This window comes from Ameyamaea chiangmaiensis, assembly GCF_013376175.1.
Taxonomy (GTDB): Bacteria; Pseudomonadota; Alphaproteobacteria; order Acetobacterales; family Acetobacteraceae; genus Ameyamaea; species Ameyamaea chiangmaiensis.
Genome location: NZ_JABXXR010000011.1, coordinates 1 through 43,417, shown reverse-complemented (window position 1 = coordinate 43,417; position 43,417 = coordinate 1). Strand labels below are relative to the sequence as shown.

Here is a 43,417-nt window from a genome sequence, read left to right as displayed (position 1 = left end):
GCCTGCCGCGACGGCCTTGCCCTCGACCGATCTGGCCAGCCTGGGCCTCGCGCCGCAGCCCGCGACGCCATCGGCGCAGGATCGCCAGCTTGCCTTCCTCAACCAGACGCCGGACAAGCGCACCGTCTCACCGGATCGCGTCGCCGCACCCGCATCGGCGAACGTGCTTCAGGCCGGCGCGGTGATTTCCGCCGCGCTCATCACCGGCATTCGCTCCGACCTGCCCGGCCAGATCACCGCGCAGGTGACGGAAAACGTCTATGACAGCCCTACCGGCAAGATCCTGCTCGTGCCGCAGGGCACGCGGGTCATCGGTCAATATGACAGCGGCGTCGGCTTCGGGCAGCGCCGCGTCCTGCTCGTCTGGAACCGCATGATCTTCCCGAACGGCCGCAGCATCGTGCTGGAACGCCAGCCCGGCGCAGACGCCGAAGGCTATGCCGGACTGGAGGATGGCGTCGATTACCATTGGGGCGAGCTATTCAAGGCCGCCGCGCTCTCCACGCTGCTCAGCGTCGGCGCCGAATCCGGTTCGTCGAGTGGCGAGAGCGACATCGTGCGTGCGCTCCGCAACGGCGCGTCGAACAGCATCAGCCAGACCGGCCAGCAGATCGTCCAGCGCCAGCTCAACATCGCGCCGACGCTGACGATCCGGCCGGGCTTCCCCGTCCGTGTGATCGTCACCCGCGATCTCGTCCTCGAACCCTATGGAGGCTGACATGGCGAAACTGAAACTCGGGCCGCTCGCCGACGACAAGCCGGTCAAGGTGACCCTGGAATTGCCCGCCGGCCTGCACCGCGACCTTGCCGCCTATGCCGACATCCTCGCCCGCGAAGCGGGGCAGCCCGCCGCCGATCCCGTTCGCCTGATCGTCCCCATGCTGGAGCGGTTCATGGCGTCGGATCGAGGATTTGCAAAGGCGCGCAATGCTCAACAGCAGCAATAGATCGTACGATCTCCAGAAATCCAAAAGCGGCAGGGTTTTCTTTGGCTTCTGACCATACGGCACTCCACGGCACATCCTCGGGGTCGTGAGCGATTGGCCGAAAAACTACGCCTTTAACCGACAACCCAAGAGCTGACGCGCTTGCCACAGTTGCTCCGTAGCCCATAGCCACCAGATTTATGAGATTTTCCCTGGCAACATGATGTACCTCGATTCTGGGCCTGAACCCCATCTGCCCGATTTTTCGGACGAGAAGATCAAGGACATCTGGCCCGGACCCATTACTGCTGAGGATGAACGTCTCCGAGCGAATGTCCTCCCAAGAGAGTTCTGATTTAATCGCCAGAGAATGAGAATCAGGTAGGACAGCAAAAATGCGTTCTCGCCATAATATTTCGCTCTTATGACGGGGCAACTGAGGCAGTCCCGCAACGAAGGCGATATCCAAGTCTCCTTTCGTCAACCTGTCCAGATTTTTCTCTGCTGTCCCTTCGTGCAATATGATCTTAATCTTCGGATGCCGACGTCTCACTTCCTTGAGCGCGAGATGCAGGAATCCCGTAGCCAGGGAAGCGAGAATACCGATGCGCAGCATGCTGTTATGCAATTCACCCTTTGATGAAGCCAAACGGACGGCACGACGAAGTTGATCGATTCCGGGCGCTGCCTCTTTGAGGAAATTATCGCCCGCATGCGTTAACCGCACCCCTCGTCTATCTCGAACGAACAGCGTGAAACCCAAGCGGTGTTCGAGAAGTTGGATGCGGCGCGTTACCGTGGATTGTGATGTATCCAGCGCAAGTGCCGTCTGCCGGAAACTACCGTGCGCGGCGGCCGCGATAGCGCAACGAAGGTACCGAAGATCTAGCGTGAGGTCTGGCACGTCCATCCGATCTTCATTCACGCCTTCTCTCGGCTCTTTTCGCTAGCGAAATCGCTGTGGTTCGCTCTTCGATTGCTCGGACGACAGCGATCATATCGTCACCGCCAAAGCCCAAGGCTTCCGTCTCTGAGTAAAGCGTTAGGCAGGCGTCCATCTGAGGCGAGGCTATGGCTGCCTCCCGGGCGGCTTCAATGACGAGGCGGCTGTTCTTCAGAACGTCGGAAATCCCTGCCTGACGCTCGAAATCTCGACGTACCACCTTCGCAGCCTTGATCCGCGACACGTCGCTCGCCATCGGGCCGGCGTCAAGAATTGTGATGAAACGGTTCAGATCGAGACCGTGCCGCTCGGCAAAATGCGCCGCCTCGGCGAGCCCAGTCACCATGGTGATCAGAAACACGTTAACCGCGAGCTTCATGCGCAGAGCGTTGGGTGCCGGGCCACAATCGAAGACTTCCCGACAAAGCGGTTCGAATAGAGGCCGTATTTCGGCCAGGTCCTCTTTCTCCCCCGCCAGCATCCCCACAAGTTCACCGGCCTCCGCAGGCTTGCGCGACCCCGAGACTGGTGCCTCCACATAGCGCCCGCCGGCCTTCTTGATCTCATTTGCCAACGCAAATGAGTAGCCGGGCCGCACCGTGCCCATCGCGACGATCCGGCGTCCGGCCACACGTTGGGTAAAATCGGGTAATCCGCGGCCAAGCACGGCGTCGGTAGCGGCCTCGTCGGCAAGCATCAGGATAATCGTCTCGGATTGTTCAAATACATCGGCAGCGCTGGGTGGCGCGATCGCGCCGAGTCCCACCAGCGGCCCGCAACGCTCGGCAGAACGGTTCCACACGATCAGTTTCGTTCCCGCTCGGACGAGATTCAAAGCCATCGGCAATCCCATTGTGCCTAGCCCAATGAACCCGATCGACGTCGAATTATTCATCCTGTGTCTCCTGTTTTCTCAGGAGATTAATCCATCCTAACAAATTCGAAAATTTGATAAGTTTGAATTCCAACTTCAAGGAATCGGGTAGATGGTGCCACAGTTCGACATTGAAGCGCTGCGTACGATGATCGTGGGCACCGACCTCGGCAGTTTCGCGCGCGCCGCTCTACATCTCGGCAGATCGCAGTCAGCTGTCAGTATGCAGCTGAAGCGCCTCGAAGAGCAGGCAGGTCATGCCCTGTTCCACCGGCGCGGCCGCGGATTGGCGCCAACGGAAGCAGGCGACACTCTCCTCACTTACGCCCGTCGGATTGTAGCCATGCATGATGAGGCAGCCATGGCGTTGGGTGCATCGGTGGCACCCCCAACCATCCGCCTGGGCCTGCCGCAGGATTTCTTCGAGGACGTCATGCCCAGTGCTCTCGCGACCTTCTCGCAGAAACGACCGAACGTGCACGTCGCGGTTCGTGCAGGCAGAAACTACGCACTCGAAGACGAAGTAAAGTCCGGGCGGCTCGATCTTGCTCTCGCCTTCGCAGGCATGGATCGTCCGAGAAATGGGGAACTCCTGGCGACGATGCCGATGTTGTGGTTTTCCAAAGATGAAGACAGTGAACCGCTTCGCGATGTCTCTGGCACTCTTCCGCTTGTGCTCTTTGATCATCCCTGCCTGTTCCGGCAGGCAGCACTTCGCTCGCTTGATGAGGCTGACATCCGATGGCGCCTTTCACTTACCACCCCCAGCCTGCCCGGTGTTTGGGCTGCCTTACGGTTTGGATTGGGCGTCACCGTGCGCACAGCCCATGGCGTGCCACCCGGAATACGCCGGCTGGACAATTGCTTGCCGGCACTGCCGCCACTTGAGTTGCGGATGTTGAAGCAGGATCATCTGCCAGAAGCCGCCCAGGATCTCGCGCACATCCTCAAGGCTACGATCGAAAATCCAGGCGTGGCTGGCCAATTGCCGACACGGTGAACGGTGCCACGCACGTCCCTGCTGCCAAGGCTCACGGTGCTCGATGACTGCCCGGATACTACCTCCGCCCCTCGGCACCGGCTATTGCGGCGATTTCCTCTCGGAGCCATCTATGCGGGGCATCCTTTTCGCGACGGCGATGCCATGTCTGGACGAATGGAAAGCTGCTCAGCTGGAACGGTAGTGCGCTGCACTGGAGGCCTCCCCTTCCCAGATGCTCAATGCTACGCTTCGCTGCGGTCAGCACGAGATCGCTTCCCCTGACAAGGTCGGGTGCGGCAGACCAATGCGGAAGCTGGACTGCGATGCGGCGCTTGTAACCAAGGCGTGCAAGCGCGTCGTCGACCTCACTGTCGTCTTGCAATGCAACACTAACCCGTACATGCGGACGGGCGAGGTAATCATCGAAGGAAAGCGCGCCACACCCGCTCGATTCATTCAACAGGCAAGCAAACGTCTCTTCAAAGAGCAGTGCACTTCTGAGGTCGGCGTGCCTAGCCTGCTTGAGGATGGGATATACCCCAACCGCCAGATCAATCTCCCCGTCTATCAGCGCGGCAAGCGCGCGTTCCCTGCCGTATGATACGATGGAAAGGTCGACCAACGGTGCCGACTTTCGAAGTCGCGATACGAGGGTAGGCAGGAGGATTGCCGCTCCATAGTCCGACAGAGAAAGACGAAAATGGCGGTGGCACTGCTCCGTGTTGAAGGACGGCTGGGCTACCATGGAGCGCATCAGCGCAAGGGCCTCACCCAGTGGCTCAGCGAGTTGAAGCGCCCGCGCTGTTGGCTGCAGGCCGCCTTCGCCTCTCACCAGCAGCGGATCGTTGAAGATGTCCCTTAACCTCGCCAGAGCGTGGCTGACCGCCGGCTGCGAACGGTTGAGCCGCAAGGCTGCGCGCGAGACATGTCGCTCCTCAATCAGCGCCTCGAGGAACGGCAGCAAACCGAAATCGGATGGATGGAAGTTATTCGTATCCTGCATGATTTGTATATCAATCTTCGATTTTCATTCGATCTGTCAATGGTGCAAATTGAGGGGAAAGGAGAATTGAACATGATCCGGTCGCCCGAAACAGATCTAGGATTGTCCCACGTAGCGCTGGTCGTGCGCGATCTCGATAAGAGTATCGCCTTCTATCAGGAATTTGCCGATCTTCAGGTAATTCATCGCCGAACCGTAGGCGGCGATATCGAAGAGGTCGCGTGGATGGCGGATGGCTCGCGCCCGTTCGCGCTTGTCCTCGTTGCATCTACTAATTTGAATGATACGCCACTCGGACCATTCGGTCACATAGGCATTGCGTGTGCCAAGCCGGAAGATGTCTCGCGCCGTGCGGCCGAAGCTGAGCGCCGCGGCATCCTGCGGTCTGCCCCGCGCAATGATGGGCCGCCGGTCGGCCTCTGGACGTATATCTCTGACCCGGATGGCAACACGCTTGAATTGTCATTCGGGCAGGAAATAGCATTCAGTATCGGCAGTGGCGACGATGCTCTCGAAGTGTCGTCCAGAACATGATCCAGAAAACCAAAAGTCGGAAAGTAACGAGCAGCGTAGCCATCGTCGCCTCGCAGATGGCTTTTCTTAATCACGACTGTAGCGCGCCTTATGTTCCGGTCGCCAGCCAGCATTATCGGAAACTTCTAATGGCTCCCCCAAGCCACGCGTCGCCGGTCCCACCGACGATGTAGAAGCGCTTATTCGTTTTTATGGAGACGTCCTCGGGCTGGAAATTTTGCATCGAATTGAGGACCACGATGGTTTCGACGGCGTGATGCTCGGACATGCAGGCGCACCTTATCATTTCGAGTTCACGAAGGCGCATGGACATACCGCAGGTCGCGCACCGACACGAGACAATCTCCTCGTGTTCTACCTTCCTGACCCTACAGAATGGCAGGTTGCCGTCGAAAGAATGAAAGGAGCCGGGTTCAGCGGCGCTCAACCCCTATTGGGATCACTCAGGCCGAACCTTTGAAGACCCCGATGACTGTATGGTGGTGATCCAGCGAGCTGATTTGCATGCCTGACGGAGCAATGCCTCTGCGGAGCTCCCTTGTTTCCGGCAAATGAATGAGGAAGGGACAATGACCACAATTAGACGCTCCCGCCCCGACGAGGGCGATCGCACAGTGGAAATCTGGCGTGGCGCGGTTGATGCAACGCATGACTTTCTCTCGCCGGAGGATCGACTTTCCATAGAAGAGATGGTGCGTGGCTTTCTGCCCCAAGCGCCGCTGTGGCTTGCCGTGGATGCTAATGACTATCCGCTAGCCTTCATGGTGATCGACAAGGGACACATGGAGGCGCTGTTCGTCGATCCCGCATGTCGAGGAGCCGGAATTGGTGCCGCACTGGTACGTCACGGCCTTGCACTTCATCCTAAAATGACAACCGACGTCAATGAGCAGAACAGTCAGGCGATCGGCTTCTATGAAAAAATGGGCTTCAGGCGCGCCGGTCGTTCGCCGCTCGACGGGCAAGGTAAACCTTACCCTCTCATCCACTTGAAGTACGGTGAATGACCGCAAGCTTTCATATCTCATAACCTCAAATTCTTTGGCGTCGCATCCCGCCGGGTGCGTGGCGGCGATCAAGGCGAGGATACTGACTAGTGTCAGGACACGCCCACGATTTTGTAATAATCCAGCCTAAAAAGCTGCATCGATCTCGATGGGCAACCTGATGCATGGGTCAAAAAGATAGAAACTTAAAGGTATGGAGGACGTAAAGGCAAAATGAATCGAATCTACACACGGCGGACTACATTTCTGACCCCACTCATTGCATTACCCTGGTTGTTCGGGCGCGGCGCTCGCGCAGATGACGGCCGAAGCATTGTCGAAGACCGGCTCAGGGAACTCGAAATTCGCAGTGGTGGCCATCTTGGCGTTGCCGTCCTGGACACCGCGACCGGTCAGGTAGTTGGGAACCGTCTCGATGAACGCTTCGCTCTGTGCAGCACGTTCAAGGCTCTGGCTATCGCGTTCACGCTCGCTCGCGTTGATCGCGGAGAAGAGAAGCTGGACCGAAGAGTCTTCTTCAGCGAAAAGGATCTGGTCATGCCTTTCAAGGCGACTAAACCGCACCTTGCTGACGGCATGACAGTCGAGCAGCTCTGCGAAGCGGCAGCAATTGTCAGCGACAGCACTGCGGCAAATCTGCTGATGGCCAGCTTCGGCGGACCTTCTGCATTGACCGCCTATCTGCGCTCAATAGGTGATCACACGACCCGTATCAACAAGACCGAACTGGCTCTCAATATCGTCAAGCCCGGAGAAACGCACGACACGACTTCGCCGCGCGCGATGGTGGGCACACTGCAACGCATCGTGCTCGGCTCCGCTCTGTCGCCGACGTTGCGAGCGCACCTGACCGAGTGGATGATGGCGTCCAGAGATGCGGCCGCACAGCGCCTGCGGGCCGGTTTGCCGGCGGGGTGGCGGATCGCGAACAAGCCCGGGACGTGGGAAGGAATCGCGACCAACGATATCGGGGTGATCTTTCCACCCGATCGCCCTCCCATCGTCGTCGCGGCCTATCTCGGCAAGGCACATGGTTCCGTTGCGGAACAGGAAGCCGTTTTGGCCGATGTAGCACGCATCGTTACGAGAAACGCATAATCGAACGGCCTGCCAGCGGCGGCGGAACGGCCGCTGTCGATCGAGCAAGCCGCCACCTCAGCCGGCTCGGGGCAGAGTGTGCGCTTCCGAAAGCAGCCAATCCGCAAACGCCTGTATCGGACCGTCACTCAACCGGATCGGCTCTGGGAGGATCAGGCTGAAGGTCTTGGAGATCGACTGGCCTTCAGGCCAGGGCGCGACCAGACGACCTTCCACCAATTCCGTCTCGACATAGAGGCGCGGCACCAGCGCGACGCCAAGTCCCGCCAGTGCGGCCTCGATCAGCATGATGTGGAGGTCGTAGCATGGGCCGATCGCGGGATTGGTCAGCGTGATTCCGGTCTCCTGTGCATAACGCTGCCAGGCATCCGGGTTCTGGCGGCGGTGCAGACGTGGCAGGCGGTCGAGAGATGCCGCGTCTGCGCCTTTGTTGAGAAGAGTCGGATGGCAGACGGGCACCAGCGTCTCGTGCAGCAACCGGTGCGTTCTCATACCAGTCCACGCGGGATGCTCGAAATGGATCGCGGCGTCGAAGCCGCTTCCTGCGAGCACAAATGGCTCCATTCGTTCGGCAAGATGCACAATGATGTTGGGGTGGCGCTCCTGAAATCGTCCAAGGCGGGGAATGAGCCATCGCGTGGCGAAAGTCGGGATCGTCGCGATATCGATGCTGGCGCCATCGCTGGGCTGTCCCATCAGATACTGGCTGTCACGCTCCAGCCGGTCGAGAGACTCGCGAACCTGAGCGGCATACCGTTCCCCGCTCGGCAGAAGCCTGACGCGGTTGCCGACGCGCTCGAACAGTGTAACGCCGAGGAAAGCCTCCAGCCGACCGATCTGGCGGCTGATTGCTCCTTCGGTGAGTGCCAGTTCGTCCGCGGCGCGTGCGAAGCTGCCATGACGCGCCGATGCCTCGAACGCCATGAGAGCGGAATTGCTGGGAATTTTACGGCGCATCGGCGGCCTCCACCGGTTTGATCGACCCCAGCTTGACATTAGATCATTGAAGGGTGACCCAATATCGATAACGATCGAATTATTCGCCTCCTATCATGATAAAATATCAATGACAAACGAAGCCGGAAGCGCTGTGCGGCCGGCCGGAGGCGATGAGATGATCTATACAGTTGAATGCAGCTTTGCTGACCCGCACAGCGACGCGGAGTGGAACGCGTTTTACAGCCTGGACAAGCTGCCGGCCCTGATTTCTGTCAGCGGCTTTCACACTTCACAGCGTTTCAAGGCGTTGAGCGGCGGCTGCCCCGTCTACCTCGCTCTCCATTCGATCGACGGCCTCGATATTCTGACCGGCGAGGAATATCGTCAGAAGGGCGGCGGCAACTTCGCCCGCTGGCAGCAGCACATCACGGATTGGCACCGAAACCTGTACGAGGGCGTCGAGCGCGCCCCCGCCGTCGGCGAAACCGAATATCTGGTGCTGAGCACAACAGGGCCTCAGCCGCTGCGCGAATTGGGCCTGAAGCCGTCAGCGATGCGCGCGGTCGCCATGGAGAAGTTCCCGGAACATCGCTGGCTCGCGACAGCAGGTCGCGACGTGATCGGAGATATCGGACATCTGCCGGACGATGTTCACGTCTATGCGCCGATGACGCCGCAATTGACGAACGGCGATGACGTCGCCACCGCCAGCGCGCGGTGAACGCCGATGCCCAATGTCACTCTCTACATCTCGCAAGACAGGATGCCGCCGGAGGAGACGCTCGTGGCGCTCACGGAGCGATGCACAGCGCTCTGCACCGGCCTCCTTCGGGCGGCCCTGGAGAATGTGCATGTCATTTTTGTCGCCGTTCGGCATGGTCGGGGGCATCCGGCCTTTGTCGAGATCCAGTATCGCCTCGAACCGTTCCGGACAGCGGCCGTGATGGACCGGTTCATGATGGAATTGGACGACGTCATTCAGAGCAGCACCGATCTGACCGCGCGCATTCGCTGCTTCGGCTACGAAGCGTCGAGCATCCACGCACGCAACTGAACTCACGCCAGAGAAGAAACATGACGATGACCGATTTTCCCAGCCAGACGGTTGGCGACCTGACCCTCACAGCCATCAGCGACGGCTATCTCCACGCCAGTTTCGGCCTACTCTCGAATATCGATGCTGACGATGCCTCTCAAATGCAGGAGAATGCGGGGATACGGGATCACACCGCTATCCACATCAACTGCTATCTGGTGCGCGGAGGTGGTCGCACGGTCCTGATCGATGCCGGCGCGGGCGGTTTCAAACAATGGGGCGGCCGGCTGAAGGACAACCTCGCCCAGGCGGGCATCCAGCCTGCTGCTATTGACGCCATCCTGTTGACGCACGCCCATCCAGACCATGTCGGTGGACTGCTCAACCCCACAGGCGAAGCCGCATTCCCGAACGCCGAGCTCATCGCCCATCGGCAGGAAGTCGCGTTCTGGCAGGATGACGGCAATCTGAGCCGCGCGCCCGAGCGTGCCCATGGCAACTTCATCTTCGCCCGTCAGGCGTTTGCCGCTTATCGTGGCAGGTTGCGTATGTTCGAGACCGGCGACGTGCTTCCCGGCATGACGGCGGTTCCGCTCCCTGGCCATACGGCAGGACATACCGGCTACCGCCTTGAGTCCGGTGGCCAGAACCTGTTCGTCTGGGGCGACATTGTCCATTTCCCCCAGATCCAGATCCCACGGCCGGACGTGTCGATCGCGTTCGATCAGGATACACATCTCGCCGCAGCGACGCGATCGAGATTGCTGGATATGGTCAGTTCGGAACGGCTTCTGATCGCCGGGATGCATCTTGGTGAGCTCGGTTTCGCGCGCATCGAGCGAACGGGGGGAAATTACCACGTCGCCTATGAGGAACGAGCACGGCATTCTCCACATGCGTGACAGAAGGTGTTCACACTCGTTGGGTATTTAGGAACGTGAGACCAACTTCCTGCCCAAGTCCTCCAGATCGCCCAGAAACCAGCACGACGATCCCTGATTTGATTCATACACGTAGTCCTTCAGCGCTCTGCTTCGCGCACATGCACTTGAAATGTCGCCGAGGACTGCCAGGCGCAGTTGGTAATTGACGAATTTCTGCACGAGCAGCCCCGCAAATCCCGTTCGCAACTCGAAGAAATTCTGCGTCAGTCGCGCTGCTGGCAATGCGACCAGATCGGCTCTTTCGCCAAAAGCGGTTCCGATGAGGCCGTTGATGTCAGCCTCTGTAGAAATTTGCGGACCATTCAAGTCAAAGGAGAGTACACGTATATTGCCCAGGATTGTAATGACGTCGCTCATGGAATGCGTCCGATTTGCTTGTCCCGAAGAAAATTGAAGATGGTTTCCCGCTGATTGGGAAGGTGATGAAAAGCCTGTTCCAGATAATGGAGTTGGGCGTTCGGCATAGTGCTCTCCACCCGGCGCCTGGTTTCGTTGGAATTGATGAGAGCATCCCGTCCCCCAATAATGATGAGGACCGGCATCTTCAGGCTGCTGAGATCTGCATCTGAGACAAGCGGAATCCTAATCGACCGTGGGCGGACTTTCGAATGGATGCTGGAGACGAGATCCATCAAAGGTCGCGCCCTGTCGGCGAGCGCTTGCGGCTGCGGCCCCATGACCATAGCGCGAACCTTAGCCTTTCCCCAGGACCCGAGCAGCAGAAGCGGCAAGGCCTTCAGGAAGAACGACTTCTGGCGGCCGATTCCTGCAGGACAAAGCAGCGCAAGACGATCGACACGATGTGGACGGCGGACGGCGTAATCCAGTGCAAGCCACCCTCCGAACGAAACGCCGGCAAAGGCGGCGCTTGTCAGCTCCAGCCCGGCAAGCACGTCGTCGAGCCACGCCGCATACCCACCATCCCCCACGGAAGGATGTTGGGCCGAACTCAGTCCCGGCTCCCCGATCACATCGACGGCATAGACACGAAACGACTGCGACCAGAGTTCAGCATCGAACATCCAGATCGCCGAATTGGTCAGCGCTCCATGCAGGAGGACGAGCGGGGGCGCATCCTTGGGGCCACAGGCGACGACAAAAGTGGCGCCCTCTCGTGTATCGACCAAGAGGTGATCGGCAGGGACCGGCCATAGACCAAGAACGGTCCGATACTGATCAACGAGCTTGCTCACTGTCAACATTTCGAGCCTCCTCGACTCAATAGGTTGACGGCCTGTTCTCCGAACGCCATTTTAATTCGGCTGGCGTGCCTGGATGAGGCGGTTTCAGGCCGTTGATCATCCACAAATCGAAGGGTGTGTCATCGACGTGCAATTCCCAGCGATAGCCACGCCCGGCGACATAGGGCTCGAGCACCCGCGAACAGCCGACTAGGAATTGCTGCTGCATTTCCGGATCGTCGATCGAGCGCGCGATATGATCGATCGTGACGCGGACAAAATCGTTCGCCACCTCGCCGCCAATGAAAAGGCCGTCTTTCGGGATCGAATGAAAAAAGACGTTCACATAAAAGCGCGGCAAGAAACTCTCGTAGATCGCCGTGATTTTCCCAGCCAGTTCCTGCTTGTCGGATTCGGAAAAGACAGATTCCGGATGATAGATTTGCCACATCGGCATAGTTATTCTCCTCGGATGACGAACGTCAATTCTTGCGGGCGGCTTCAGCGGCGTAGCGTTGCGCCGGTAGCCCGGTTTGCAGCAGCGCCTGCATCAGTTCGGTGCGGGAACCCTCGAACCTGTTCCACGCTTCCGCATCTTGCAAGCTCGGGAAAATCACGGCCTCACCGCGGTCCAGGCCAGCCAGCGCGGTGTTGACGAGCATTTCCGCCGACATGAATAATTCAGGCGGGAAAGGCGGCGGCCTCTCCCCGAAAAATTCCGAATGCACGGGGCCCGGCATGACGACCTGAACGGTCACCCCATGGCTCCCCACTTCGGCCTGAAGGGCCCTCGAAAAATAGAGAACATACGATTTGGATCCGCAGTAAGCGCCAGCACCCGGTGCGGCCATCAGCGCGACGATTGATCCGATGTTGATGATCGTCCCGCTTTTGATGCTGGTGAAGCGGCGGGCGGCCGCCAGCGACAGCCGAGTCAACGCCACAACATTGACCTTGAGCATGGCTTCGACCGCTGCTGGATCGACAAGGGACGCCGGCCCCAACGCACCCGCGCCCGCGACATTGGCGATCAAGCTGAGATCGGGGGCGTCGCGCACGATCTCCTCGACGCGACGAACACCGTCTTCGTTCGCAAGATCAGCGGCGACAATGTCGACGCGCCGCCCACTCATGCCGCGTATCCGATCGGCAACAGCCTCCAGGCGATCGAGCCGGCGAGCCACCAGAATCAAATCGAAACCCCGATTGGCGAGACGGTTGGCATAGACGGCACCGATGCCGGAGGACGCGCCAGTGACGATTGCAGTTCCTTGTTGTGACTTTCCAGTCTCGACCATCAACTACCTCCTAGATAACGGTCGTAACTAACTCTCATAATAAGAGTTAGTCAAGCTCTTATCATCAGAGTTACAACATGCTATCGCTGACGCATCCGAAACAAGTAGAGGCGAGCGAAAACGATGCGGTCGAAAGGGTTCGAGGGAATGGCTTGCTCGATCGCCGCCGTGATGGGCGCGATCGGGGATCGCTGGGGTATGCTCATCATGCGGGACCTGCTGCTCGGCATTCGCCGTTATGACGACCTGCGCCAATCGAGTGGTGTCACCAACGCCACCCTGTCGGACCGGCTGAAACTGCTGGAGGAAAACGGGCTCGTCGAGCGACGGCAGTATCAGACACGGCCCGATCGGTTCGAATATCAGCCGACCGGAAGAGGTCTCGATCTCGGCCTCCTCATGCAGGCAATGGTGCAGATCGGCGACCAGTGGAACCTGTCCAACCTCGAAGGACCGCCCCTCGACTTCATCGACAGGCGAACGGGCCGAGGCGTCAAATTGATTACCGTCAATCGGGAAACGAGCGAGCCAGTCGAGAGGGATCATCTCGGCGTGCGGCCAGGCCGCGGCGCCGACGCATTAATGACCTGGCGGCTCTCACGGGGATCCGAAAGCGTAGAGCCCTCTGCAGTCCCTTTCGGCCGAAGTTAGGGCGCGGACTATCCCGCAGTCCGGGATGACCATTCCTCCGCCAGAAGCCCGTAAATCAGAGAATCCCGAACGCCGATATGCGTCTGCCATTCGGCCCGCAGGCGCCCCTCCAGCGTGAAGCCGAGCGCGGTAAGCAACGCGATCGATGACTGGTTGTCCGGATCGGTATCGGCGAAAATGCGCCGTTGTCCCTCGGCGAATAATTGGGCGATCAGTATGGTGACAGCTTCGCGCGCATACCCGCGCCCCTGCGCTTCGCGCGCAAGCAGATAGCCGATCTCGGAAACACCTTCTCGTTTCTGGCCTGCTGCCACGAAGCCTACGGCAAGCTCTTCACCTGACCGTACAATCGCCCATGAGCGCCAGCTCGATTGATCGTCGTTGGTGAAATACTCCCGTAGGTCCTCGACATACTCAAAGGGTGCGCGAGACCACCACCGCATCATCTCTGGATCGGCCATTGTTAAAAATAAGGCGTCAGCGTCGGACGAACGGCGTGGGCGCAGTGTCAGGCGATGCGGCTTTGACGTGTCGCCGATCAAAGTCAGTGCTGCTTGTGGGAATGCCATTCTTACTTCCTTTCCGAATGCGTATGCGGTGCAAGACGGCTAGACTCTATCAGGCTTGGCAGCTCACGCTCGAACAAGGTCGCAAGCGTCCGGATTCGAGATGGGATCGGTCGGGTCGCCGAATAAAGTAGATGTAGGTCAAATCCGGGCACCCCGAAGTCCGGCAGGATGCGCCTGAGGCGCCCGGCGGCGAGATCATCGGAGCAAACAGGCTGCTGTAAGACACCAATTGCCCCGCCGCCGAGCAGTATGGCGTGCAAAGGCCGCCAGTTGCTCATGGTCATGACTATGTCGACCGGCGCCGACGTCAGTCGTCCATCGGCCGTTTGCAAGGGAAGACGGCCATTGTTGAAAAGTCCGGACGCGCGCGCGAAGGGGTGGCGGATAAGCTCTGTCGGCGTCATCGGCGCGCCGTACCGCTCAAGATATCCAGGTGAAGCAACTAGAACGCGGGAAACATGGCCCAGCTTACGTGCTACGAAATTGCCCTCTCCAGGATCGCCCAACCGAAGTGAGATATCGACGCCCTCGGTGGTCGGATCGACGATCCGGTCATTGAGTACCAGATCCACCTTGAGCTCGCGATGACGATTGCGAAGCTCGAGCAGAATGGAAGGCAATACGACCTCCCCCAACCCGTAGGGTGCAGCGATCCTTAATGTGCCGCGTAACGGCATATCTTCCTGCACGCTGGCGAGCGCATCATCGGCAGCTTCAATGGCGATCTTGCACCGTTCGTAGAACACCGCGCCGACATCCGTCACGGAAATCGCGCGCGTGTTCCGCCGTAACAGGCGTGTGCCGAAATCGGCCTCGAGTCGCTCGATCCGCTCGCTCACGGCCGGCTGGCCGATACCAAGATCGCGAGCGGCTGCAGACATGCTGCCGCGCTCTACTACCCGCACATAAACCCGCATTGCCGCCAGATAATCCATGATCGATATTTTATCGGATCATCCGATAAATGAAAGCGGATTGAGACGCCTACCGATCGGGCCATCCATCATGCAAATTGCGCTCCGCAACTTCAACCGATCACGGGATGGCAGGCTTATGAGCAACATCAAGCTTTACATGTTTCAGTCGGGCACTCAGCAATGCAAGGTGCACGATATCAAGATGAACCGGGGCAACGGTGCCGATTATGAAATACCGGTCCCTTGGTTTCTCCTCGTTCATCCCAAGGGCAACGTCGTCATAGACGGCGGCTTGGCGGCCGAGGGACTGGCCGATCCGCGCGGCTACTGGGGCGCCTCCGTCGATTCCTACAAGCCTATCATGGTCGAAAGCCAGGGTTGCATCGCACAATTGGCGGCGCTCGGGTTAATGCCTGAGGATATCGGCTTCGTCGTGCTTTCTCACCTTCATTCGGATCATACCGGCGCGATCGGACGCTTTCCCCGGGCGCGGCACATCGTTCAACGGCGGGAATACGAATATGCCTTCACGCCCGACTGGTTCGCCGCCAGCGCGTATGCGCGCAAGGACTTTGACCGCCCTGGTCTGAGCTGGCAATTCCTGGAAGGCGACGCGTCTGATCATTACGACCTGTTCGGCGACGGCATCCTTCAGATGGTTTTCACCCCGGGACATACGCTCGGTCACCAATCCATTCTCGTGACCCTCCCCAACAATGGCTCTATCCTGCTGGCCGCTGACGCGGTGTATACGATGGATCACTGGAACGAGAGGGTACTGCCCGGCTTCCTCGCCTCCGCCGTGGATACTGTACGCTCGGTGGGAAAATTGCGAATGCTGGCCGAGCAGGTCGGAGCCACTCTTGTCCCAGGCCATGACCCGGAGATGTGGTCGCAGTTTAGGCTCGCGCCGGACTTTTATGACTGAGACGAGGCAGGTGGCCGGGGCGCTCATATCCCGGCTACGGCGCCGTTGTCTCACTATTCTCCGGAGATCCTGTTCCCCTGCCTCGATGGTTCGGGGGCGGGCAAGCCATCCTCGGCAAAAGGCGGTGCGTTGCCCCAATAACGCGCTCTGAATTGCAATGAACGCCGGCCGCGATGACGACTTCCGCTCAGCGGAAGTGGGCGCATATGTGATCAGCGAAGGCTCGCACCCTTGGCACCATGTCCGCTCGATTTGGAAACGTTAGATTGAGCCGTGTCGGGCGGAGACCTGCGTGCGGGAGGAGCGGTTCGGCGTTGCCGGTCATAACGGCATCCTGGCACAAGCCTTGCGGCAACAGAGCAACACCAAAGCCGTTCAACATCAGATCCCGGGCCATGGCATGGCTATCAACCTCGATCGCACCGGTAGGTAGGGAAACACCACCAAGCACATGCTTCTCCAAGTAGGCGCGTAAGATTGGTTGCGGGGAGATGAAATCCTCCACCTCGCTGATATTTTCCGGCCGCCCCTTTCGCTTCAGCCACGATGCGCTCGCATAGAAAGCCCATTCGATGTCGAGTAAGCGTCGTTCGATTGCAGTCTGGGCAGGGTTCGCGCCGACTCTGACCGCAATGTCGATGTTGTCCTCGACAAGGTCCATCACGGTATTTGTCGACATGATCTGGAAGCGGACTGCCCTGTGGGCCCGCGTGAAGCTGGTGATTGCGCTCGCCAGCAACGCGGTGGGGAAATCCGCCGGGACGGTCAGCCTGATCAGACCGCCCAGTACGCCATCTCCCGCTTGCAGGTCATCAAGCGCCCGGACGAGAACATCTACCGGACCCGACGCCTTGTCATAGAGGCGCTGTCCCTCGTCCGTTAGGGCAAAAGAACGGGTCGAGCGCTTGAGCAACCGAACCCCTAACGTTTCTTCGAGCGCCCTGACCTGAAGGCTCACCGTCGAACGCGGCGTGCCCGTGCGCCGGGCCGCTGCGGTAAACCCGCCAGCACGAACCACTTCTACAAAGGTCTGGATCGGATCAAGCTTCGTCATTGTCCAGAATAATAGATGATGATGGCAGAACTTGCCAGATAATCGTTCTTGCTCTGATGAGGTACCGTGGGTCCGGATCATAAGGAGACCACATCATGGACATCACCCCGCATCCCGCTGCGCCTGCAAGCGGCGTACTCTCCTCTCACGCAACCGCACGCTTCTCGGGTATCGATGCCGAAATCCTGCTCGGTGGTGAAGCAGCTCCCATGACCGTCATGGCGATGACGGTCCAACCGGATCAGGGCGCACCGGCGCACATTTCGTTTGAGGAGGATAAGGTCTTCTGCATCAGCGAAGGGCGGTTGCTGTTCCTGATCGGCGCGCAGAAGATTGAGGTAAAGGCGGGAGATCGGCTCTTCGTTGCGAAGGGCGTCACCCATGGCTTTTCCGCGATGGGAGGCGTGGCGCGCGTGATGTTGGTATCGACACCCGCACGCCATGACCGCTTTTTCCAGGCCATGGATGCTCTGCCGGTTCCGCATGACCTCAACGACGTCCAGTCCGTCTGCGAAACATTTGGCCAGGCCATTGTTGGCCCGGTTGTGACCTCGTAGAGTCTACTGTCACAGGGAATGGAAGGTGACGCCCGGCGTCATCCTTCCATTCCCTGTGACATGGTCAGGTGCCTTCAGCCGACCATTGGCCTGCCATCACCTTGCGGATCGCGTCGATGGTCCGTTCTTCAACGTCTCGTGGCAAATCATGACCCATGCCCTCGATGGGCAGGTAGACCGCGTTCGGTATGGAGCGCGCCGTGTCCTGACCGCAGGCGGGCGGGATCAATGGATCATCGACGCCGTGGATGACGAGTGTCGGGACCGTGATGTTTGCGAGGCGTGCTCGCCGGTCTCCAGCCACCGCCATGGCAGCGATCTGCCGCGCAGTGCCTCCCGGATCGTAGCTACGCCTTACTTCATCAAGGAGAATGGCGCGATGGGCCTCTTCATCGAAGGGATAACCCGTCCCGGCGATTCTGCGCGCGAACGCGAGGCGCACCGCGAGAAAGCCTTCCGGATCGATCATAGGATCAGGCGCGGGGCGCATCATCATCGCCATGACATCGGGTGCCGCCTGCGGCAGGACCGGATTGCCGGTGCTCGACATGATCGACGTCAGCGAAAGGACCCGATCCGCATGTTCGCTCGCGAGAACCTGCGCGATCATTCCCCCCATTGAGCGCCCGACGACATGGGCCTTGGCAATCCCGAGCGTATCAAGCAGGCCGATCGCATCCGCTGCCATGTCGTCAAGCGTATACGGCACATCAGGTCTGCGCCCGGCCATCAGGGCAGTTGCGAGCGCGCCGAAATCCGGCGCGGGCGAAGCGCTGAAATGCGTCGAGTGGCCCGCATCGCGGTTGTCGAAACGGATCACGCGATAGCCTCGTGCAGCCAGCCCCGTACAGAAAGGCTCGGACCAGCGGATCATCTGCGTTCCAAGCCCCGAAATCAGCAGTACCGATTCCGCATCGGCATGGCCGAAACTGTCCCACGCGAGCTCGATGCCATTGGCCTTTGCAATATTCATGGCCTCGCTCCTGCGACGGGTAGCGCCATTTCGGACAATGGCAGAAGTCGAGAATCCATCACCGCTGCTGTGCGGTGACCAAGTCCAGCGAGATAGCCCTTATGGCTGGCGAAGGAGAGGAAGGACGCAGCACTGGCCTGCCTGATCATCATCGCCAGATCCCAATGTTCATCGGCCGGGCCGATCAGGAAGGGACCGCCATGGCCGAAAAAGAGGAGATCGCCACCGGTTTCTCGTAAGAAGGGCAGCGTGTGCTCGACATAGAGATTGAAAGCCTCAGCACCGCTGATCGGCCTGGCAGGTGCCAGCTCAGGGTGGCCAGAATAATCGGCGACAGCCCTGAAGCGCAGCAGGTTGAGCATCACGACGGGGCCGGCAAGATCGCGCTGAACGAACGTGCGGCCGGCTTCCTGTGTCGGTTTCAGGTAGGAAATGGGGTCGGTTCTGGTCATCGGTGTTCCGTTGAATGGCGGGTTAAGCGCTTTGGTTCTCGCCAGCGCCGAAGGCGAGACGCAGCGCATAGGTGCGGATGTCTTCAGGCCACGCAGCGATCCTTTGTTCCAATGAGGACCGGTCGTCGGCGAAGAGGGCCCGGGTCGCGTCTTCGTAACCGGGCAGATCTCCCGCAATGGCCTGCATGAACTGGTACGCGGCGTCTTGAGCGGCTCGCCTCTGCTGGCGCGGGTTCGCCGCTTTGCGCGCCTCGTCCACGAGACGCCTCAGCGTCGAGGACGCTCCGCCGGGCTGGTCCGTCAGCCATTCCCACTGCCGGGGCAGCAAGGTCACCTCGCGGGCGACGACGCCCAACTTCGGCCGGCCTCGGGTTTTCTGGCTCGGGGCTTCGTCCGATCCCTGCAGGGCCGACACCGCATCTATTTTGGGGCGATAGCGCCCAGCATAGGTCGTCGGGGGCTGGGAAATCCGTTCAAGAATGTCGGCGTCACTGCCACGCAGATCGAGATCGACAATGCGACCCGTTGCGTCGTCGAAAACGAGAACCATGTCCGCCACGCCGGTCGATTGCCGAACGGCCAGGGCCACGTCAGGAAGGGGGCCTGAGAGGAGCAATCGATCCCGGACAAATGCCGTGCAGGTCTTGAGAGTAGGATCGGACATGGGGTGCTCACTTATGGATCGCCAGATTAATACCCGGATAAAATTTATTGTCAATTACGCCCGGGTAGAAATATGCACTTTCCGTCGATCGTCCGTGGCCCAGATGCTCATTCAGTCTCCCGATCAAGCATGGAATGGGAATGGTCTGACGAGGGGATATGCCACAAGAAAACCCGCCGATGTGTACGCCATAGCCCGAAAGGACCGCACGGCGCTTCAAGGGGACTTCCAGTATCGACATCTATCGCCCTCAATCGCGTCAGCGAGAAAGGAGAAATAGATGACTCGAATCGAACACCTGAAAATTCGCCGGACAATCCGACGCCAACAACTGCGCGAGATGGTTCCGCTTGCCGACAGCACCATCTATGAGATGGAGCAACGTGGCGAATTCCCGCGACGGTTTGCCCTATCTCCGCGCTGTATCGTCTGGGACTTGGCGGAGGTGGAAGCCTGGCTGATGGCGCGGCGGGCCGCTCCAATCCGCCGCGCAAAACATCCCGACGTATCAAAACGGAAGTCGCGTCCGATCAAAGAGCGGGATCAAGCGCGACCAGCGACATAGCCGGCGGCAAGAGAGTGGGGACATGCTTCCGGCCATCAATCCACGCGTCGATCATGTCCGCCCACTCCTGCATCATATGACGACGCTGAACTTCGTACTCCGCTTTGTTGTAGACGCCGCGCGACGATCGGCCGTCTTCATGCGCTAAGCATTTCTCGATCCAATCACGGTTGAAGCCCAACTCATTCAGCAGGGTCGATCCAGTCCGCCGCAGATCGTGAACCGTGAATGGTTCGAGCGGCAGCCCATCCTGTTTGGCCTGCTCCACAACCGAATAGGTGACACGGTTGAACGTCGCACGGGACATTGGAGCATCGGCGTCGTACCGCGAAGGCAGTAAATAACGTGAGTTACCGGCGCACGTCTTGAGCGCGATCATGATATCCAGTGTTTGGCGACACAGATAGACGTTATGCGCCTTCGACCGCTTCATTCGCTCCTTGGGAATCGTCCAAACGGCGTTCTCGAAGTCAACTTCATCCCATACCGCGTCCTGCAGCTCGCTCTTGCGCACCATCGTCAACAAGAAAAGCCGCATCCCGAGACGGATCGTCGGTAGTGTGGCAACCTTTTCAAGCTCTTTCAGCATTACTCGAATTTCGGCGGGCGACAGAGCTCGATCTTTTGGCGTGAAAGTCGCGATCGATGCCGGTCCGACGTCATCGGCCGGGTTGGCCACCTTCTCGCCATGCAGGATCGCGAAGCCGTAAATCTGCTTCAGTATGTCCCGGACATGGATCGCCGTCGCCGGAGCGCCGCGATCGACGATCTTTCCGCATTGGGCGCGAAGGTCATCTGGCGTGATCTCCGTCAGTAGGCGGTTGCGCCAAATCGGCAATAGCTCACGTTCAAAGATAGAACGACGCATCGCGCGGGTGCTGTCGGCCATGGGCGCGTTCACCAGCCATTTCTCGCCGAACTCACCGAAGCTCTTCGCCTCCTTGATACGACGCTTTTCGCGCTGCTTCTCAATGGCTGGCGATCGGCCCTCGCTGATCGTTCGCTTGGCATCCAGACAGAGCTCCCGGGCTCGCGCCAACGAGATTCCATCTCGCCCGTATTTGCCCAGGTAGACCGTCTCGCGTCGTCCATTGAGCCGATAGTCCAGCCTGAACGAGAGCGCGCCAGATGGCGCGACGCGCACATACATGCCGTCACGGTCCGTCACCTTGTACATTTTCTCTTTGGGTTTCAGCGCTTTGATCGCTGCATCCGTCAACATGCTATGCCACCTCCAAAAAAGTACCGTCGCGCGGTTTTGGGGCGCTCTCGCCGGAAAAGTCTGCGTATTGTCAGCAGCTTAGCGTTAAAAAAGTACCGTCAGGAGCCTCATCTCCCTTGACGGTACTTTCAAATTTCGTCGTGATCAATATGGCCGAGGCCCGTCAGCGGGGCCGACGGCCGCGATCTCTGCCCACCGATAGGCATCGATAGATGTCGACAGGAATATTTATTTTTATCAGTGAGTTAGATCGTACGTTAGCGTGGTTTTGGATATGCCCGGATGGGCAAAAATCATTCCCACTCGATCGTCCCCGGCGGCTTGGACGTGATGTCGTAGGTTACCCGGTTGATCCCCCGCACCTCATTGACGATACGGCTCGCCACGCGATTGAGGAAGGCCATGTCGAACGGATAGAACTCGGCCGTCATGCCATCGGTACTGGTGACCGCGCGCAGGGCGCACGCCTGATCGTATGTGCGGCCATCACCCATGACGCCGACAGTCCGGACCGGCAACAGAACCGCGAACGCCTGCCAGATGGCGTCGTAAAGACCGGCGCGCCGGATTTCCTCCAGATAGATCGTGTCGACCTTGCGCAGAAGTGCCAACTTGTCGCGGTCGATCGCGCCCGGGATACGGATCGCCAGACCCGGCCCCGGGAACGGATGACGCCCAACGATGCTCTCGGGGATGTCGAGTTCCCGCCCGAGATCGCGCACCTCGTCCTTGAACAGCTCGCGCAGCGGCTCGACAAGCTTCATGTTCATGCGCTCAGGCAGACCGCCGACATTGTGGTGCGACTTGATGGTGACCGAGGGGCCACCGGTGAAGCTGACGCTCTCGATCACGTCGGGGTACAGAGTACCCTGTGCCAGGAAATCGGCACCGCCGATCTTGGCGGCCTCCTGTTCGAACACCTCGATAAACAGACGGCCGATCGTCTTGCGCTTGATCTCTGGATCCGTGACATCCTTCAGCGCATCCAGGAACAGGTCGGACGCATCGCGGTGGATCAGGCGAATGTTGAAACGGCCGCGGAAGGTGCTGACCACCTCTTCGGCTTCGCCCGCGCGCAGCATGCCGTGGTCGACGAAGATGCAGGTCAGCTGATCGCCGATCGCCTCGTGGATCAGCACGGCTGCCACTGACGAGTCGACTCCACCGGACAGACCACAGATCACGCGTCCCGTGCCAACCTGCTCGCGGATCTTCGCGATCTCGAGGTCGCGGAATCCGGCCATGGTCCAGTTGCCCTTGCAGCCAGCCACGTCATGCGTGAAGTTGCGGATCAGGCTCGCCCCGTGCGGCGTGTGAACCACCTCCGGGTGGAACTGGACGCCATATAGGCGCCGTCCCTCGTCGGCGATGATTGCAAACGGTGCGCCCTCGCTGACCGCAACCGCACGAAAGCCGGGTGGCAGGCTCGTCACCCGGTCGCCATGGCTCATCCACACCTGCTCCCGGTTGCCACGCGCCCAAGTGCCTCGGAACAGTGCGCAGTCCTCGGTGATGTCGATATGCGCGCGGCCGAATTCGCGGTGTTCGTGCGTCTCGACCTTTCCGCCCAGAACGCGGCACATTGCCTGCTGACCGTAGCAGATGCCAAGGACAGGAACACCCAGTGCGAACACCGCGTCGGGGATAGCGGGCGCGTTCTCGTCGTGAACACTGGCGGGGCTGCCGGACAGAATGATCCCACGCGGGGCGAAGGCGCGGATACGTTCGTCTGTCGCCGTAAACGGCCAGATCTCGCAGTACACCCCGCTTTCGCGTACCCGGCGGGCGATCAACTGCGTGACCTGACTGCCGAAATCCAGGATCAGGACACGATCGTCATGCAGCACGTGGTCGAGGGTTGCGTTCTCAGTCATGGTCCGTCTTTCTGCTGGCTATTCGGCGACCGTTTCCCGGGGCGCGACCGGGCATAAAAAACCGGGTATAAGCTGTTCCACCGACGCCGTCACCCTACCCCGTGCACCGTGAGACGCGATCATGAGCCTATCGTCCCCCTCCCTCCCCAGGCGTCGATTAACAGGGGCCGGGTCTGCGCTTGTCCTGGGAATGCTCACCGCCGCGGTCGGCCACGCGGCGCCACCGGTCGATGCAGCACGCGAACCCTTCGGGGACTGGGTCGGCACACTGAAGACGGATGCGGGTACTTGTCCGGACCAGATCAGCTCGACCCTTCAGGTGTCACGCACAAGCGTCGTCTTCACGCCCGGAGACAGCGCGCTGGTCCTCCGGGGCGCACACCACCCGGACGGGTCGGTTCACGCGGAACTCGTCCTGCCGGACCGCAATCACAAACCGCTGCCCATGGTCTTCGAAGGGCACCCCGACGGGGCATCCTTCGCCGGTGTTTTCGGCACACCCACTTGCCGGGCACACGTGACCCTGACCCGCCCTGCGCCCTGACGTCAGGGCGCGCCACGGCCGCCTTGCGCGGGATTGCCCGCCCGTCATCGCACCGTCATTTTCTGGGTTGCCAGACCAAATCGCCTCGGCTAGAAACCGCCCCACGACGCACCCGTAGCTCAATTGGATAGAGCACCAGACTACGAATCTGGGGGTTAGAGGTTCGAGTCCTTTCGGGTGCGCCATTTCACAGTCTGGACTACCGCTGCGTAAGCCGCCCGTCCATGCTCTGCCCGGCCCATGCGTTGCATGAGTCCGCGATGCACCCGTAGCTCAATTGGATAGAGCACCAGACTACGAATCTGGGGGTTAGAGGTTCGAGTCCTTTCGGGTGCGCCATCTTTCATCAGGATTAGACGCTCAGGGCGCGAATCCGGGACGCGCGGCGACTCCGACCAGCCGCAGCCGAATTTCGATAAAATGCCTCAATTGATAATGATTATCATTATTATATAATCGACCGGTGCTCGGCACGCATCATGGCGCCCCCTCGTCTTCTCGCCCGGACGCCAGTGCCGACCCTGATCGCCACCGCGTGGGCCGCAAGCCCTGCCCTCGCGCAGTCGGCGCCGCCGACCGAAGCGGCTTCGGAAACCCGCCGCGCACCGACATCCTTCACGGCGTCGGGCGCACGTGGGACGACTGGCGCCACCCAGACCGCGACGTTCGCGCCAGCACCAATATCCGCTTCTACCGCCAGCAGGCGCAGACGGCAGAGAGGGGAACTTCGATTTCCTGTTCATGGCCGACGGCCTATCGATCAGTGAAAAATCCATCCCCCATTATCTTAACCGTTTCGAACCGCTGACCATCCTCTCGGCGCTCGCCGGCTCAACGGAGCATATCGGGCGGTATGCCGGATTACCGATGCGCAAGGTGATGCCCACAGGGAAAGGACAGCTTTTGAGAAAATTGCCTGTCCAAGACATCAGACACGAGATCACCGCCGCCGGTGCCCGATGGCATGAGACTGCCGAGCGGGCAGATGTGCCGTCCCGCGACGTGCGAGACATCGACGCCATGCCGCTTGTGATCGGGGCGCCTCCTTCCTCCCGCACGATCGGACAGGTCTTCAGCACGGCGATCGTGCTCGGCTGCCGTCTGAGGTCCAACAGCCCCACTGGGTGTTCCGCTCGCTGTTTCGATTAACAACTGTGATAGGTCGGCGATATGTCCCCTATGGAGTGCCTCGCGCGGGCGCGCTAACTGGTGAGTCAATCGTCAGCGATTTATGAGCATCGATCGCCGATCACCCGACCTGTTCTCGGGTTTTCCGAAGCACACATCCGAACATCTTCGGCAATTATACTCTTTTCCAAAAATACACCGTGGATGCGGACAACCCCTGCTCCCGGGCAAATAATGACGTCTCAACGGCTCTTATCAGATAGTTTTAAATAAGCCATAAAAAGGCGCGTTGCCGCCCGAAACTCGAACCTATTACAATTAATTTCTGTTAAAATATATCTTTTATTTATTTACCGAAAATAAAGACTTTAGGATCCGTAATATCGTCATATGGCAGGCCGCCTCGCACTCGCACTGGTCGTCGTCATCAACAGGCTGGCTACCGGCCGGAACATATGGGGGCAACGTGCTGCGTGATTCTTCTGGCGCTCGCGGGCCACAAGGCGTCTGCCGCAACGCCGCTTCCGCCCCCGCTGAACCATCAGACAATACCTTCGTATCGCCCCGCCGCGCCCGTCGGCCATGCGCAGGCACCAAAGAGCGCTCTGAAACAGAATGCTGAGACCGTGCAGGTCACCGGCCTGTCCCAAGGTGCGCGGCGCGCGAAAGAGCTGCAGAAAACGCCGGCGTCCACATCCCTTCTCACGGCGCAAACGCTCGAACGGCTCGGCGTGCAGAACACCAGACAGTTCGCACGTCTGACGCCGAACCTGTATGTGCCGAACAATATGCCGGGATATTTGGTCAACAACTATTTTATTCGCGGTATCGGCGAAATCGATACACAGGGTGAGCCGTCCGTGGGCACCTATCTGGACGGGGTCTTCCGCACCATTTCGCACCGTTCTGATGGCGCCAGAACACCGCTTTCAGTTATTCCTCATATAAAGGAATAACTTACAAGGTTTGACTGGACCTCGCCTGAACCACTGACGTTTCCGTTTGCCTCTGTGAACAATTAGGATTAGTTCCAATTTGGATGGAATAATTTTCCAACCTTTCCGTAGACCAGAAGGCCGCCGACAGACAGGATATTGTTCAGTTCATGACCTGGTATCAAGCACTACGCCCCCTTGGTCAGTGGGCAGTTTTCTATAAGGATCATACCATGCGCTTCTCTTCGCCTCGCGTTGCCCTTATTGCAGCTTCCATCGCGGCCCTGCCTGCCGTCGCCTCGGCTCAGACAGTGACGGACACGGCCCAGGTCCAGTCCGGCACCTATGCCATTGAGCCGGGCCATACGCAGGTTGGCTTCTCCCTGCTACATTTCGGCTTCACATACTACAGCGGCCTCTTCTCCAATGTTTCCGGCACACTGGAACTGAATGCCAAGACGCCGTCCGCTTCGAAATTGTCCGTGACGATCCCCGTCGCCTCCGTGCAGACAACCAGCGAAAAACTGACCGAAGAACTCAAGAGCGACCAGTGGTTCGATGCTGGAAAGTTCCCGAATGCGACCTTCATTTCTACTGAGGTCAAGCGCGTCGGCAAGACAGATGCCCTCGTGACGGGTAATCTAACCCTGCATGGCGTCACGAAGCCCGAGACGCTGAAGGTGCATTTTGTCGGCGCCGGTATCAACCCGATGGACAAGAACTACACGACCGGCTTCGACGCCACTGCGACAATCAAGCGCAGCGACTTCGGCGTGAAGATGTACGTGCCCTATGTCGGTGACGACGTGACGCTGCACATTGCCGGTGCCTTCGAAAAGCAGAACTGAGATCATGACAACAGTCCCGATGCCGATTGATGGAACATCGCGATACGGGGTGGTGGCGATCATACTGCACTGGCTGATTGCCGCCGGTGTCCTGCTCCTGATCGGCATGGGGCTGGCCATGGATCACGCTTCCCTTGATCCGATGCGCATGTTCCAGCTGTATCAGTTACATAAATCCATCGGGATCTCGGTCCTGTTACTGGTCTGCCTGCGAGTGGGATGGCGACTGACCCATGCGGCACCCGCGCTTCCGGCAGGTATGCCGGTCGCGGAACGTCGGGCGGCCCATCTGGCTCATCTGGCCCTTTATGGATTGCAGATCGTCCTGCCGCTCAGCGGCTGGGCCATGGTTTCCGCGTCTGTGCTCGGTATTCCAACCGTGCTGTTCGGCATGGTGCCATGGCCGGACCTTCCGGTTCTCGCAACGCTTCAGGACAAGGCTCCCGTCGAAGCCGCCCTGAAAGGGTTTCACCATTGGGCCGCCTGGACGCTGGCCGCTCTGATCGTCCTGCATGTCGCCGCCGTATTGCGACATGCCCTTATTCTCAGGGATTCAGTGCCTGGGCGTATGTTGCCCTGGGCGGTCGGATCGTCCCAGCGCAAGCAGCCAGAGGATTTTCACAATGCCATCCATTAAAATGATCACCGCTCTGCCGCTGGCGGCGGGCCTTTCTCTGCCCCTGTCTGCCATGGCCGCAGACTGGACGCTTGATCCGGCGCACAGCACGCTGGCGTTTTCCGGCAAGCAGACCGGAACGCCGTTCAGCGGTCATTTCGGAACATTCAACGGCACTATTTCTTTCGATCCGGCGCATCCCGAGGCTGGGCATGCCCATGTGACGCTCGCCATGGCAAGTGCCGTCACGGGCGATCCGCAACGTGATGGTGCTTTACCGGGAAAAGACTGGTTCAATGTTGCGGGTTTCCCCTCCGCGGTGTTTGACGCACAGAGCTTTCGTACCACGGGAGGGAATGCCTACGAGGCAGTCGGCACCCTGACGATACGTGGGATCAGCAAACCGGTCACCTTGCCCTTCACCCTCGACATCAATGGTACCACAGCGCATGCGAAAGGGCATGTTGATCTCGTGCGCTCCGACTTTGGGGTCGGACAGGGCCCTTGGGCGAGCGGGCAGTGGGTCGCACTGAACGTTGGCGTCGACATCGACGTCACGGCGCAGCGGAAACCCTGATCAACACTGACAGTGAATGGTCCGTGAAAGGTTACGGCCTTCCATCAGAAGATGGTTGGCCTCGAAGAATTCGGCGGGGAACGGAGTGACGGTGCGCCTCGGTGTCGGCGGTAAGTCCCTGCTCGAACTTCGGCAGGACAGACATGGGCGACAATGCCCCCCTCGGGAAGCAGGATTGTTCCACGCGGCATTCCTGCTGCCGTCCCGCTCCGCGCTGGCATGCTGCATTATCGACCGCGTGTTTGTAAACGAGGGAATTTACGAAACCGCTGCGACATGCCCTTCATCATCCGGCGCGGCTCTGGATGAAGGCGCCGGGCTGGGGTTCAGCCCTCCACGCCATAAAGAAAAAATTACCAGCCTTCGTCCCATTCTGCCCGACTTCGGAAATAATCCGACAAGAAATCGGACAAAGCCCGGACCTTTGCGGCGAGATGCCGCGCGGGTGGGTAAAGGGCGTGTATTCCCAGCACTGGCGGCTCAAAGTTGTGCAGCAGGGGTGTCAGCTTACCTTCCCGTATTTTCGGGCCTGCAATGAAGCTGGGTAGACAGGCTATTCCCAGGCCCCGTTCAGCCGCTGTCAGGCAGGCTTCCCCGTTGGAGAAGGCGATGCGCCCGGTTACCGGAACCTGAATATCCTGTCCTGATGACGCATCATGGAAAGACCAACTGTGGGGCGTACGAAAATTGGTGTCGATGATGCATGTATGCTGCGACAGTTCTTCCGGACGCTGCGGTGCACCACGGGCCATGATGTAAGTTGGGGCGGCGACGGTGACGATCCGGGCATCGCACAGCCTGCGGACAATCAGGCTGCTGTCGGACAGACGCCCGATACGGACGGCGACATCAAAGCCCTCCTCAACCAGGTCCGCCAGCCGGTCCGAAAAACTGACATCGAGGCTGATGGCGGGATATTGCTCCGCAAAGGCCAGCAGCGCCGGCACCAGTTGGACGGCGCCGAACGACATCGGGGCCGTGATCCGCAGTCGGCCCGAGGGTGCGCCCGATGTCTGGCGGATGGATGCATCGAGCGCGTCGCGCTCCTCAAGCAAAATCCTGACACGCTCATAATAGACCTGGCCGATCTCAGTAGGGGAAAGGGCGCGGGTAGTCCGCTTGATCAGTTGCACGCCCAGATCGGCTTCAAGGCGGGACAGCATCTTGGACGCCTGGCCGCTGCTGACCCCCATCCGCCCGGATGCCGCGACAAAGCTGCCTGTTTCCAGAACGGCGACAAACAGGCGGTCAAGGCTCAGACGATCCAAATCACAGGTCCTCAGGAGGCAGACGAACCCGGAAGCAGAAGGGACTGTGTGAAGTCCTGCGCCCGCCTCACTCCCGAAGCCGTCAGAGTATGACCGACACCGGGCAGAATGTCACATGTAACGGTCATGCCGATCGTCGTCAGGGTCTGTGCTGCTCTTTGAGATTCCTGCACCGGCATGATGGGGTCTGCGTCGCCATGGATCAGCAGAATACGTGTTCCCGTGGACGGAGCATAGACGGGGGGCGAGGCAAGCCGCCCGGAAAAGGCAACCACGCCGGCCACGGGCCAACGGCCGGAGACCACGGCATCCAGCGCCATGATCGACCCTTGGGAAAAGCCCACAAGCACGACCCGGTCCAGCCTGTTTTCAAAGCCGGCCTCAGAGACGCAGGACTGGAGTGTGTCGTCAAAAGCCTTCTGCGCAGCGACGATCCGTTCCGGCCGGTTGGTCTCCGTCACGTCCTTGATGCTGAACCATTGTCGCCCGTCTGGCGCAAGGTCGAACGTGAACGGCGCATCCGGAGCGGCAAGAGCGATCGTGGGGAGATCCACCCCCCATTGTGCCAGTAACGGCGCAAAACTGGCACCCCGACTGCCGACACCATGCAGAAAGATGACCAGGCCGGCACTCATGCTACTGCTCCCGACGGGCGGGGTGTTGGAGGAAGGTATGACGCCCATGCGAGGTCGGGCCCGAGGGGCACGATGCCGTTGGGGTTCAGCGCCTTGATCGAATAATAGCCGCGCTTGATATGATCAAGATTGACGGTTTCCGCAACACCCCTGACCCCGAGAACCCGCTCCAGATAGCGGCTCAGATTCGGATAATCCGCAATGCGTCGGCGGTTGCACTTGAACAGCCCATGGTAGGCAGCATCGAAACGGACCAGCGTCACGAAAAGGCGGATATCACTTTCCGTCAACTGCTCCCCAACCAGCCATGAGGCGCCGCTGGACAGCCGTTCTTCCAGCCTGTCGAGCATATCAAAAACACCTGCGAAGGCTTCCTCATAGGCCAACTGTGTTGTCGCAAACCCGGTGCGATAAACGCCGTTGTTGAGCTGCGCATACAGCCCGTCGTTCAGGATATCGATTTCACCGCGTAGGGCTTCGGGATAGAGGTCGTGGTTCGACGACGCCAGCGTACCAAACCCGGAATTGAACATCCGCACGATATCGGCGGACTCATTGTTCACGATCGTCTGCTTTTCTGTGTCCCAGAGAACCGGAACCGTGGCACGACCGGTATAGTGGGAATCAGCACGGGTGTAGAGTTCGTGCATCCATGTCACACCATTGAGCGTATCGATGTCCGCGCCGGGATAATCGCCAAAGCGCCAGCCCTGATCGGTAAGAGTGGGCTCAACGACCGATACCGATACAACATCCTCGAGGCCTTTCAGGCTACGAGCCATGAGCGTGCGCGACGCCCAGGGGCAGATCAGGGCAACATAGAGATGATAGCGGCCTTTTATGGCTGCAAAACCACCGTCTCCCGTAGGCCCGGGGCTTCCGTCAGGAGTGACCCAGTTCCGGAAGGAAGACATCTGGCGGACAAACCCACCCTTTGAGTCCTTGGCTTGAACGGGCTGCCAGTTCTCAACCCATTGTCCATCAACCAGCATCAGACGCTCCTATGTCCCACGGTGTCGTTGTGACCTTCAGACGAAAGGGCGACATCTGCCTGAACTGCTCGGATCACCCTGCCTTCATCTTAATCGGACGGATCAGCAAAGATTAGACACTGTGACGGCACGGCATTCCTTCCCCAGAAGAAACAGTGGTCTAAAGAAGGGGAGCGGCAGCACACGGAATTTGGGAAAAAAGCGGCATCAACATCCGTTCAAGCCCCCCAGACGCGAACTCTTCGTTGACTGGATGAAAAGTGGGGAGCACGTCAGACCCGCGCGATCATACGAAGTCCTTACGTCTTGACCAGCGCACCTATGAAGTACAGCGCCATGTCTGGCGCCGCAAAACCTCACATTATTTTATCGTAAAACCGATCGACTGCCTATTTTCCCGTGTGCATTGTCTGGTCAATGAAATTAAATGTTTTCGACAAAGCCTCGAGAGAACCCGTCTCCGTCTCTTTTTGCGTTTTACCGATCAGGCCGTGGTCGAGATTCGGCATCAGAATGAGCGTGTGCTCAACACCCGCCCTCTTCAGGGCATCAGCCATTTCTACCGATTGTTGGTAAGGAACGGTTCGATCCGCTGTGCCGGCGATGAGCAGCATAGGAGGACTGCCTGTGTTGACATGCGTCACCGGACTTGCCTGTGCGACAAGCCCTTCCGGGCATTGCTTATCAAAGCAGCCGAGCATTTTCCATTCTGCCGCATCCTCGACATCGTGAGGACGGGCACCAGGGGTCAGCTTGGCCTGTTCGGAAATCGTCGACAGATCAAAAACGCCATACCAGCTGACCGCAGCCTGCATCACCGTGGAAATATGCGCATAAGGATCGGCACCATCCGCCTTAGCGACCGTGAGATCGGGAGCGGTCGCGGCCAAACCAGTCAAGTGGCCCCCAGCCGAAACACCCCAAACAACACCGCGCGCCGGATCAATGTGATAGGCCTTGGCATTCCCCCGCAGCCACCGAATGGCAGTTGCCACGTCCTCTGGCTGCCCGGGCCATGTGACCTCTCCGCTCAGTCGATAATTGAGGGAGGCCACGACGTAGCCCCTCGCAGACAGACTGGCGAGCACAGCCGGGAAGTCGACAAAGGCGCCCATTTGCTGGGACATACCGACCATCCAGGCTCCTCCGTGGATATAAACCACAAGTGGGAAACCCTCGGCTGGCGGCTTGAGGCCTGCGGGAGGGAGATAAAGATCCAGTGTGAGGGGCCGGTATCCGGGACGCGATGCGTATACCACGCCCGGAAGCTGCCGGACGCCGCCCGCGAACGTGACTTGAGCTGGACGAGCAGGCGGCTGCAAAACGGTATTCGCGGCAACCTTCGGCGGCGGAACCGGGAGAGCGGCTTGAGCGGGCATAGTGATTATGGAGACCCCCAATAACGTAAAAAAGGCTTGGGCTTTCATAAACGTTATTCTCCTGTGCATTATATCGCCCCGTCCCCAAGGTGCATAAGACGCTCGCTCAGCTTCATATTCTCTGAATAATCAACGGGACAGGCAACGATCGAGACGCCCGGTTCATTGATGGCCTGAGAAAGGATTGGACTCAAGGACTCCGCTGAATCAACCCAGTAGCCCTTACAGCCGAAGCTTTCTGCATACGTCGTGAAATCCGGGTTTGTGAACCGCACCCCGTACGACTCTTTGAACGCGAGGTCCATCTTCCACTCGATCAAGCCAAAGGAATCGTCCACCCAGATCAGTATTTTGAGCGGAATATTTTCCCGGACCGCGGTTTCAATCTCCTGAGAATTCATCAGGAAACCGCCGTCTCCCATGACGGCCAGTATCTTTCTGTCCGGACAGGCCAGATGCGCTCCAATTGCCCCGGGCAGGGAATAGGCCATCGTTGCCAGGCCATTGGAGAACAGGCAGGTCAAAGGAAGGTAGGCAGGGTAGAGGCGTGCCATCCACATTTTGACCGCGCCCGTGTCGACAAGCGTCACATCCTCATCCTTCAGGACCTCACGAACGGTTTGGACGATACGCTGCGGTTTGACGGGATAGCTGGCATCATCCGCATAGCGCGCGAGTTCAGCTTGGCGCGCCCCTCTGATCGCAGCCTGGGCTTTTTCGTCGAAATGTAGATCATGCGTTGCCTTGCGCAATGCCTCCAGACAAAGGCGAACATTGCCGATAACAGCGGCTGAAACCTGATAGGAGGCGTCGACATCCTCCTGAAAACAATGCATGTGGATGATCGTCTTGTTGCCGTCAGGATTGATTTTTGAAGGTGCAAACTCCTGCAACTCGTATCCCACCGCGATGATCAGATCGGCGCGATCGAAGGCAAAGTTCTCATAATCATGATGCATGAATCCGACGACCCCGAGGGACAGGTGTGATTTGTCGGAAATGCATCCCTTTCCCATGAAGGTCGTTGCGACAGGAATATTCATCTGCCGCGCAAGGGCTGTCAGTTCGTCATGTGCTCGGGCGCGGGCGACGCCATGCCCCGCCAGAATGATGGGGCTTTTTGCCTCTCTTATGAGCGCTGCCGCAGCGTTGACTTGACGGGGATCGGGAGCGCCGAGTGCCGTGACACTGCGCGGAAGCAGCTTGATGGTCGCGGGGATATCGGCGCTCTCAATATCCTCCGGTATGGCAAGAAATGTCGCCCCCGGGCGTTCCTCTTCCGCTGCCTGGAATGCCTTGCGCACGATCTCCGGCAGCGCATGCAAGGTGGACACAGTTTCGGCCCACTTGGTGACGGGTCTGTAAACCGAAACCAGATCAACGATCTGATGCGTTTCCTTGTATATCCGGCTGAGGCCGACCTGAGCAGAAATCGCGACCAGTGGTGTGCTGTCGAAAGTGGCGTCTGCCACACCAAGAAGCAGGTTCAGAGCACCAGGACCGAGTGTCGAAAGACATACCCCCGCCCTCCCCGTCAGACGGCCATATATATCGGCCATAAATGCCGCACCCTGTTCGTGCCTGACCAGCACAAAACGTATAGTCGAACCCTTCAGCGCGTGAACCAGATGAATATTTTCTTCACCTGGCAAACCGAAGACATACTTTACGCCTTCAGCCTCGAGAGCATCAACAATGAACTTTGCAACGGTTCCCGACATAGTAGTCAACCTTTCTCGTGGATGTTCTGTTCAGCCGTCGACAGTGACGGAATTGATCCACGTCTGAATAACGCGCGCGGTCCTGAGGGGCTGCTCTATGGGCGGCAAATGACCGCACTGATGGAACAGATAAAACGATGGTTTCTGGAGCCGGCGAAAAATCTCGATCGCTTTTTCCGGCGGTGTGAGCGTATCGCAATCACCAACAGCGACCAGCGCCGGCTGAGTTATTGTGGACAGGACAGGTCGAAAATCGCGCCGTGCCATGATGGCCTTCTGCTGACGCAGAAACGTCTCGCTGCCAACGCGTAACGCCATATCCTGCACAGCCTTGCTGATCGGTCCGTGCAGATGCCTGCGATCGATCAACCGCGGCATCATTGTGCTGGTCACGCCCCTGAACTGTCCGATATCCAGAGACTTGAGTGCTATACTACGCTCCTGAAGACGTGCCGGATCGTCCGGAGATGCACTGGTGTCCAACAGGATCAGCGCCGCAACACGTTCTGGCGCCATGGCCATTACTTCCTGGGCGACATAACCGCCCATGGAAAGGCCGATCAGAATAAACGAAGAAGGCGCGTCTTTAAGAAGACGTTCCGCCATGCCTGCAATACTGTCGTCTTGCATGACGTCGGCAATTAACGTTGCATGACTACCAGAGAACGTCTGGGCCACAGCGTCCCAGATGGCGGCATCGCAAAGAAGGCCCGGCACGAACACCATGGGAAGAGATGAAGGGATGCGTTCGGACAATGTGAGATTTTCTGGCAAAATCATATCAGACTCCTTGCTCTGTCATCTCGAGACGCGCGGCCGCAACAAGCCCGCAGGCAAGCAGAAAGAGACAGAAGACAATCACGCCAGACCACCCTGCATGAGACCAGAACCAGCCGCCCACAGCTCCCAGAATGCTGGATCCCATGTAGTAAGACAGCAGATAGAGGGATGAAGCATGTCCTTTCGCATTTTCTGCCGACCTGCCGACCCAGCTGCTGGCGATAGAATGCGTCGCAAAGAAACCGATCGTCTGTCCGACGATACCAAGAAGTATGATGACCGGGTGAGAGGCGAGTGTCAGAACGATTCCGGCTCCCATGACAAGTAAACTGGCCTGCAAGATTCTCCCGCGGCTCCACCGCTCAGTCAGGCGCCCGGCGGTCGCCGACGCCCACGCACCAATCAGATAGACCAGAAACAATGCACTGATGGATCCCTGACTCCAGTTGAACGGCGCACTCTCCAGCCGAAAGGTCAGATAATTGAACATTGTGACGTTGATACCCAGAGCCAGAAAACCCATCAGAAACAGCAAAAGCATAGTCGATCTTGTCAGATGCTCACGCCAGCAACGGAGATGATGGGTAATCACAAACTGCTTTTGAGGAATAAAATTCCTCGAATGGGGGAGGAGAAACCAGAATATCAATGTGGCGGATACATCCAGTATCCCGACGACTGTCAGGGCCAGCCTCCAGCTTCCAACTGCGCAGAGAACGCCGACGCCAACGCGTCCCATCATGGCGCCGAACGCTGTTCCGCCGATATACAGGCCCATGGCTCGGCCGAGTGCATTCGGATGAATTTCTTCAGCGAGATAAGCCATTGCAACGGCTGGGACACCGCCAAGGGTCAATCCTTCCAAGGTTCGCCAGACCAGCAAAGTCGGCCAGGTCGTGGAAAAGGCACATGCTATATGGGCACCTGAGGCTGCCAACATGCACCAGAACATGATGGTGCGCCTTTGCATCAGTTCGGAGGCGGCGCCAGCAAGCACTATCGAGATCGCTAACGCAGCGGTTGTAACCGACAGTGACAGCGCACTGACGGAGGGACTCACATGAAAGGTAGCGGCCAACTCCGGTAAGAGTGGCTGAATCGCATAAATGAGAGAAAATGTAGAAAAACCCATGACGAATAATGCTATCGTAGCGCGCGTGTAATGAGAGGTTCCCTTCTCAATCCACAGATCTTCTCTATCTATAGGATGATGCGAAGACATATCAATATTCGACTTATTTTCCGAACGATGTGATTCATCACAACCCAAAGTGCATGCAATTCGGGTTGCGAGTACTCGAACCCTGCCAACATAGCGGCTGCGGAGCCATTTATCCAAAGCAATGCTTGACAATCAGATATATCAGATTTTTATAGCTCGATGGAGTTATCGCAGCTAAAGACCTTTGTGCAGGTCGCGTCTTCAGGAAGCCTCAGTAAGGCGGGAGCGGTATTGCGCACTGCGCAGCCTGCCCTGAGCCGCCAAATCCGTTTGCTGGAAGAGGAACTGGGGATAAGGCTTTTTGATCGGCACGGACGAGGAATGGCGCTCACCGATGCAGGACGTCAGGTTCTGCAAGACGCAGGTCGGGTCCTCACGGCAGTCGATCAACTGAAAGAGAATATATCGTACACGCAGAGTCGGCTGTCTGGAACGGTCACGCTCGGACTCCCCCCCACGCTCAGCGATATCATTTCCGTGCCGCTCATTATCGAGGCGAAAGAAAAACATCCCGAACTGAAAATTCACCTTATCGATTCCTATACAGGATATCTTCTTGAATATTTAATGAAAGGTGAGATCGACTGTGCTATTCTTTACGATCCCAGGGGAACACATCCTCTTCGTTCGGAGTTTCTCGCGAATGAAGAATTATTTCTCGTCAGCCCTTATGACCCACAGATAGAGTGCGGAGATACAATTCCATTTCATCAGGCACTTCCGCTCGTCACTCTGCTTCCCAGCCGACAGCACGGTCTGCGCCGTATCCTGGATGACCTCGCAAGTCGGGTGAGCCTGGAATTTACCCCCCAAGTGGAAGCAGACAGCTTTCCGGCACTCAAGGATCTTGTGGTGCGTGGTTTCGGGTATACTATTCTTCCAATTGCCTCTCTTCACCATGAAATTCATGAAAACAAAATGAGTATTCGCCGCATCGAAAATCCTTCTCCCAGACGGCGGCTTTTTCTCTCTTATCCACCCAACAAACCAGCAAACAGGAATGTTAATTTTGTTTCCGAGGTGATTAAAAAACTTGTAACCAAATCCACGAACGCAGGGACCTTTCCTCAGCTGCGCTGAAGCGAAAAAACAGAGTGCGACTGACACTCTTCGTGCGAGCGCCGTGACCTCTTGTTTTCGCGTGGGGCGCCTTGACGCGCTGGCTGCTGACCACCCCGGCGGTCGACGGGGCCGTTTCATGCTCCGATCGCTCCCGGTCAAGCATCAGTTCACATCATGAATGGTCGGGAACACAAACCGCCGGGCCAATTCCCTGAATGAACCATGTCCAAGGCCGGAAATGGATCGGCACCCTCCGCCCGCCGTCGCAGGATCGCACCAGAGAACGCACCGCGTTCATGACCTCACGAAATGCGACCTCGCTCGGCAGTCCCGTGCGTCCCGCTTCGGGCACCAGCGGCACGATGCGGGCCCACGCCGCGTCCGTCATGTCACACAGATACGCTTCGTTTTGCCGGTAATCCTGGCCATGCGACGACCGGACGGCACCGCCTCACTGCCGCTGGCATGCGGGGACCGGGTAGAGTCTACGGGCGACCCATTCCATGGTCAGGCCCTGTACGATGATAGTGAACACCACAACGCCGTAACAAACAGGCAGCAACAGGTCGCGCAGGTCTCCTGGCGGAAGTCCAAGTGCGAGAGAGACGGAAATACCGCCACGCAGACCGCCCCAAGTCAGGATCCCAAGAAAGCGGCCCCGCTCCCATTGACGAAGATGAACCGGAAGGGTTGAGAACAGCACGCTCAATGCCCGCACGGCAATAGAGAACGGGATCACGACAAGCGTCGCCAGTACCGTAAAAAGATGTGGCGTAATCTCCAGCACCTCAAAGCCAATGAGCATGAACAGTAACACATTCAGGACTTCGTCAATTAAAGTCCACGCGACGTCGAGTTCCTTGCGTGACGCTTTATCGAAAACGGAATGGCTGTAGCTTGTTCCAAAGCACAGCCCGGCCATGACGACAGCGATCGCGCCGGACATACCAAGCTGGTTGGCGACGCTAAAAGTTCCGGTCGCCAGAGCCAGCGACGTCAGCAGGTCAATGTGCGGATCCCGCTGCCCCTTAAGCACTCGGAGGGCAATCCATCCGGTGAGTAAGCCCAGCAGACCCCCTCCGATTGCCTCGCGGAAGAAACTCAGAGCAATCTCGGAGGCGGTCACCTCCTGAATACTGCCCCCGGTAGCGAGCCCCATCATGACACCGAAAATGACAATCCCGACACCGTCATTGAACAGGCTCTCCCCCGCGAAAACAGCCTGAAGTGACGCCGGTAGCCCGAGACGTCTCAGCATGCCCACGACCGAAACCGGATCGGTGGGTGCGAGGATGGCGCCCAGCACGATGCACCATGCGAAGGGAATAGTGTGGCCCAGCAGAGGGAAGACAGACCATGCCGCGATCGCCAGAAAGGCGACGGCCAGCACCGTCCCCAGAAGAGAGAGAGCCGTGACCGAGGCAAGCTTTGCGCGCAGATTACCGACGTTCACCTGCATGGCTCCTGCAAAAAGCAACAGCGACAGTGCACCATTAAGAAATGTCACAGGCAGATTGACGGATCCAAGCATCGACCGTGGAAGAGCTTGAAGATCGCAAGCCGGGATCAGCGGATTCAGGATCATGACCAGAAGCGATGTCAGCAACGAGAAAACAAGCACGCCTATCGTGACTGGAACGCGGAGCGTATGATGATTGAGAATACTGAAGGCTGCCGAAAGTGTCAGCAGCAGGGCAAGGAGGGTGATGGTATCCATCCCTATACCGCTGGCTGCTCCTATCCCCTGCGTCAAGAAAAACCCGCAATGGAACATTGCTCGAAAATCTTGATTGTTTGTTGAGTGGCAAAAGCCGGGACGATATCGGCCTCCTCTCCTCGAAACGAGGCGTAGAAGCAGGCACCGATACCTGCTCCACAGATTGTCCACCTAAAACTACAAATTGCGAAAGGTGCATTGAACGTGAAAGCCTGTAGCTATCGTTTGGCTGAAGCCGCGCGATTCCGCAGAGCCTCGTAGATAGGCACTTCCCTCATCCCGTCCGCCACGAGCATGGCCGCGAAGCTCCCTGACAGAAGCGGAAGCAGCAGGCTTGTCGCGTTGGTCATCTCGGTGACGAGAATGATGCCCGTCAGCGGGGCGCGGACTGATCCGGCGAACATAGAGGCCATCCCGACGATGACGAAAGGTGCCGTGTCTGCCGCCAGGGCGGGATCGACGACATGCGCGATATCACCGCATCCGAGTCCTGCCAGCGCGCCGAGCGCCAGCATGGGTGCGAACAGGCCACCCGGGGTTGCCGCCGCGTAAGAGAGTGCCCCAAACGCCAAGCGCAACAGGAATAACGCCGGGATAAAAGACCAGGCAATCGCTCCGTTGATAGCACTCTGCGTCAGCCAGTCTCCGCCTCCGGCCAGGTGCGGTACCTGCCAGACAACACATCCTGTCAACGCCCCGATCGCGGCCGCCCGCGCCTCGACACTGACCGGCAGGCAGTCCGCCAGTCGCAACGTCGTAAGCACCACACGGTTGTACATGACCGCAAGAAGGCCGACCACAAGCCCGGTCACGAAGAACAGGAGTTGCGTCGAAACATCGATGACCTCGGGGGTGACCGTAACCGTGAAATCCGGGCTACCACCCAACATAGCGCGCGCGACAAGGATGGCAGAGACAGAAGCTCCCAGTGCCGAGCACACGGTGCGGGCTTCGAACCGGCCGACAAGTTCTTCCAACACGAAAATGGCACCCGCGCCGGGCGCGTTGAATGCCGTCGCCAGCCCCGCCCCGGCACCCGCCGCCAGCAAAACCCGGCAGTCTGAACGGCCAAGCCTGAGCAGATCGCCAATGACATTGGCCGCCGATGCCCCCATCTGCACGCTCGGCCCTTCGCGCCCGAGCGCGAGACCGGCGCCAAGCGCGAGAAGGCCGCCAGAAAACTTCACAGGGATCAGCCCCAGAGGGGCAGCGGGAGCCGATCCCGTCAGAACTGCCTCGACATGGGGAATGCCGCTGCCCGAAGCAAGCGGAGCCATCCGCCGCACCATAAGCGCGGCGAGAAAAGAGGCCGCACTGGCCGTCAGGATCAGGAGCAGGCCGGCTGGAAAGCCATGCCACACCCCCACGGAGAGAACAGTGCGCAACCTGTCTGCCCCTTCGAGAAGCAATCGAAACGCTCCGCAGATTACCCCCGATACGACGCCAACCAGGATCGACAGCAGAGAGAGAAGCGTCAGGCCGCATGGGCGCTGGCTGGCTGGGCCTGTTTTCACTGGCCTCGCCCGAGCCGCAGCGCATTGGTCACGACAGTGACGGAAGACAGCGCCATCGCGGCGCCCGCGACCATCGGAGATAAAAGAAGGCCGAAAACGGGATAGAGGACACCAGCCGCCACGGGAATGCCGATCCCGTTGAACAGGAACGAGAACCCCAGATTTTGCCGAATATTGCGCATAGTGGCATGCGCCAGTGTTCGCGCCCTAACCAACGCGCCAAGACTGCCATGCGCCAGCGTGATGCCGGCACTTTCAATGGCCACGTCCGTGCCTGTGCCCATGGCGATGCCGACGGAGGCAGCGGCGAGCGCGGGAGCATCGTTCACACCGTCGCCCGTCATCGCCACATGGGCGCCTGACGCTTCGAGGCGCCGGATGATATCGGCCTTTTCCTGGGGTTTAAGCCCGGCATGGATTTCCGCGATGCTGCCGGCCGCCTTCGCCACCGCGTTGGCGGTCGTCTCATTATCACCGGTCAGCATGACGATACGCAGGCCATCGGCCCGCAGAGCCGCAAGCGTGGCCTTGGTATCCGAGCGCAAGGGATCGGCGACCGCGATCAATCCCGCCAGTCTACCGTCGATTGCCACGAACATCACGCCTGCCCCCTCCTGACGCCGCGCCGTAGCCGCAGGCTCCAACGGAAGAGTCTCGGCGCCAGCTTGTTTCAGGCGCTCTGCATTGCCGATCACGACCTGACGCCCGTCCACCACGCCACTGACGCCCAGCCCCGGCTGCGATGCGAAATTACGGACCGGCACGGGATCGCGCTGTCGCGCTTTCAGCGCCTCGACCACGGCCTGTGCCAGCGGGTGCTGCGACTGCGCCTCGACAGAGGCAGCCAGACGCAGTACCTCGTCGTCCTGCCAGCCGTCCGCAACATCCAGCGCGATCAGCTTCGGATGGCCCGCGGTCAGAGTGCCCGTCTTGTCCACGACCAACGTGTCCACGGCATCCAGTGCCTGCAGTGCCCCTGCGTTGCGCACCAGAACCCCCTCGCGCGCACCACGCCCGGTGCCGACCATCACCGACATAGGCGTGGCCAGACCCAACGCGCAGGGACAGGCGATGATCAATACCGAGATCGCGTTGAGCAGCGCGTGACCGAAGCGTGGCACGGGACCAACAGCATACCAGACGATGAACGTCACTACGGAGACAGCGAGCACCAGCGGCACAAACCAGCCCGACACACGATCGGCGATAGTCTGAATTGGCGCGCGCGAGCGTTGAGCCGCAGCAACCATCTTCACGATGCGGGCCAGCATGGTGTCGCTGCCGACGGCCTGCGCCTCGATTTCCAGACTGCCGGTGCCGTTGATCGTGCCGCCCGTTATGGCATCGCCGATTTTCTTCGCCACGGGCGCGGCCTCCCCCGTAATCATGGATTCATCCACGCTCGATGCGCCGTCCAACACCTTGCCGTCGACAGGGACGGACTCGCCCGGTCGAATGCGAAGCCGGTCGCCTTTCGCGACGTCCTCAATCCCGATATCCTCCTCCTTGCCCTCGGTACCAATCCGATGCGCCTGCTTCGGCGTCAGATCCAGCAGCGCACGTATGGCATTGCCGGTTGCCGCGCGGGCGCGCAGTTCAAGCACCTGCCCGAGCAGAACGAGGGCCACCACGACACCAGCCGCCTCGTAATAGACCGGCAACGAGCCATCGGGCATCCGAAATGCCTTGGGAAACGCCTCGGGTATGAGCGTCGCCGCGAGGCTATAGCCAAATGCGGCGCCGACCCCGAACATAATCAGGGTAAACATATTGAAGTGGCCGGTCCGAAGGGATGCGAGGCCACGCTGGAAGAACGGCAGACCTGCCCAACAGACGATCGGCAGCGTGAGCGCGAGTTCGATCCAGGAAGCGAGCGCAGGCGGAGCGCGACGGACGCCGAGATCGACGCCCATGGCGATAACCATCAGCGGAATCGCGAGGATGGCTGCCACGATCAGTCGGCGCGTGAAGTCCTTTAGTTCGGGATTGTCGTCATGTTGTCCGGTGGGTTCCGCGGGCTCAAGCGCCATGCCACAGAGAGGGCAGTTTCCGGGATGGTCCTGACGGATCTGCGGGTGCATTGGACAGGTCCAAACCGTGTCGCGGCCAGCGGAGACTGCATCTGCTTTTCCTGACAAGCGAGCGCCATGATGGTGACAGGCCATGTGATGCGACGTCTGGTCATGACCCATCCCGTCTATCATTCCTGCACCGGTCACCTCCTCTGCCGGTTGAAGCATCATGCCGCATTTGGGGCATTTTCCGGGGTGATTATCCCGGATCTCCGGATGCATTGGGCAGGTCCAGACCGTGTCGGATGTGGAAACGTGCGGATCGTCGTGTTGATGATGCTCTGGCATACGATCTCTTCCAGTCAACGTGGGAAACAGACTCGCTTTGATAACGACCGATACCCCGTGACAGCAGATAACAAAAGCGGGCCTGCTTATCCCGAATGAATGAAAGCAGGAGCCGCTACGCCTCCAAACCTCGCTTGGGCTGTCAGATAAGGGTTGTATCGGCAATGCGGGATGGCGCGCGCGCCCAATACAAAAGGCGGATTACGGAGACCGAAGGCCGCCAATGCCTGTCCACAGACAGCACTTGTCCGCGGCGCCTCGGGCAACTGGCCCGAACGAGCCAGCAACTGCTTGGTCAGCGGCGGTGATCGACAGCCAGAGCATCAAGGCGCCTCATGCAAAGACAAGGGGTTACGATGCCGGCAAGAAGGTCGTGGGACGCAAGAGCCATATTGCCGTCGATACGGAACGGGCGCCTCCTGGTGGTCAACCTGACCCCGGCCGGCATCTCCGACAGTGCCGGAGCCCAGATGATCCTGGATGCGATACGCAAGCGTTGGCCATGGGTGAAGCATCTGTTCGCCGATGGCGCCTATCAGCCCTCATGGGCCGTGCCCGTCCTATATGTCCTACGCAGAAAGAAAAAATCATGTCTCGTGCCTGGAATCTCGTGTCCCGCCCCGAAGGTTCTCCGACGATGGAGAACGTTGCCCTGCGGGAAACGCCTGACCATCCGCTTAAAGACGGCGAGGTCAGGATCCAGAACAGCTCTTTCTCCGTCGATCCGTATATGCGCCCGCGCATGGACAAGGGAGATAGCTACATCGCGCCATTCGAACTGAACGAGCCCATGACGGGGGCCGCCGTCGGCCGGGTAGTCGAAACACGCTCCGACCGATTTAAGGTCGGCGATCGCGTCAGCCATTTTCTGGGCTGGCGGGATGTCGCGACCCTCAAGGCCGAAGATGCTCTTGCCCTGCCGGATGGA

General features: G+C 59.1%; 46 protein-coding genes, 2 tRNA genes and 4 pseudogenes. 25 read left to right on the top strand and 27 right to left on the bottom strand.

Features of this window, described 5'->3' with window-relative positions; all coding sequences use genetic code 11:
• Nucleotides 1-718, top strand: a 718-nt coding sequence (locus HUK82_RS03215) for a TrbI/VirB10 family protein (RefSeq protein WP_176612571.1), incomplete at its 5' end; no start/stop codon positions are given.
• 1 nt (nt 719) lies between these two features.
• The gene (locus HUK82_RS03210) at nt 720-947 is read left to right on the top strand and encodes a DUF2274 domain-containing protein (RefSeq protein ID WP_176612570.1); all 228 of its coding nucleotides are present in this window, start codon (nt 720-722) and stop codon (nt 945-947) included.
• On the opposite strand, the gene HUK82_RS03205 is transcribed toward HUK82_RS03210, so the two are convergent.
• Together HUK82_RS03205 and HUK82_RS03200 are read right to left on the bottom strand one after the other, a co-directional pair.
• Entirely contained in the window at nt 892-1,851 is a 960-nt protein-coding gene (locus tag HUK82_RS03205) for a LysR family transcriptional regulator (RefSeq protein WP_212648138.1), read from the bottom strand. The genes HUK82_RS03210 and HUK82_RS03205 overlap by 56 nt on opposite strands.
• Nucleotides 1,844-2,764 (bottom strand): NAD(P)-dependent oxidoreductase, encoded by a 921-nt coding sequence (locus HUK82_RS03200; RefSeq protein WP_176612569.1) that lies wholly within the window; start codon nt 2,762-2,764, stop codon nt 1,844-1,846. The genes HUK82_RS03205 and HUK82_RS03200 overlap by 8 nt, the downstream gene beginning before the upstream one ends.
• A 91-nt stretch (nt 2,765-2,855) precedes the next feature.
• On the opposite strand from HUK82_RS03200, the gene HUK82_RS03195 reads away from it, so the two are divergent.
• Nucleotides 2,856-3,743, top strand: a complete 888-nt coding sequence (locus HUK82_RS03195) for a LysR family transcriptional regulator (protein ID WP_176612568.1) — start codon at nt 2,856-2,858, stop codon at nt 3,741-3,743.
• Nucleotides 3,744-3,801: 58 nt separating this feature from the next.
• Here the strand turns inward: HUK82_RS03195 and HUK82_RS03190 are convergent, their stop codons facing one another.
• Nucleotides 3,802-4,728: a LysR family transcriptional regulator gene (locus HUK82_RS03190; RefSeq protein ID WP_176612567.1), complete on the bottom strand. Its 927-nt coding sequence runs from the start codon at nt 4,726-4,728 to the stop codon at nt 3,802-3,804.
• Here HUK82_RS03190 and HUK82_RS03185 point away from each other — a divergent pair.
• The 4 genes and pseudogenes from HUK82_RS03185 to bla all read left to right on the top strand — a co-directional run bounded on the left by HUK82_RS03185 (nt 4,705) and on the right by bla (nt 7,367).
• Nucleotides 4,705-5,262: a VOC family protein gene (locus HUK82_RS03185; RefSeq protein WP_212648137.1), complete on the top strand. Its 558-nt coding sequence runs from the start codon at nt 4,705-4,707 to the stop codon at nt 5,260-5,262. The two genes, HUK82_RS03190 and HUK82_RS03185, sit on opposite strands and share 24 nt — an antisense overlap.
• Nucleotides 5,263-5,443: 181 nt before the next feature.
• Nucleotides 5,444-5,774: pseudogene (locus HUK82_RS17660) on the top strand (VOC family protein).
• A 57-nt stretch (nt 5,775-5,831) separates the two neighbouring features.
• Nucleotides 5,832-6,269 (top strand): acetyltransferase, encoded by a 438-nt coding sequence (locus HUK82_RS03180; RefSeq protein WP_176612566.1) that lies wholly within the window; start codon nt 5,832-5,834, stop codon nt 6,267-6,269.
• Between the two features lie 213 nt (nt 6,270-6,482).
• On the top strand, nt 6,483-7,367 hold the full coding sequence (bla, locus tag HUK82_RS03175; RefSeq protein WP_176612565.1) for a class A beta-lactamase: 885 nt from the start codon (nt 6,483-6,485) through the stop codon (nt 7,365-7,367).
• A 57-nt stretch (nt 7,368-7,424) separates the two neighbouring features.
• Here bla and HUK82_RS03170 read toward each other — a convergent pair whose 3' ends face one another.
• Complete coding sequence (locus HUK82_RS03170; protein ID WP_176612564.1) at nt 7,425-8,324, bottom strand: LysR substrate-binding domain-containing protein; 900 nt, start codon at nt 8,322-8,324, stop codon at nt 7,425-7,427.
• A gap of 157 nt (nt 8,325-8,481) precedes the next feature.
• Between HUK82_RS03170 and HUK82_RS03165 the strand changes: the two genes are divergently transcribed.
• From HUK82_RS03165 to HUK82_RS03155, 3 genes are read left to right on the top strand one after another with little or no spacing between them, the layout of a single operon-like run.
• Complete coding sequence (locus HUK82_RS03165) at nt 8,482-9,027, top strand: sugar ABC transporter (RefSeq protein WP_176612572.1); 546 nt, start codon at nt 8,482-8,484, stop codon at nt 9,025-9,027.
• A gap of 6 nt (nt 9,028-9,033) precedes the next feature.
• Nucleotides 9,034-9,360 carry a hypothetical protein gene (locus HUK82_RS03160; RefSeq protein WP_176612563.1) on the top strand — a complete coding sequence of 109 codons (327 nt, stop codon included), beginning with the start codon at nt 9,034-9,036 and terminating at the stop codon, nt 9,358-9,360.
• Nucleotides 9,361-9,380: 20 nt separating this feature from the next.
• Nucleotides 9,381-10,244, top strand: a complete 864-nt coding sequence (locus HUK82_RS03155; protein WP_176612562.1) for an MBL fold metallo-hydrolase — start codon at nt 9,381-9,383, stop codon at nt 10,242-10,244.
• A 27-nt stretch (nt 10,245-10,271) separates the two neighbouring features.
• On the opposite strand, the gene HUK82_RS03150 is transcribed toward HUK82_RS03155, so the two are convergent.
• The 4 genes from HUK82_RS03150 to HUK82_RS03135 are packed head-to-tail and all read right to left on the bottom strand — an operon-like array spanning nt 10,272 to nt 12,765.
• Complete coding sequence (locus tag HUK82_RS03150) at nt 10,272-10,643, bottom strand: DUF4180 domain-containing protein (protein ID WP_176612561.1); 372 nt, start codon at nt 10,641-10,643, stop codon at nt 10,272-10,274.
• Complete coding sequence (locus HUK82_RS03145) at nt 10,640-11,488, bottom strand: alpha/beta fold hydrolase (protein WP_176612560.1); 849 nt, start codon at nt 11,486-11,488, stop codon at nt 10,640-10,642. Before HUK82_RS03145 ends, HUK82_RS03150 begins: the two co-directional genes overlap by 4 nt.
• 16 nt (nt 11,489-11,504) lie before the next feature.
• Nucleotides 11,505-11,924, bottom strand: a complete 420-nt coding sequence (locus HUK82_RS03140; RefSeq protein WP_176612559.1) for a tautomerase family protein — start codon at nt 11,922-11,924, stop codon at nt 11,505-11,507.
• Nucleotides 11,925-11,949: 25 nt separating this feature from the next.
• Nucleotides 11,950-12,765: an SDR family NAD(P)-dependent oxidoreductase gene (locus HUK82_RS03135; protein ID WP_176612558.1), complete on the bottom strand. Its 816-nt coding sequence runs from the start codon at nt 12,763-12,765 to the stop codon at nt 11,950-11,952.
• Nucleotides 12,766-12,912: 147 nt separating this feature from the next.
• On the opposite strand from HUK82_RS03135, the gene HUK82_RS03130 reads away from it, so the two are divergent.
• Nucleotides 12,913-13,416, top strand: a complete 504-nt coding sequence (locus tag HUK82_RS03130; protein WP_246495715.1) for a winged helix-turn-helix transcriptional regulator — start codon at nt 12,913-12,915, stop codon at nt 13,414-13,416.
• Nucleotides 13,417-13,424: 8 nt separating this feature from the next.
• Here the strand turns inward: HUK82_RS03130 and HUK82_RS03125 are convergent, their stop codons facing one another.
• Both HUK82_RS03125 and HUK82_RS03120 read right to left on the bottom strand, forming a co-directional pair.
• Complete coding sequence (locus HUK82_RS03125) at nt 13,425-13,985, bottom strand: GNAT family N-acetyltransferase (protein ID WP_176612557.1); 561 nt, start codon at nt 13,983-13,985, stop codon at nt 13,425-13,427.
• A 2-nt stretch (nt 13,986-13,987) separates the two neighbouring features.
• Nucleotides 13,988-14,920 carry a LysR family transcriptional regulator gene (locus tag HUK82_RS03120; RefSeq protein ID WP_176612556.1) on the bottom strand — a complete coding sequence of 311 codons (933 nt, stop codon included), beginning with the start codon at nt 14,918-14,920 and terminating at the stop codon, nt 13,988-13,990.
• A 118-nt stretch (nt 14,921-15,038) separates the two neighbouring features.
• Between HUK82_RS03120 and attM the strand changes: the two genes are divergently transcribed.
• A complete protein-coding gene (attM, locus tag HUK82_RS03115) occupies nt 15,039-15,830 on the top strand; it encodes an AttM family quorum-quenching N-acyl homoserine lactonase (protein WP_176612555.1) in 792 nt (263 codons plus the stop codon).
• Nucleotides 15,831-16,017: 187 nt separating this feature from the next.
• Here attM and HUK82_RS03110 read toward each other — a convergent pair whose 3' ends face one another.
• Nucleotides 16,018-16,965: a LysR family transcriptional regulator gene (locus tag HUK82_RS03110; protein ID WP_176612554.1), complete on the bottom strand. Its 948-nt coding sequence runs from the start codon at nt 16,963-16,965 to the stop codon at nt 16,018-16,020.
• Between the two features lie 14 nt (nt 16,966-16,979).
• Between HUK82_RS03110 and HUK82_RS03105 the strand changes: the two genes are divergently transcribed.
• A complete protein-coding gene (locus HUK82_RS03105) occupies nt 16,980-17,441 on the top strand; it encodes a cupin domain-containing protein (protein ID WP_048877102.1) in 462 nt (153 codons plus the stop codon).
• A 64-nt stretch (nt 17,442-17,505) separates the two neighbouring features.
• Here the strand turns inward: HUK82_RS03105 and HUK82_RS03100 are convergent, their stop codons facing one another.
• The 3 genes from HUK82_RS03100 to HUK82_RS03090 are packed head-to-tail and all read right to left on the bottom strand — an operon-like array spanning nt 17,506 to nt 19,530.
• Nucleotides 17,506-18,414 carry an alpha/beta fold hydrolase gene (locus HUK82_RS03100; protein ID WP_176612553.1) on the bottom strand — a complete coding sequence of 303 codons (909 nt, stop codon included), beginning with the start codon at nt 18,412-18,414 and terminating at the stop codon, nt 17,506-17,508.
• Nucleotides 18,411-18,866, bottom strand: coding sequence for a hypothetical protein (locus tag HUK82_RS03095; RefSeq protein ID WP_048877104.1), 456 nt, complete (start codon nt 18,864-18,866; stop codon nt 18,411-18,413). Before HUK82_RS03095 ends, HUK82_RS03100 begins: the two co-directional genes overlap by 4 nt.
• Nucleotides 18,867-18,888: 22 nt before the next feature.
• Nucleotides 18,889-19,530, bottom strand: coding sequence for a DUF2239 family protein (locus HUK82_RS03090; protein ID WP_176612552.1), 642 nt, complete (start codon nt 19,528-19,530; stop codon nt 18,889-18,891).
• A gap of 280 nt (nt 19,531-19,810) precedes the next feature.
• Between HUK82_RS03090 and HUK82_RS03085 the strand changes: the two genes are divergently transcribed.
• On the top strand, nt 19,811-20,095 hold the full coding sequence (locus HUK82_RS03085; protein ID WP_048877107.1) for a helix-turn-helix transcriptional regulator: 285 nt from the start codon (nt 19,811-19,813) through the stop codon (nt 20,093-20,095).
• Here HUK82_RS03085 and HUK82_RS03080 read toward each other — a convergent pair.
• Both HUK82_RS03080 and guaA read right to left on the bottom strand, forming a co-directional pair.
• Entirely contained in the window at nt 20,061-21,317 is a 1,257-nt protein-coding gene (locus tag HUK82_RS03080; RefSeq protein WP_048877108.1) for a tyrosine-type recombinase/integrase, read from the bottom strand. The genes HUK82_RS03085 and HUK82_RS03080 overlap by 35 nt on opposite strands.
• Nucleotides 21,318-21,610: 293 nt before the next feature.
• Nucleotides 21,611-23,191: a glutamine-hydrolyzing GMP synthase gene (gene guaA / locus HUK82_RS03075; protein ID WP_176612551.1), complete on the bottom strand. Its 1,581-nt coding sequence runs from the start codon at nt 23,189-23,191 to the stop codon at nt 21,611-21,613.
• A gap of 190 nt (nt 23,192-23,381) precedes the next feature.
• Between guaA and HUK82_RS03070 the strand changes: the two genes are divergently transcribed.
• The 8 genes from HUK82_RS03070 to HUK82_RS03035 all read left to right on the top strand — a co-directional run bounded on the left by HUK82_RS03070 (nt 23,382) and on the right by HUK82_RS03035 (nt 27,839).
• Nucleotides 23,382-23,735 (top strand): hypothetical protein, encoded by a 354-nt coding sequence (locus tag HUK82_RS03070; RefSeq protein WP_176612550.1) that lies wholly within the window; start codon nt 23,382-23,384, stop codon nt 23,733-23,735.
• A 108-nt stretch (nt 23,736-23,843) separates the two neighbouring features.
• Nucleotides 23,844-23,920 (top strand) — tRNA-Arg (locus tag HUK82_RS03065).
• Between the two features lie 77 nt (nt 23,921-23,997).
• Nucleotides 23,998-24,074, top strand: a tRNA-Arg gene (locus HUK82_RS03060).
• A 402-nt stretch (nt 24,075-24,476) separates the two neighbouring features.
• Nucleotides 24,477-24,884, top strand: a complete 408-nt coding sequence (locus tag HUK82_RS17655; RefSeq protein WP_246495713.1) for a hypothetical protein — start codon at nt 24,477-24,479, stop codon at nt 24,882-24,884.
• A gap of 452 nt (nt 24,885-25,336) precedes the next feature.
• Nucleotides 25,337-25,819: a TonB-dependent receptor plug domain-containing protein gene (locus HUK82_RS03050; RefSeq protein ID WP_264802078.1), complete on the top strand. Its 483-nt coding sequence runs from the start codon at nt 25,337-25,339 to the stop codon at nt 25,817-25,819.
• Nucleotides 25,820-26,031: 212 nt separating this feature from the next.
• Nucleotides 26,032-26,646 carry a YceI family protein gene (locus tag HUK82_RS03045; RefSeq protein WP_176612548.1) on the top strand — a complete coding sequence of 205 codons (615 nt, stop codon included), beginning with the start codon at nt 26,032-26,034 and terminating at the stop codon, nt 26,644-26,646.
• A 4-nt stretch (nt 26,647-26,650) separates the two neighbouring features.
• Nucleotides 26,651-27,283 carry a cytochrome b gene (locus tag HUK82_RS03040; protein WP_176612547.1) on the top strand — a complete coding sequence of 211 codons (633 nt, stop codon included), beginning with the start codon at nt 26,651-26,653 and terminating at the stop codon, nt 27,281-27,283.
• The gene (locus tag HUK82_RS03035) at nt 27,270-27,839 is read left to right on the top strand and encodes a YceI family protein (RefSeq protein ID WP_176612546.1); all 570 of its coding nucleotides are present in this window, start codon (nt 27,270-27,272) and stop codon (nt 27,837-27,839) included. The genes HUK82_RS03040 and HUK82_RS03035 overlap by 14 nt, the downstream gene beginning before the upstream one ends.
• A 353-nt stretch (nt 27,840-28,192) precedes the next feature.
• On the opposite strand, the gene HUK82_RS03030 is transcribed toward HUK82_RS03035, so the two are convergent.
• The 7 genes from HUK82_RS03030 to HUK82_RS03000 form a co-directional block, all read right to left on the bottom strand.
• Nucleotides 28,193-29,107 carry a LysR family transcriptional regulator gene (locus tag HUK82_RS03030; RefSeq protein ID WP_176612545.1) on the bottom strand — a complete coding sequence of 305 codons (915 nt, stop codon included), beginning with the start codon at nt 29,105-29,107 and terminating at the stop codon, nt 28,193-28,195.
• An 11-nt stretch (nt 29,108-29,118) separates the two neighbouring features.
• Nucleotides 29,119-29,742: an alpha/beta hydrolase gene (locus tag HUK82_RS03025; protein WP_176612544.1), complete on the bottom strand. Its 624-nt coding sequence runs from the start codon at nt 29,740-29,742 to the stop codon at nt 29,119-29,121.
• On the bottom strand, nt 29,739-30,734 hold the full coding sequence (locus HUK82_RS03020; protein WP_176612543.1) for a glutathione S-transferase family protein: 996 nt from the start codon (nt 30,732-30,734) through the stop codon (nt 29,739-29,741). Before HUK82_RS03020 ends, HUK82_RS03025 begins: the two co-directional genes overlap by 4 nt.
• 389 nt (nt 30,735-31,123) lie before the next feature.
• Entirely contained in the window at nt 31,124-32,161 is a 1,038-nt protein-coding gene (locus HUK82_RS03015; RefSeq protein ID WP_176612542.1) for an alpha/beta hydrolase fold domain-containing protein, read from the bottom strand.
• A gap of 20 nt (nt 32,162-32,181) precedes the next feature.
• Complete coding sequence (locus tag HUK82_RS03010) at nt 32,182-33,834, bottom strand: acetolactate synthase large subunit (protein WP_176612541.1); 1,653 nt, start codon at nt 33,832-33,834, stop codon at nt 32,182-32,184.
• Between the two features lie 30 nt (nt 33,835-33,864).
• A complete protein-coding gene (locus HUK82_RS03005) occupies nt 33,865-34,614 on the bottom strand; it encodes an alpha/beta fold hydrolase (RefSeq protein ID WP_176612540.1) in 750 nt (249 codons plus the stop codon).
• A gap of 1 nt (nt 34,615) precedes the next feature.
• Nucleotides 34,616-35,968, bottom strand: coding sequence for an MFS transporter (locus tag HUK82_RS03000; RefSeq protein WP_176612539.1), 1,353 nt, complete (start codon nt 35,966-35,968; stop codon nt 34,616-34,618).
• A 27-nt stretch (nt 35,969-35,995) separates the two neighbouring features.
• On the opposite strand from HUK82_RS03000, the gene HUK82_RS02995 reads away from it, so the two are divergent.
• Nucleotides 35,996-36,916: a LysR family transcriptional regulator gene (locus HUK82_RS02995; protein WP_176612538.1), complete on the top strand. Its 921-nt coding sequence runs from the start codon at nt 35,996-35,998 to the stop codon at nt 36,914-36,916.
• A 16-nt stretch (nt 36,917-36,932) separates the two neighbouring features.
• On the opposite strand, the pseudogene HUK82_RS17315 reads toward HUK82_RS02995, so the two are convergent.
• The 4 genes and pseudogenes from HUK82_RS17315 to HUK82_RS02980 form a co-directional block, all read right to left on the bottom strand.
• Nucleotides 36,933-37,327: pseudogene (locus tag HUK82_RS17315) on the bottom strand (IS5/IS1182 family transposase); the annotation flags it as partial.
• A gap of 22 nt (nt 37,328-37,349) precedes the next feature.
• The gene (locus tag HUK82_RS02990; RefSeq protein ID WP_176612537.1) at nt 37,350-38,615 is read right to left on the bottom strand and encodes a cation:proton antiporter; all 1,266 of its coding nucleotides are present in this window, start codon (nt 38,613-38,615) and stop codon (nt 37,350-37,352) included.
• Nucleotides 38,616-38,833: 218 nt separating this feature from the next.
• Nucleotides 38,834-40,129, bottom strand: coding sequence for a chloride channel protein (locus HUK82_RS02985; RefSeq protein ID WP_176612536.1), 1,296 nt, complete (start codon nt 40,127-40,129; stop codon nt 38,834-38,836).
• Nucleotides 40,126-42,423 (bottom strand): copper-transporting P-type ATPase, encoded by a 2,298-nt coding sequence (locus HUK82_RS02980; RefSeq protein WP_373318227.1) that lies wholly within the window; start codon nt 42,421-42,423, stop codon nt 40,126-40,128. The genes HUK82_RS02985 and HUK82_RS02980 overlap by 4 nt, the downstream gene beginning before the upstream one ends.
• 361 nt (nt 42,424-42,784) lie before the next feature.
• Between HUK82_RS02980 and HUK82_RS02975 the strand changes: the two are divergent.
• Nucleotides 42,785-43,025, top strand: a pseudogene (locus HUK82_RS02975) (transposase); the annotation flags it as partial.
• A gap of 53 nt (nt 43,026-43,078) precedes the next feature.
• Nucleotides 43,079-43,417, top strand: a pseudogene (locus HUK82_RS02970) (NADP-dependent oxidoreductase); the annotation flags it as partial.

What these genes read in the sequence shown, in the direction of transcription:
- HUK82_RS03155 (WP_176612562.1), top strand. Translation starts at nt 9,381, where the DNA reads ATGACGATGACCGATTTTCCCAGCCAGACGGTTGGCGACCTGACCCTC.
- HUK82_RS03010 (WP_176612541.1), bottom strand. Translation starts at nt 33,834, where the DNA reads ATGTCGGGAACCGTTGCAAAGTTCATTGTTGATGCTCTCGAGGCTGAA.
- HUK82_RS03090 (WP_176612552.1), bottom strand. Translation starts at nt 19,530, where the DNA reads ATGTCCGATCCTACTCTCAAGACCTGCACGGCATTTGTCCGGGATCGA.
- HUK82_RS03160 (WP_176612563.1), top strand. Translation starts at nt 9,034, where the DNA reads ATGCCCAATGTCACTCTCTACATCTCGCAAGACAGGATGCCGCCGGAG.
- HUK82_RS03130 (WP_246495715.1), top strand. Translation starts at nt 12,913, where the DNA reads ATGGCTTGCTCGATCGCCGCCGTGATGGGCGCGATCGGGGATCGCTGG.
- HUK82_RS03110 (WP_176612554.1), bottom strand. Translation starts at nt 16,965, where the DNA reads ATGATCCGGACCCACGGTACCTCATCAGAGCAAGAACGATTATCTGGC.
- HUK82_RS03070 (WP_176612550.1), top strand. Translation starts at nt 23,382, where the DNA reads ATGCTCACCGCCGCGGTCGGCCACGCGGCGCCACCGGTCGATGCAGCA.
- HUK82_RS03190 (WP_176612567.1), bottom strand. Translation starts at nt 4,728, where the DNA reads ATGCAGGATACGAATAACTTCCATCCATCCGATTTCGGTTTGCTGCCG.
- HUK82_RS03140 (WP_176612559.1), bottom strand. Translation starts at nt 11,924, where the DNA reads ATGCCGATGTGGCAAATCTATCATCCGGAATCTGTCTTTTCCGAATCC.
- HUK82_RS03035 (WP_176612546.1), top strand. Translation starts at nt 27,270, where the DNA reads ATGCCATCCATTAAAATGATCACCGCTCTGCCGCTGGCGGCGGGCCTT.
- HUK82_RS03145 (WP_176612560.1), bottom strand. Translation starts at nt 11,488, where the DNA reads ATGTTGACAGTGAGCAAGCTCGTTGATCAGTATCGGACCGTTCTTGGT.
- HUK82_RS03170 (WP_176612564.1), bottom strand. Translation starts at nt 8,324, where the DNA reads ATGCGCCGTAAAATTCCCAGCAATTCCGCTCTCATGGCGTTCGAGGCA.
- HUK82_RS03045 (WP_176612548.1), top strand. Translation starts at nt 26,032, where the DNA reads ATGCGCTTCTCTTCGCCTCGCGTTGCCCTTATTGCAGCTTCCATCGCG.
- HUK82_RS03180 (WP_176612566.1), top strand. Translation starts at nt 5,832, where the DNA reads ATGACCACAATTAGACGCTCCCGCCCCGACGAGGGCGATCGCACAGTG.
- HUK82_RS03005 (WP_176612540.1), bottom strand. Translation starts at nt 34,614, where the DNA reads ATGATTTTGCCAGAAAATCTCACATTGTCCGAACGCATCCCTTCATCT.
- HUK82_RS03105 (WP_048877102.1), top strand. Translation starts at nt 16,980, where the DNA reads ATGGACATCACCCCGCATCCCGCTGCGCCTGCAAGCGGCGTACTCTCC.
- HUK82_RS17655 (WP_246495713.1), top strand. Translation starts at nt 24,477, where the DNA reads ATGGCCGACGGCCTATCGATCAGTGAAAAATCCATCCCCCATTATCTT.
- HUK82_RS03015 (WP_176612542.1), bottom strand. Translation starts at nt 32,161, where the DNA reads ATGAAAGCCCAAGCCTTTTTTACGTTATTGGGGGTCTCCATAATCACT.
- HUK82_RS03165 (WP_176612572.1), top strand. Translation starts at nt 8,482, where the DNA reads ATGATCTATACAGTTGAATGCAGCTTTGCTGACCCGCACAGCGACGCG.
- bla (WP_176612565.1), top strand. Translation starts at nt 6,483, where the DNA reads ATGAATCGAATCTACACACGGCGGACTACATTTCTGACCCCACTCATT.
- HUK82_RS02990 (WP_176612537.1), bottom strand. Translation starts at nt 38,615, where the DNA reads ATGGATACCATCACCCTCCTTGCCCTGCTGCTGACACTTTCGGCAGCC.
- HUK82_RS02980 (WP_373318227.1), bottom strand. Translation starts at nt 42,423, where the DNA reads ATGCATCCGGAGATCCGGGATAATCACCCCGGAAAATGCCCCAAATGC.
- HUK82_RS03025 (WP_176612544.1), bottom strand. Translation starts at nt 29,742, where the DNA reads ATGAGTGCCGGCCTGGTCATCTTTCTGCATGGTGTCGGCAGTCGGGGT.
- HUK82_RS03185 (WP_212648137.1), top strand. Translation starts at nt 4,705, where the DNA reads ATGGAAGTTATTCGTATCCTGCATGATTTGTATATCAATCTTCGATTT.
- HUK82_RS03095 (WP_048877104.1), bottom strand. Translation starts at nt 18,866, where the DNA reads ATGACCAGAACCGACCCCATTTCCTACCTGAAACCGACACAGGAAGCC.
- HUK82_RS03210 (WP_176612570.1), top strand. Translation starts at nt 720, where the DNA reads ATGGCGAAACTGAAACTCGGGCCGCTCGCCGACGACAAGCCGGTCAAG.
- HUK82_RS02995 (WP_176612538.1), top strand. Translation starts at nt 35,996, where the DNA reads ATGGAGTTATCGCAGCTAAAGACCTTTGTGCAGGTCGCGTCTTCAGGA.
- HUK82_RS03200 (WP_176612569.1), bottom strand. Translation starts at nt 2,764, where the DNA reads ATGAATAATTCGACGTCGATCGGGTTCATTGGGCTAGGCACAATGGGA.
- HUK82_RS03150 (WP_176612561.1), bottom strand. Translation starts at nt 10,643, where the DNA reads ATGAGCGACGTCATTACAATCCTGGGCAATATACGTGTACTCTCCTTT.
- attM (WP_176612555.1), top strand. Translation starts at nt 15,039, where the DNA reads ATGAGCAACATCAAGCTTTACATGTTTCAGTCGGGCACTCAGCAATGC.
- HUK82_RS03020 (WP_176612543.1), bottom strand. Translation starts at nt 30,734, where the DNA reads ATGCTGGTTGATGGACAATGGGTTGAGAACTGGCAGCCCGTTCAAGCC.
- HUK82_RS03195 (WP_176612568.1), top strand. Translation starts at nt 2,856, where the DNA reads ATGGTGCCACAGTTCGACATTGAAGCGCTGCGTACGATGATCGTGGGC.
- HUK82_RS03125 (WP_176612557.1), bottom strand. Translation starts at nt 13,985, where the DNA reads ATGGCATTCCCACAAGCAGCACTGACTTTGATCGGCGACACGTCAAAG.
- HUK82_RS03135 (WP_176612558.1), bottom strand. Translation starts at nt 12,765, where the DNA reads ATGGTCGAGACTGGAAAGTCACAACAAGGAACTGCAATCGTCACTGGC.
- HUK82_RS03085 (WP_048877107.1), top strand. Translation starts at nt 19,811, where the DNA reads ATGACTCGAATCGAACACCTGAAAATTCGCCGGACAATCCGACGCCAA.
- HUK82_RS03040 (WP_176612547.1), top strand. Translation starts at nt 26,651, where the DNA reads ATGACAACAGTCCCGATGCCGATTGATGGAACATCGCGATACGGGGTG.
- HUK82_RS03100 (WP_176612553.1), bottom strand. Translation starts at nt 18,414, where the DNA reads ATGAATATTGCAAAGGCCAATGGCATCGAGCTCGCGTGGGACAGTTTC.
- HUK82_RS03080 (WP_048877108.1), bottom strand. Translation starts at nt 21,317, where the DNA reads ATGTTGACGGATGCAGCGATCAAAGCGCTGAAACCCAAAGAGAAAATG.
- HUK82_RS03120 (WP_176612556.1), bottom strand. Translation starts at nt 14,920, where the DNA reads ATGGATTATCTGGCGGCAATGCGGGTTTATGTGCGGGTAGTAGAGCGC.
- guaA (WP_176612551.1), bottom strand. Translation starts at nt 23,191, where the DNA reads ATGACTGAGAACGCAACCCTCGACCACGTGCTGCATGACGATCGTGTC.